The organism is Streptomyces sp. NPDC003032, from assembly GCF_053591415.1.
Genome location: NZ_JBSFTT010000008.1, coordinates 111,896 through 169,566, shown reverse-complemented (window position 1 = coordinate 169,566; position 57,671 = coordinate 111,896). Strand labels below are relative to the sequence as shown.

The following is a 57,671-nucleotide window of genomic DNA, read 5'->3' as shown; positions in this document are numbered from 1 at the left end:
ATCTACGAGGAGCCGCCCACCAAGGGGATGACCGTCTCCACCCACTGGTCCGACATCCGGCTGAGCGCCGACGACTGGGCGGCGGCGTTCGAAGCGGTGGAACCGGGCACCCCGCACAACGAGGCCCGCGACCAGATTCTGGAGGAGCTGCTCACCATCCTGATGGACAAGGACGACAGCGACGCCCCGCCCCACCTGCTGCGCAGGTCGCTGCTCCAGGACCGCGAGCTGACCGGAACCCTCAACCGCGCGTGGCCCATGCTCGACGCGGGCGAACTCGTCTCGGACCTGTGGTCGGTCCCCGCCTACCTGCGCAAGTGCGCCCCCTGGCTCGGCGTCGACGACGTCCGCAGGCTCCAGCGCCCGGAAGCCCAGCCCTGGACGGTCTCCGACCTACCGCTCCTGGACGCGGCACTGCAGCGGCTCGGCGACGCCGAGGCGTCGTCACGCGAGCAGCGGCGGGAGGCCGCCGTCGCCGCCGAACGCGCGCGCCGCGCCGACGTCATGGACAGCCTGCTGCAGAACGTCGAGATCGACGAGAGCGAAGGCGCGCTCGGCATGCTGCACGGGCGGGACCTCCAGGACAGCCTGATCGACGAGAGCGCGCTGCCGGGCGTCGAACCGGACCTGCTCGCCGGGCCGTTCGCGCACATCATCGTCGACGAGGCCCAGGAACTGACCGACGCCGAGTGGCAGATGCTGCTGCTGCGCTGCCCGTCCCGGAGCTTCACCGTCGTCGGTGACCGCGCCCAGGCCAGGCACGGGTTCACCGAGTCGTGGCGGGAGCGTCTTGAGCGGGTCGGGCTCGACCGGATCGACGTGACCTCCCTGAGCATCAACTACCGCACCCCGGCTGAGGTCATGGCGGAAGCCGAGCCGGCCATCCGGGCCGTGCTCCCGGACGCCAACGTGCCGGCCTCCGTCCGCGGCAGCGGCATCCCCGTCGTCCACGGACCCGCCTCCGACCTGGGGCCGGTCCTCGACGCCTGGCTCGCCGCGCACGCCGAGGGGATCGCCTGCGTCATCGGCGACCCCACGTTCCGGGAGACGCCCCGCGTCCGGTCGCTGACCCCGGAGCTGTCGAAGGGGCTCGAATTCGACCTCGTCGTCCTCGTCGACCCGGAGGGGTACGGGGAAGGGGTCGAAGGAGCGGTCGACCGCTATGTCGCGATGACGCGGGCGACCCAGCAGCTCGTCGTCCTCACGAGCGGCTGACGGCGGCCGCGGGCTCAGCGGGGCGGGTCAGGCCGATCCGCGCCGCACCAGCTCCGTCGGCAGGATCACCGCCGCCGGGTCCTCGCCGCCGATCTGGGCGAGCAGGACCCGGACCATCTCCGCGCTGATCCGGTCCCAGGGCTGGCGGATCGTGGTCAGCTCCGGGTGCGCGCCGAGCGCCGCGGACGAGTCGTCGAAGCCGCCGACGGCGATGTCCTCGGGCACCCGGCGCCCGGCCCGCTGCAGAGCCGCGACCGCGCCCTGCGCCATCAGGTCGGAGGCGACGAACAGGGCGTCCAGGTCCGGTGCGCGTACGAGGAGTCCGGCGGCGCCCGACTCGCCGCTGGCCCGGCTGTAGTCGCCGGACACCACGAGACTGTCGTCGGCCGCGACGCCGGCCTCGGCGAGCACCTCCCGGTACCCGGCGAGGCGTTCCGTGCCGCCCGGAGTGTCGAGCGGGCCCGTGATCATGCCGATCCTGCGGCGTCCGAGGGAGAGGAGGTGGCGGACCATGTCGCGCGCGCCGTCCCGGTCGTCGGCGGCCACGTACGCCACCTTCGACGCATGGCCGAGCGGCTTCCCGCAGGCCACGAGGGGTACGCCCGCCTCGCGCAGCCGGGCGGCGACCGGGTCGCCGGAGTGGCTGGAGACGAGCAGGACACCGTCGACGTGGCCCGCGGTGATGTAGCGCGTTATGCGGCGCCGCTCGTCCTCGGTGCCCGCGATCATCAGGAGCAGCGGGATGTCGTGCGCGGCGAGCGCCTGGGTGCAGCCGCGCAGCAGGACGTTGAAGTTCGGGTCCTCGAAGAAGCGCTCCTGCGGCTCGGTGAGCAGGAAGCCGACGGAGTCCGAGCGGCCCGTGATGAGGGAGCGGGCGTGGCGGTTGACGACGTAACCGGTCTTGCGGATCGCGGAGTCGACCGCCTCCCGCGCGGACGGGCTGACGTAGTGCCCGCCGTTGAGCACGCGCGAGACGGTGCCGCGTGAGACGCCCGCCTCCCGCGCCACGTCATGGATGGTCGGCGCCTTGCGGCGCTGCTCCGGCTTGCTGCTCATGGTCATGACTTTACGGCGCCCGACAGCAGGTCGAGGCTCCAGAAGCGCTGGACCACGAGGAACAGTCCGATCAGCGGGACGACGGCGAGCAGCGCGCCCGTGATGACGAGGGTGTAGAGCGCCGGGGTGTTGGAGCCCTGTTCGAGGAGGGTGAACAGGCCGAGCGTGATGGGGAACTTCTCGTCGTCGCTGAGCATGATGTACGGGAGCAGGAAGTTGTTCCAGACGGCGACGAACTGGAACAGGAAGACCGTCACCAGGCCCGGCACCATCATCGGCAGCGCGATCCGCGTGAAGATCCGCCACTCGCCCGCCCCGTCCATCCGCCCCGCCTCGACCACGTCGCCGGGCACGGCCGCGGCGGCGTAGATCCGCGCGAGGTACACGCCGTACGGGGAGAGGATCAGCGGCAGCAGGACCGACGCGTACGAGTCGGTGAGGTCCGCCTTCGCGAGCAGCAGGTACTGCGGGACGGCGAGGATGACCGGGGGCATCAGGACACCGGCGAGCAGGATGTTGAAGACGGTCTCGCGGCCGCGGAAGCGGTAGACGGCCAGGGCGTAGCCGCCGAGGGCCGAGACGGCCGTGGAGAGCAGGGCGCCGAGGCCCGCGTAGAGGGCGGAGTTGGCCATCCACCGCCAGTAGACGCCGTCGCGGTAGGCGCTGAGGTCGGCGATGTTCCGCGTGAAGCCGGTGCCGGGCAGGAAGGTGAAGGTGGAGAAGAGCTCGCTGCCCGACTTGGTCGAGGCGATCACCACCCAGGCGACGGGCAGCAGGCAGTACAGGGCGCCGAGCAGCAGCGCGGCGGTCGGCACGAGGGCGACGCGGCGGGGTGCGGACTTGCGGCTCTTGTCGAGCACAAGCGAACTCATCGCGCTTCCCCTTGCCTGGTACGGGAGTTGGCGACGCGCAGGAAGCCGAAGGACAGGGCGAGCGTGACCACGGCGATGAGTACGGCGGTGGCCGCCGCCGAGTGGATGTCGCCCTTGCCGAAGGCGTCCTGGTACACCTTCATCAGCGGACTCCAGGTCGTCGGCACGGAGTTGGTGAGCGGCTTGAGCGTGGTCGGCTCGCTGAACACCTGGAGCGTCGCGATGATCGAGAAGAAGAAGGTGAGCACCAGCGACGGCGCCACCATCGGGATCTTGATGCGGAGCGCGGTCTGGAGAGGTGAGCAGCCGTCCAGCTTCGCCGCCTCGTAGACCTCGGCCGGGATGGCCCGCAGCGAGGTGTAGATGACGATCATGTTGAAGCCGGTGCCGCCCCAGACCGCGATGTTGGAGAGCGCGAGGTAGAGCGGCCCGCCGTCGAGCAGGTCCGGCTGCGGCAGCCCCAGCTTGTCGAGGACGAAGTAGAAGGGGCTGACGTCCGGCAGGTACAGGAAGCCCCACAGCAGCGCGGCGACGACGCCGGGCACGGCGTACGGCAGGAAGATCGCGAGCCGGGTGAAGGACGTGAGCCGCACCCGCTCGCTGTCCAGCATCAGGGCGAAGAGCAGCGCCAGGCCGAGCATCACGGGGATGACGATCGCGCCGTAGCCGAGGACGCGCAGCGCGCCGTCCAGGAGTTCGGAGTCGGTGAGCGCGGCGGTGTAGTTCTCCACGCCCGCCCACACCTCGCTCCGGGCGTTCTCGCCGAGGCCGAGGCCGGAGACCTGGACCTTGTGGAGGCTGAGCCAGAGCGCGTAGCCGATGGGCAGGGCGAAGAAGAGGGCGAAGAGGAGGCCCGCGGGGAGGAGGAAGCCGTACGGGGCGCCCTTGACGCCGTAGGACTTTCGGCGGGGCGGTCTCTGGCGGGGCGCCTTCTCTCCGTGCGGTCTCTGGCGGGGCGCCTTCTCTCCGCGCGGCCTCGGGTGGGGCGCCTTCTCCCCGTACGCCCTCGGCTGGGGCGCCTTCTCCTCGTCCGACTTCTGGCGGCCCGCCTTCTCCTCGCCCGGCTTCTGGCGGCCCGCCTTCATCCCGTACGACCTCCGTCGCGTCGGCGTCGTCACCGCGCGACCCCGAAGCCCTGCTTCTTCAGGTCCGCGACCGTGTCGTCCCGCATGGTCTTCAGGGCGGCGCCGAAGTCCGACCTGTTCTTGGCGGCGGAGCCGAAGGCGTCCTTGAAGGTGGTGTAGGCGACGTTCACGTTCGGGCCCCAGGCGCCGGGGGCGGTGGTCTTCGCGATGTCGGCGGCCCGGGTGTAGAAGTCGGGCTGGTTCGCGAAGTACGCCGGGGCCTCGGCGAGCGCGCCGCCGGTCTGGGCGTCGGTGGCGGCGGGGTAGACGCCGCCCTCCTTGACGAGCGCGGCGAGCGCCTTCGGGTCGGTGTTGAGCCAGGCCGCGAACTTCGCCGCGGCGTCCTTGTGCTTCGAGTCCGTGGTGACGGCGGTGGAGGAGCCGCCCCAGCTGCCGGTCACGGCCTTGCCCGAGTCCCACTGGGGGAGCGGGGCCATCGCCCACTTGCCCTTGGTGTCGGGCGCGGCGGTGGTGAGGGTGCCGGGCGCCCACACGGCGCTGACCCAGGCGATCTGCTTGCCGGTGTTGAGCGCCTTGTTCCAGGACGGCGTGTACATCGGCTGGTTGTCGATGGCGCCCTCCTTGACGAGGCCGCCCCAGAAGTCGGCGACCTTGCGCGTCGCCGGGTCGTCGATGCCGACCTTCCACTTCTCGCCCTCGGTGGTCCACCACTTGGCGCCGGCCTGCTGGGCGAGGCCCGCGAAGAGCCCGGAGTCATTGGCGGAGAACGTGGTGAGGTCCTTCTCCGGGGCCTTCTTCTTCAGCGCCCGCGCGGTCCCGGCGAACTCGTCCCAGGTCTTCGGGACCTTCAGGCCGTACTTCTTGAACAGGTCGGCGCGGTAGTAGAACATCATCGGCCCGGCGTCCTGCGGCACCGCGTACACGGCGTCCGTGCCGAGCGTGGTCTGCTGCCAGATGCCCTTCGCGAACTCCGCCTCCGTGTCGCCGACCTCGCCGGATATGTCCGCGAGGGCGTCGTTGCTGACGAGGGTGGGCAGGGCCTGGTACTCGGCCTGCACGAGGTCGGGCGCCTTGTGGGCCTTGTGGGCGGTGAGAATCTTGGTGACCAGGGTGTCGCCGGACGCCTGCTTCTTGACGGTGACCTCGATCCGGTCCTTCCTTCCCGGGCCCTCGTTCCAGAGGTCGACGACCTTGTCCATGCCGGGCGCCCACGACCAGTACGTCAGTGAGACCGGGCCGCTCGACTCGGACCCGGCGTCGTCGGACGATCCGCAGGCGGTGAGCGTGGTGGCGCCGAGCGCGACGGTGACGGCGGCGGCGACCGCGGTCCGGGCTGCGGTGAAGCGGCGTGGCGTGTTCTGCGGCATGGATCTTTCTCCCCTGAGCTGGGCCCCGCCTGCTGCGGGTGCCTGCCATGCTTCTGTGAGCGTTCACAGTAGAGAAACATCCAGGACACTTGTCAATGGTTGTTGCCGTGCGGTTATGTTGGGCCGACGCCACCGAATGTGTGTGTGCACGTTCCCAAATGATCGATTTCCCGGGAGAGATCCATGCCGGACCACGCCCCCAAGGGCCTCGCCCGTCTCGCCTTCGGCGGGGACTACAACCCGGAGCAGTGGCCGGAAACCGTCTGGCGCGAGGACGTCCGGCTGATGCGGGAGGCGGGCGTCACGATGGTGAGCGTCGGGATCTTCTCCTGGGCGCTCCTCGAACCCGCCCCCGGCGCCCACGACTTCGGGTGGCTCGACCGCCTCATCGACCTCCTCCACGAACACGGCATCCGCGTCGACCTCGGTACGCCGACGGTGGCGCCGCCCGCCTGGTTCTACCGCGAACACCCCGACGCGCTGCCCGTCACCGCCGAAGGCGTCCGGTACGAGTTCGGCTCACGCGGCGCCATCTGCCACAGCAGCCCCGCCTACCGCGAGGCCGCCGCCGACATCACCACGCGGCTCGCCACCCGGTACGCGGACCACCCGGCGCTCGCCCTGTGGCACGTGCACAACGAGTACGGGGTGCCCGTCTCCGCCTGCTACTGCGACAACTGCGCCGCCCACTTCCGGCGCTGGCTGGAGAGCACGTACAAGACGGTCGACGCCGTCAACGAAGCCTGGGGCACGACCTTCTGGGGCCAGCGCTACGCCGACCTCGGGCAGATCAACCCGCCGCGCGCCACACCCACCGTCGGCAACCCCGCGCAGGCCCTCGACTACCGGCGCTTCGCCGACGCGACGATGCGCGAGAACTTCGTACGCGAACGCGACATCCTGCACCGCCTCGCGCCCGGCGTCCCCGTCACCACCAACTTCATGACGGCCCTCAGCCAGTGCGACTCCGTCGACTACTGGGCCTGGGGCCGCGAGGTCGACCTCGTCTCCAACGACCACTACCTGATCACCGACGGCCGCCGTACGCACGTCAACCTCGCCATGGCCGCCGACCTGACGCGTTCCGTGGCGGGCGGCGCGCCCTGGCTGCTCATGGAGCACGCCGCGGGCGGCGTCAACTGGCAGCCGCGCAACCCCGCGAAGGCGCCGGGGGAGATGGCCCGCAACTCCCTCGCGCACGTCGCGCGCGGCTCGGACGGGGCCATGTTCTTCCAGTGGCGGCAGTCACGGCGCGGCGCGGAGAAGTTCCACTCGGCGATGCTGCCGCACGCGGGCACGGACTCGCGGCTGTGGCGCGAGGTGGTGCGGCTCGGCTCCGACATCGGCGCGCTGGGCGAGCTGCGCGGCACCCGTACCGTCGCCGACGCCGCCATGCTGTGGGACTGGCACTCCTGGTGGGCGCAGACCCTGGAGTGGCGGCCCAGCGAGGACCACGACGCCCGCGAGCGCGCCGACAGCTTCTACGAGGCGCTGTACGACCGTCACCTCACCGTCGACTTCGCCCACCCCGAAGCCGACTTGTCGGCCTATCCCCTTGTCGTCGTGCCCGCGCTGTACCTCGCCACCGAGGCGACCGCGCGGAACCTCCGGGCGTACGTCGAGGGCGGCGGCACGCTCGTCGTCTCGTACTTCTCCGGCATCGTCGACGAGCACGACGCCGTGCGTCCCGGCCCCTACCCGGGTGCCCTGCGGGACGTGCTCGGCCTGACCGTCGAGGAGTTCTCGCCGCTGCTCCAGGGGCAGCGGACGCGGATCACGGGGCCCGGCGGCGCCGAGCTGACCGGCGACGTGTGGACGGAGTCCGTGGTGCCGCGCGGCGCCGAGACGGTGTGGACGTACGCCGACGGACTCACCGCCGGGCAGCCCGCCGTCACCCGGCACAGGCTCGGCGGAGGCACCGCCTGGTACGTCTCGACGAGGCTCTCGGCGCACGATCTGGACGCCATCCTCGCCGCCGCCTGCGCGGACGCCGGGCTCGCACCGCGGCCCGAACTCCCGCGCGACATCGAGGTGGTGACCCGCGCGGGCGAAAGCGGCACGTACCTCTTCGCGATCAACCACACCGGTGACGAGGCGAAGGTGCCGCTGGCGGGGGCCGGCATCGAGCTGCTCGGCGGGGAGCGGGTCGCGGGCCGCCTGGCCGTGCCGGCGGGCGCGGTGCGGGTCGTGCGCCTGGACGGCTGACGCTACGACACTTCACCTCCGGTCGTGGTCCGTGGGGGGCTGCCGGCCGGAACGCGGCGGCGCCGTGCCGGCCTTCGCGCGGCGTCGCCGTACTCACCCCGTCACAGCACCTTTCCAAGTACCGCGAAGTCGAAGGGACATCGACGATGCACGGCAACAACGGAACACACACCACGGCTACCGCCACCGCCACCACCCGCAGAGCCATGCTGGCCGCCGCTCTCGGTGGCGCCGCCACCCTCGCGCTGCCCGTCCAGGGCGCCCGAGCCGCGAGCACCCTCGCCAACGGGGGATTCGAGGGCGGACTCACGGGCTGGTCCGCGTACGGCGACACCGGCGCCGCCTTCACCGAGGCGGGTGGCCGCAGCGGCGGTCTGCGGCTCTCCCACTGGGCGTCATCGGCGTACAAGGTCGAGACGTACCAGTACCTCACGGGCCTCGCGGACGGCACGTACACGCTGACGGCCTGGGTCCGCTCCAGCGGCGGGCAGAACGCCGCCTACCTCGCCCTCAAGAGCGGCGGCTCCGAGCAGCGCACCGACCTGCCGACGACGCCGAACGGCGCGTGGATCCGCCTCGTCACGTCCGTGCGGGTCACCGGCGGAGCCTGCACCGTCCGCCTCGTCTGTGACGCACACGCGGGGGAGTGGGCCAACTTCGACGACGTCACCCTCACCCCGGGGTCGACGGGCCTGTCCGTCAAGGGCGGTGACGTCTCGACGCTCGCCAAGAACGAGGCGCACGGGGCGACGTACCGCTACGCCGACGGCACCAGCGGCGACGCGCTGGAGATCCTGCGCTCGGCGGGCATGAACTACGCCCGCCTGAAGGTGTGGGTGGACCCCGCCGACGGCTACAACGACAAGGCCAAGGTCCTCGCCGTCGCCGAGCGGGCCAAGGCGCGCGGCATGAAGCTGCTGATCGACTTCCACTACTCCGACAGCTGGGCCGACCCCGGCAAGCAGTACAAGCCCGCCGCCTGGGCGTCGCACGGCTACAGCCAGTTGTCGAAGGACGTGTACGACCATACGTATGACGTCCTGAGCGCCCTGAAGGCACAGGGCACCACCGCCGACATGGTGCAGATCGGCAACGAACTGAACGCGGGCATGCTCTGGCCCGAGGGCTCCACCGGCAACTGGGCTCAGCTCGCGAATCTGTTGAAGTCCGGCGCCCAGGCCGCCAAGGCCGTCTCGTCGGGCACCCGGGTCGCCCTGCACCTCGCCAAGGGCGGTGACAACGCGGGCACGCGCTGGTGGTTCGACCGGGCCGTCTCCCACGGCGTGCCCTTCGACGTCATCGCCCTGTCCTACTACGGCTACTGGCACGGCCCGCTCAACGAACTCCAGGCCAACCTCGATGACACGGCGGCCCGTTACCGCAAGCCCGTCCTGGTCGCCGAGACCGCCTACGCGCACACACTGGCCAATGGCGACGACCTGGAGAACAACGTCGCGAGGGCCGACCAGCTCGCCGCGGGCTACCCCGCCACGCCCGCCGGGCAGGCCGCGAACCTGCGGGACGTCATGAACGTCGTGGAGGCCGTCCCGGGCGGCCGCGGGCTCGGCGTCGTGTACTGGGAGCCGACCTGGACGGCCGTCGACGGCAGCGGCTGGGACCCCGCCGATCCGGCGTCCGGCAACGCGTGGGAGAACCAGGCGCTGTTCGGGTACGACCGGCGACTTCTGCCGGCGGCCCGCATGTTCGGGCACCGCTGAGCAGCCCCCGCCGCTGAGTAGTCCGCCACTGAGGAATCCGTCGCGCTTCTTTTGTCAGAAGCATTGACGAACTCCGGGCACCCTCTTAGCTTCAACGCGTCGTACTTCGTACGTCATATATGAGACGCGATATGTGAGATCTGAGGGTGCCCATGACGTCCGTCCCGACCCCGACCCCGGCCTCGGCGCCGCCCCCGGTCCCGATCCCGTCGCGCACGCAGTTCGTGCTCGAATCGATCAAACACCGCATCCTGACGGGCGAGTTGAGTCCGGGCCAGCCCCTGATCGAGACGGAGCTAGCCCGCGAGTACGGTGTGTCCAAGACGCCCGTACGGGAGGCCCTGAAGACGCTCGCGGGCACCGGACTCGTCGAGATGAGCCAGTACAAGGGCGCCACCGTACGCACCGTGGACGCCGCCATGGCGCGTGAGGTCTACGACGTGCGGCTGCTGCTTGAGCCCGAGGCGCTGCGCCGCACCGTACTGCGGGGCGCCCCGCTCGAAGCCGCGCGCGACGCCCTCGTACGGGCGGACGCCGCCGAGGACGCCGCCGAACGGTCCCTGGCCAATCGGGAGTTCCACCGGGCCCTGTACGTCGACTGCGGCAACCCGCTGCTCGGGCGGCTGCTCGACGGCGTGCGGGACCAGGCCGCGCTGGTCTCCGCCGTGGCGTGGGCCGCCGACCCGTCGTGGGCCCGCGAGGCCACCGAGCACGAGCGGATCCTGCGGCTCGCCCTCGCCGGTGACCAGGACGGGGCGGCGCGGGCCCTGCATGACCACATCGAGTCGTTCGTACGGCGTGCCTTTCCCGGGGAAGGGGAACTTCAGTGACGTTCGAGACGCATGCGGTGTTCGAGACGCAGCGCACCGCACTCGCCGACGTGGTGGCGATCCCGGTGACGCCCTTCACCGAGGACGGCGGCATCGACCGCGCGGCGCACCGGGTGATCCTGCGGAGGCTGCTGGACGGCGGCGTGCGGACCCTGACGCCGAACGGCAACACCGGCGAGTTCTACGCCCTGTCACCCCAGGAGCGGCGTGACGTGGTCGAGTTGACTGTCGCGGAGGCGGCCGGCCGGGCCGCCGTCCTGGCCGGTGTGGGCCATGACGTGCCGACCGCCGTCGCCGCCGCCCGGCACGCCGGGGAGCACGGGGCGAGCATGGTGATGGTCCATCAGCCCGTCCACCCGTACGTCTCCGACGCCGGATGGGTCGCCTACCACCGGGCGATCGCCGAGGCGGTGCCGGAGCTGGGCGTCGTCCCCTATCTGAGAGACGCGGGCCTGCCCGGCGCACGCCTTGCCGAGCTGGCCGACTCCTGTCCGAATGTCATCGGCGTGAAGTACGCCGTACCGGACGCGGCGCGCTTCGCCGGGTTCGCGCGCGACGCGGGCCTCGACCGCTTCGTGTGGGTCGCCGGGCTCGCCGAGCCGTACGCGCCCTCGTACTTCTCGGCGGGCGCCACCGGCTTCACCTCGGGGCTCGTGAACGTCGCGCCGGGCCTCTCCCTGCGCATGATCGAAGCGCTTCGAGTCGGTGACCACCCCGAGGCCATGAAGGTGTGGGAGCAGATCCGCCGCTTCGAGGAACTGCGCGCGGCCGACGGCTCCGCGCACAACGTCACGGTCGTCAAGGAGGCCCTGGCCGTGCTCGGGCTGTGCCGCCGCGACGTACGCGCCCCGAGCAGCCTCCTGCCCGCCGCCGGACGGGCCGAGGTGGCGGCGATCGTCGAGGGGTGGTCCCTATGAGCGGCGGACCGGAAAAGGGTGCGCGGCGGGAGCTGCGCAGCAGCCAGTGGTTCGGTGACAGCGTCTCCTCGGGGCTGCGGTCCTTCAGCCACCGCGCCCGCACCCGCCAGCTCGGCTACCTTCCCGAGGAACACCTGGGCAAGCCCGTCATCGCGGTCCTCAACACCTGGTCCGACATCAACCCCTGCCACTCCCACCTGCGCGACCGCGCCCAGGCCGTCAAGCGGGGCGTCTGGCAGGCGGGCGGCTTCCCCCTGGAGTTCCCCGTCTCGACGCTCAGCGAGACCTTCCAGAAGCCGACCCCGATGCTCTACCGCAACCTCCTCGCCATGGAGACCGAGGAGCTGCTCCGCTCCTACCCGGTGGACGGCGCCGTGCTGCTCGGCGGCTGCGACAAGACGACACCCGCGCTGCTCATGGGCGCCGCCAGCGTCGACCTGCCCACCGTGTTCGTGCCCGCCGGGCCCATGCTGCCCGGACACTGGCGCGGCGAGAGGCTCGGCTCCGGCACCGACATGTGGAAGTACTGGGACGACCACCGCGCCGGGCTCATCGGCGACTGCGAGCTGACCGAACTGGAGAGCGGCCTCGCGCGTTCGCCGGGCCACTGCATGACCATGGGCACCGCGTCGACGCTCACCGCGGCGGCGGAGGCGCTCGGCGTCACCGTGCCCGGCGCCTCGTCCGTGCCGGCGGTCGACTCCGGGCACGACAGGATGGCGGCGGCGTCGGGACTGCGGATCGTCGACCTCGTACGCGAGGACCGCAGGCTGTCCCGGATCCTCACGCGCGATGCCTTCGAGGACGCCGTCACCACGGTGCTCGGGCTCGGCGGCTCCACCAACGCCGTCATCCACCTCATCGCGATGGCCGGCCGCGCCGGGGTCAAACTGACCCTCGACGACTTCGACCGGATCGCCCGCACCGTTCCCGTGCTCGCCAACGTCAGGCCCGGCGGCGAGCGGTATCTGATGGAGGACTTCCACTTCGCCGGCGGGCTCCCCGGTTTCCTGTCGCGGATCACCGACCTGCTGCATCTGGACCGCCCCACCGTCGCCCACGACACGCTGCGCGAACAGCTCGCCGGGGCCCAGGTGCACGACGCGGACGTGATCCGCGCCCGCGACAACCCGGTCGCCGCGGAAGGCGGCGTCGCCGTCCTGCGCGGCAACCTCTGCCCGGACGGCGCCGTCATCAAGCACATCGCCGCCGAGCCGAGACTGCTCCAGCACACCGGGCCCGCCGTCGTGTTCGACGACTACCGCACGATGCAGCGCACCATCCACGACCCGGCCCTCGGCATCACGCCCGACCACGTCCTCGTCCTGCGCGGCGCGGGCCCCAAGGGCGGACCCGGCATGCCCGAGTACGGGATGCTGCCCATCCCCGACCACCTGCTCAAGCAGGGCGTGCGGGACATGGTGCGGATCTCCGACGCGCGGATGAGCGGTACGTCGTACGGCGCGTGTGTGCTGCACGTCGCGCCCGAGTCGTATGTCGGCGGGCCGCTCGCGCTCGTCCGCGACGGGGATCCCGTCACGCTGGATGTCGCGGGGCGCAGGCTCCAACTGGAGGTGGAAGAGACCGAGCTGGAGCGGCGGAGGGGCGAGTGGACGCCGCCGCCCGCCCGGTACGAGCGCGGGTACGGAGCGCTCTACAGCGAGCAGATCACGCAGGCCGACACGGGCTGCGACTTCGCGTTCCTCGCGAGGCCGGGCACGGTGCCGGACCCGTACGCGGGCTGACCGTTCCACCGTTCCCCTCCCGTTCCCGCCCCGCCCCCCTATGTCTGAAATCTCGAACATCGTGCGGAAAGCGCTTCACCCCCGCACATCCACGATCGGAGAAGTGTCATGGCCCAGGCCGCAGCCGTGGCGAAGCCACCGCCAAGCACCGCGCAGCCGCCGCCCGACAAGGCGAAGCGGCACAAGCGGCGGCGGGCCGGGGCGACCCCGCGCCGCCTCCCGTATCTGCTGATCGCCCCCGCCGCCCTGCTGATGCTCGGCTTCATCGCGTATCCGGTGGTCAGCGTCTTCTACTACAGCCTGCGGCACTACAACCCCACCAAGCCGTGGCGCAACGGCTTCGCGGGCCTCGACAACTTCGTCACCGCCTTCACCGACGACCCGCAGTTCTGGACCACCCTCGGCTTCAGCCTCCAGTGGGTGGTCGTCGAGATCGTGCTGCAACTGCTGCTCGGCCTCGCGCTCGCCCTGCTCGTCAACCAGACCTTCGTGGGGCGCGCGATGGCCCGCGCCCTCGTCTTCTCGCCGTGGGCCGTCTCCGGCGTCCTCACCTCGACCATCTGGCTGCTGATCTTCAACTCCCAGACGGGCATCACGCGTTACCTCGCCGACGTCGGCATCGGCTCATACGGAACGTCCTGGCTCTCCGACACCGGCACGGTCTTCCCCGCCGTCGTCGTCGCCGAACTCTGGCGCGGCGTCCCGTTCTTCGCGATCCTCATCCTCGCCGACCTCCAGTCCGTCTCCAAGGACCTCTACGAGGCGGCCGAGGTGGACGGCGCGAGCCGCTGGCGGCAGTTCTTCCACATCACGCTGCCGCACCTGAAGGACGCGATCATCCTCTCCACGCTGCTGCGCGCGGTCTGGGAGTTCAACAACGTCGACCTGCTCTACACCCTCACCGGCGGCGGCCCGGCCGGCGAGACGACGACGCTGCCGCTGCGCATCGCGTCCATCGCCGTGGACTCGCACGACTTCGGCTACGCGTCCGCGCTGACCGCCATCGCCTTCGTGATCCTTCTCTTCTGCTCGCTGCTCTATCTGCGGCTCAGCAAGTTCGGGGGCCAGGACAAATGACCGCCACGCTCACCGTCCCGCGCAAGGCCCGGGAGACCACCACCATCGGGCGGACGCCCCGCTGGCAGATCTACACACCTCTCGGGCTGTACCTGCTCTTCACTCTCATCCCCTTCTACTGGATCCTGCTCTTCGCGGTCCGCCCCACCGGCTCCACCTCGCTCGTGCCGTGGCCCGTCACCTTCGAGCACTTCGACAAGGTGTGGACCGAGCGCAGCTTCGCCACGTTCTTCCAGAACAGCCTGCTCGTCGGCGTCGTCTCCATGGTGATGACCACGCTCGTCGCCCTCGCGGGCGGCTACGCGCTGGCCCGCTTCGACTTCCGCGTCAAGCGCGCCTTCATGCTGGCGCTGCTCTGCTCGCAGTTCATCCCGGGCGCGCTGATGCTCGTACCGCTCTTCGAGATCTTCGCCGAGCTGCGGATGATCAACTCGCTGGCCAGCGTCGTCATCGCCGAGACCGTCTTCCAGCTGCCCCTGTCGATGATCCTCATCAGCGGCTTCATCAGGAACGTGCCCTACGTCCTGGAGGAGGCCGCCTGGGTCGACGGCTGCGGACGCTTCCGCGCGTTCTGCGCCGTCGTCCTGCCGATGCTGCGGCCCGGTCTGATCGCGGTCGGCTCCTTCGCCTTCGTGCACAGCTGGAACCACTTCCTCTTCGCCCTGATGTTCCTCAGCGACCAGGGCAAGCAGACGATCCCGGTGGGTCTGGCCACGCTGATGGGCGCCGACAGCGTCGACCTCGGCGCGCTCGCCGCCGGTGGTGTCGTGGCCGCAGTGCCCGTCGTCATCGTCTTCGCGTTCATCCAGAAGTGGCTGGTCACCGGGTTCAGCGCCGGGGCGGTGAAGGGATGAGCGCCCCGGCCCGGGACCTTCGCCTCCCGCTGCCCGTCGTCCTCGCGGGGGCACGCGGGCACGGCCGTTGGCACCTGGAGAACATCCGCCGCCTCCAAGAGGTCGGCCTGGTCCGCCTGGTGGGCGTCTGCGAGCTGAAGCCGCTGGTGGGCGAGGAACTCGTCGGCCTCGGCGGCGCGGTCGAGCAGTCCGACGACTTCGCCGGGCTCCTCGACTCGACCGGCGCCGCCGTCGCCGTCGTCTGCACGCCCATCCCGACCCACACCGAACTGGCGCTGGCCGCCGCGCGGCGCGGCGTCCACCTGCTCCTGGAGAAGCCCCCGGCCCCCTCCTACGCGGAGTTCCGCCGGATGGCCGACGGGGCGGAGGCGGCCGGGACCGCCGTCCAGATCGGCTTCCAGTCGCTCGGCTCGCACGCCGTCCCGGCCATCCGCGGGATCGTCGCCGAAGGGGCGATCGGCGAGGTGACCGGCGTGGGGGCGGCCGGTGCGTGGGTGCGGGACGAGGCCTACTTCCGGCGGGCGCCCTGGGCCGGGCACCGCCGCCTCGACGGCGTGGACGTGGTCGACGGCGTCCTGACCAACCCGCTCGCGCACGCCGTCGCCACCGCCCTCGCCCTGGCGGGCAGCACCGCCGCCGAGGACGTCACGGCCGTGGAGAGCGAACTCTTCCGCGCCAACGCCATCGAGTCCGACGACACGTCGTGCGTCCGCGTGTCCACGGCGGGCGGCGGCCGGGTGACCGTCGCCGCGACGCTCTGCGCGGAGGTGTCGCAGGAGCCGTACGTCGTGGTGCACGGCACGGAGGGGCGCGTCACCTTCTGGTACAAGCAGGACCGGGTGCGGGTGCGGCGCGGCGCCGCCGGGACGACGGGGGTCGCCGGGGTCTCGGCGACCGCGGGCGCACCCGCCCTGTACGGCAGGACCGACCTCCTGGAGAACCTGGTCGAGCACCTCATGGGCCGCGCCGAACTCCTTGTGCCGCCCGCCGCCACCGGCGCGTTCATGCGGGTCGTCGAGGCGGTGCGGCTCGCGCCCGATCCGGTCGCGCTGCCCGCCGAAGCGTGGCGCGAGGCGCCCGGCGAGAGCGCCGGCCGCCGGGTCGTGCAGGGCATCGACGGCCTGGTCGCGGTCGCCGCCGACACGCTCTGCCTCTACTCCGAACTGGGCGCCTCCTGGGCCCGCCGCCCACCCGGACTTCCCCACGGCGACATTCACAACGAGGTGAGTACGTCATGAACACATCCCCGCACCACCCACCCGGCTCCCATGTGCTGCGCTGCGCGGGACGCGCGGTCGCCCGTTACGTCGTCCGGCCCGAACTGGACCGAAGCATGTCGCCCCGCCCCTATCTGCACCCCGTCACCACGCTCTCCGGGACGGCCGTCACCGAACTGAGCCCCGACGACCACCCGCACCACCTCGGGGCCGGTGTCGCGGTGCCCGATGTGGCGGGACGCAACTTCTGGGGCGGGCGGACCTTCGTACGCGACCAGGGGCCGATGGAGCTGGACAACCACGGAGTCCAGCACCACCGGAGTTTCAAGCTGCACGATCCCGACGGCTTCGTCCAGGAGATCGCCTGGGCGGCGGACGGCGACGTGCTGCTGCGCGAGCGGCGCACCGTAGCGGCCGTCGAACTCACCGACGCGGCGTGGGCCTTGGACCTCACCTTCTCGCTCACCAACGCGACCGGCGCCGAGCTGACGATCGGCAGCCCGGCGACCAACGGCCGCCCCGGCGCCGCGTACGGCGGCTTCTTCTGGCGCGCCCCCAAGGCGGCGGCGCCCCCGCGGGTCTTCACCGCCGAGACCGAGGGCGAGGAGGCCGCGCACGCCGCCCGCGCGGAGTGGCTGGCGCTGGCCGGGGACGGCTGGACGCTGGTGTTCGCCGGGGCCACGGCACGGACGCGCCGCGACCCGTGGTTCGTACGCGCCGCCGAGTACCCGGGCGTCGGCTCCTCCCTGGCCTCCGGCGCCCGCCTGCCGCTCGCCCCGCACGACACGCTCGTACGCCGCGTCGTCACCGTCGTGGCCGACGGCACCCTGGACCGCCCCGGGGCGGCGGCGCTGGTCCGCAAGGCGGTGACGGCGTGAGGACGGCCGAGGGGTCTGGCGGTGCCCGGCGGGGCACTGCCGCCGATGCCCGGACGGCGTCGGCCTCGCCGTCGGCCGGGGCCCGGCGGGTGCCCACGACGGCCAGTGCCGAGGTTCGGGCGGCGCCGGCCGCCGACGCCGCGTCCATCCCCTCCGGTACCCGCCTCACCGGTGACCTCGGCGACGGTACCTACCGCAACCCCGTTCTCGGCGCCGACTGGTCCGACCCGGACGTGTTGCGGGTCGGGGACGACTTCTATCTCACCGCGTCCAGCTTCGGCCGGGCCCCCGGGCTGCCGCTGCTGCACTCGCGCGACCTCGTCAACTGGACGCTGATCGGTCACGCCCTGGACCGTCTCGAACCGGCCGAGGCCTTTGCCGCGCCCCGGCACGACTGCGGGGTGTGGGCGCCGTCCCTGCGCCACCACGACGGACGCTTCTGGATCTTCTGGGGAGATCCCGACCACGGTGTCTGTCAAGTGAACGCCCCGCGGATACGCGGGCCTTGGAGTCGGCCCCACCTCCTCAAGGCCGGCAAGGGGCTCATCGATCCCTGCCCCCTGTGGGACGAGGAGAGCGGCTCCGCGTATCTCGTGCACGCCTGGGCCAAGTCGCGCTCCGGCGTGAAGAATCTGCTCACCGGCCACCGGATGAGCCCCGACGGACGCGAACTGCTCGACGAGGGGCAGGTGCTCGTCGACGGCGACCGTATCCCCGGCTGGTTCACCATCGAGGGGCCGAAGCTGTACCGGCACGACGGCTGGTTCTGGATCCTCGCCCCGGCGGGGGGCGTGGCGACCGGCTGGCAGGGCGCGTTCAGGGCCCGGAGCTTCCACGGGCCCTACGAGCGGCGGATCGTCCTCCAGCAGGGCGACACCCCCGTCAACGGGCCGCACCAGGGCGGCTGGGTGCGCACCGCCGGCGGCGAGGACTGGTTCCTGCACTTCCAGCAGCGCGGAGCGTACGGCCGCGTCGTCCACCTCCAGCCCATGCGGTGGGGCACCGACGGGTGGCCGGTGCTCGGTGACGACGGCGCCCCCGTCGACGTACACCGGAAACCCGATCTGCCGCCGCAGCCCCCGTCCGCCCCGGCCACCAGTGACGACTTCCCCGGCGGGCGGCACGGCCTCCAGTGGCAGTGGACCGCCAACCCCCGGACCGGATGGGCCACTTCGCACTCCGGGGACGGGCTGCGCCTGGCCTGCGTCCGCACCGCGCGCGCCGACGACGTACGCGCCCTGCCGCACACGCTCACCCAGCGCCTGCCCCTGAGGCCCTGCACCGTCGAGGTCGAGCTGCGCCTGGACGCCGAAGACCCGGGCGCGCGCGCCGGGTTGGCGGTGCTCGGTGACGCGTACTCCTGGGTCGGCCTGGAGCGGGGCGAGGACGGGACGGCCCGGCTCGTGCACCGGTTCGCCGAAGCGGGCGCGGAGGCGGAGCGGGACGCGGCACCACCGCGCCCGGCACCGAACGGCGCGGCCCGGCTGCGCGTCGAGGTCGCCGGGGGCGCCCGCTGCCGCTTCCACGCCGACACCGGCGACGGCTTCCGGCCCACGGACGGGCCGGTCTTCGTCGCGACGCCCTGGCGCTGGGTCGGCGCCCTGCTCGGCCTGTTCGCGGCGGCGCCCGCGGGCGAGGGGCCGACGGGCACGGCCCTGTTCACGCACTTCCGGATCACTCACTGAAACGCGACCCAAGAAGAGAGCCGATGAGGATCATGAGCATGAACGCGCACGCCCGACGCCGCACCACCGCCGCCCTCGCGCTGACCACCGCCCTCGCCCTGACCGCCACCGCCTGCGGTGACGACGGCAGCGGCGCGGCGGGGGACAAGGGCGGCGAGGGCAGCGGCAAGGGAGAGATCGTCTTCTGGGACAACAACACCGCCGTCCGCCACGACATCTGGATGGAGATCATCGAGGACTTCGAGAAGGAGAACCCCGACATCGACGTCAAGTACGTCGGGGTGCCCGCCGAGAACGTCCAGTCCAAGTACGACACCGCCATCCAGGGCGGCGGGCTCCCCGACGTCGGCGGCGTCGGCGCCGCGATGCTCGCCGGGATCGCCGCGCAGGACGCCCTCGAACCGCTGGACAAGCGCGTCGAGAAGAGCCCTCTGGAGGGCAAGCTGACGTCGGCGATGGTCGACAGCGTCCGCTCGGCGGGCGGCGGCGTCGAGCTGTACACCGTCCCGACGTCCGCGAGCAACGGCGTCCTGTACTACCGCACCGACCTCTTCAAGGCCGCGGGCCTGGACGCGCCCACCACCTGGAAGAAGTTCTACGAAGCAGCCGAGAAGCTCACCGACAAGGACAACAACCGCTTCGGCTACACCATCCGCGGCGGCGAGGGCTCCATCGCGCAGGCCCTCGACGCGATGTACGGGCAGTCCGGCATCGGCGACTTCTGGGACGGCGACGAGACCACCGTCAACGACCCGAAGAACGTGGCCGCGCTGAAGAAGTACGCAGCCCTCTACAAGAAGGCCACGCCCTCCGCCGACCTCAACAACGACTTCACCAAGATGGTCGCCCAGTGGGACAGCGGCCAGATCGGCATGCTCAGCCACAACCTCGGCTCCTACCAGGACCACGTGAAGGCGCTCGGCGAGGACAAGTTCCGGGGCCTGCCCAACCCGACGACCGACGCGGGCGTACGCGTCCAGGTGTCCAACCCCGTCGACGGGCTCGGCCTCTTCAAGTCGAGCAAGAAGAAGAAGGCCGCCTGGAAGTTCATCGAGTTCGCCGCCTCGCACAAGTCCAACAGCAAGTGGAACGAGTCGGCGGGCGCCATCCCCGCGAACACCGACGCCGCCAAGGACTCCTGGGTGAAGAAGTCCGAGCCCACCAAGCTCGCCGCCGAAGCGCTCAACGACGGCTCCCTCAAGATCGTGCAGCTGCCGTACCACCTGCCCGACTGGAACACCATCAGCAAGGCCGAGAACGAGCCGAACTTCCAGAAGGTGCTGCTCGGCAAGATGTCCGCCAAGGACTTCCTCGACTCGCTCGCCGAGCAGCTCAACGAGGCGCAGGCCGAGTGGAAGAAGGAGCACCAGTGACCGCCGCGGGCCCCGGCCGGCGCACCCTCTACATCGCGGGCGACTCCACCGCCGCACAGAAGTACCGGCCCGCCGCGCCCGAGACGGGCTGGGGCATGGCCCTGCCCTTCTTCCTGCGCCCCGCCCTCCCGGTCGCCAACCACGCGGTGAACGGACGGAGTTCGAAGAGCTTCGTCGACGAGGGCCGCCTCACCGCGATCCTCGCCGGGATCGGCCCCGGCGACCTCCTCCTGATCCAGTTCGGCCACAACGACGCGAAGCGCGAGGACCCCGTCCGGTACACCGAGCCGTGGACGACCTACCAGGAGTACCTGCGCCAGTACGTCGCCGGGGCGCGGGCGCGTGGCGCGCGCCCCGTGCTGCTCACCTCCGTGGAACGCCGTCGCTTCGACGAGGGCGGTACCGCCGTGCCCACCCACGGGGACTACCCGGACGCGATGCGGGCGCTGGCCGCCGACGAGGGCGCCGCGCTCCTCGACATCCAGGCGCTGTCCCTCGCGCTGTGGGACAAGCTCGGCGCCGAGGAGACCAAGCGGTACTTCAACTGGACCGCGTCCGAACAGGACAACACCCACTTCAACCCGCCCGGCGCGATCGCCGTGGCCCGCCTCGTCGCGGCGGAGCTGCTGCACCGCAGGGTGCTCGCCCCGGGCGATGTGCGCCGCCTCGACGACGCGGTCCCGGAGACCTGGATCACCTGGCCGACGGAGGAGAGACCATGACGACGCGTGTCCGTCCCATCCTGCTCGCGGGCTGTACGGCCCTCACCCTCACCGTCGCGGTCCTCGCCGTCCCGGCCGCGGCGGCGGCGCACCCGGCACCCGCCCGCGACACCCTCCCCGCACGTGACGGCTGGGCGTCCGCCGACGGCGGCACCACCGGCGGCGCGGGCGCGGGCGCCGCCCGCACCCATACGGTCACCACCTGGGCCGAGTTCAGGGCCGCGCTCGCCGCGGGCGGCGCAGGGCCCCGGATCATCAAGGTCAAGGGGACGCTGGACGCCACCGGGGCGGGCGGCTGCGCGGCGTTCGAGGCGGAGGGGTACGACTTCGACAAGTACCTCGCCGCGTACGACCCCGCCGTGTGGGGCAGGGACCGGCCGGTCGGCGGCGAGCAGGAGGACCTGCGCGCGGCCTCGGCGGCCCGGCAGGCCGCGGCCGTCAAGGCGTACGTCCCCTCCGACACGACCGTCGTGGGGATCGGCAAGAACGCGGGCATCACCGGGGGCAGCCTCCAGATCAAGGACGCGGACAACGTCGTCGTCCGCAACCTCACGCTGGAGAGCCCCCTCGACTGCTTCCCGCAGTGGGATCCCACGGACGGCGCTCGGGGCGCCTGGAACTCGGAGTACGACAGCGCGGTGGTGTACGGCTCCACGCACGTCTGGCTGGACCACAACACGTTCACCGACGGCGCCCACCCCGACAGCTCGCTGCCCTCCTACTACGGAGAGCTCTACCAGCGGCACGACGGCGAGCTGGACGTCGTACGGGGCGCCGACCTCGTCACCGTCTCCTGGAACGTCTTCGCCGACCACGACAAGACGCTCATGATCGGCAACAGCGACAGCGCGGGCGCCACCGACCGCGGCAGGCTCCGCGTCACGCTCCACCACAACCTCTTCCGGAACATCGTCGAGCGCGCCCCACGCGTGCGCTTCGGCAAGGTCGACGCCTACAACAACCACTTCGTCGTCCCGCGCGACGGCTACCAGTACTCCTTCGGCATCGGCGCCGAGTCCCAACTCGTCGGCCAGTTCAACGCGTTCACCCTGCCGGGCGGAGTCGGCGCCGGGCGCGTCCTGAAGAAGTGGAAGGAGGCGCCCGTCACCGCCGACCACAACTACGTGAACGGCAAGCGCGTCGACCTGATCGCCGCCCACAACGCGGAGTTCCCGGAGGAGACGCTCCAGCCCGACGCGGGCTGGACCCCGCGCCTGCGCACCCACGTCGACCACCCGCGCGCGGTGCCGCAGGTGGTGACCCACGGAGCGGGCGCGCACAAGCTCCACTGACCCCCGGGCCACAGTCGACGCCCCAGCCACCCAAATCGACCGAGCCGCACCGCGAAGGAGCATCTCCATGCCCTCGCCCCACCCGCACACCCCTCCAAGCCGCCGCTCCCTGCTCGTCGCGAGCGTCGGCGCCGCGGTCGCCCTTGGCGCGTCCGTCCTGGCGCCGCCCGCCTCGGCCACCACTTCCCGCCGCCCCTTCGGCCGCTACGGTTCACCCACCACCCGTCGGGACGACCGCACGCTGTACGTGCATCCGCGCCCCGGCGCCGGCGACTTCACCCGTGTCCAGGCCGCCGTGGACGCGGCGGGCGGCCCCGGCTGGACGCTCGTTCTCGCCCCGGGGACGTACAGAGAAGTCGTGAAGGTCACCGCCGGGCACACCGGGCAGCCCGGCCTCACCCTCATCGGAGCGAGCGGTGACCCGCGCGACGTCGTCATCGTGTACGACAACGCGGCCGGCACGCCCCGGCCGGACGGCGGCGGCACCTACGGCACGTCCGGTTCGGCGACCGTCACCGTGGAGGCCGACGGGTTCACCGCGCGCGACGTGACGTTCGCCAACGACTGGCTGCGGGCAGAGCACCCCGACATCGTCTCCGGGACGCAGGCGGTCGCGCTCAAGGCGACGGGCGACCGCTCGGCGTTCTTCCGCTGCCGCTTCCTCGGCCACCAGGACACGCTGTACGCCGACACGAGGGCGCTCACCGCCTTCGCCCGGCAGTACTTCCGCGACTGCTATGCCGAAGGCGACGTCGACTTCGTCTTCGGACGGGCCACGGCGGTCTTCGACGGCTGCCGGTTCCACACGCTGCACCGGACCGACCTGTCGGGTGCGCCGTTCGGCTTCGTGTTCGCGCCGAGCACCGCGCTCGCCAATCCGCGCGGGTACCTCGTGGTGAGGTCCCGCGTCACGAGCGGCGCCCCGGACGCGTACTACAAGCTGGCCCGCCCCTGGGTCCCGTCGTCCGACCGGAGCGCGAAGCCGATGCTGACCGTGCGCGACTCGCGCCTCGGCGCGGGCATCGACGCGAAGGCGCCCTACGGAACCATGGCGTCGGGCCACCCGTGGCAGAACCAGCGCTTCGCCGAGTACCGCAACACCGGCCCCGGCGCCGCCGTCACCGACCCGGCCCAGCGCCCGCAACTCACCCCACCCGAAGCCGCGTCGGCCACGCGAGAGAGGTACCTGGGCGGCGACTGGAGGCCGTACGCCTAGGAAGAAGGACGGGCGGCAACTCCCGGGCGGGCCGCGGCGACTGACGGGGTAAGTCCCGCACCCACCCCTCCCGGGAGGCCCCGTGCGCAACCCGCTTCATCACCGCAGACGCAGGACGACGCGCCTGGCGCTCGCAGCCGCCGCAGCCGGGGCGGTCGCCGCCGGGCTCGTCACGCTGCCCGGGGCGTCCTCGACGGCATCCGCCGCACCGGCGGCCCGGCAGGCCGAGCGGCTCGACCGCGGCGCCGTCAGCGTCCACAACGGCAGCGGCAACCTGGTGAGTTGGCGCTGGCTCGCCGCCGACCCGACGGATGTCGCCTTCAACGTCTACCGGGGCGGTACGAAGGTCAACGCGTCGCCCATCACCGGCTCGACGAACTACTTCCACTCCGGGGCGCCCGCCTCGGCCGACTACACCGTCCGCGCCGTCGTGGGCGGCGTCGAGCAGGGCGACTCGGTGCACGCCGTCCAGTTCCGCGGCGGGTACAAGGACGTGCCGATCAGCCCGCCCGCGGGCGGCTCCGGCTACACGTACGAGGCGAACGACGCGTCCGTCGGCGACCTGGACGGCGACGGCGCGCTCGACTTCGTACTGAAGTGGCAGCCCACCGACGCCAAGGACAACGCGCAGGCCGGCGTCACCGGCAACACCGTCATCGACGGCATCAAGCTGGACGGCACCCGGCTCTGGCGCGTCGACCTGGGGCGCAACATCCGCTCCGGCGCGCACTACACGCAGTTCCAGGTGTACGACTACGACGGCGACGGCAGGGCCGAGATCGCCATGAAGACCGCGGACGGCACCGTCGACGGCACCGGCGGGACGATCGGCAGCGCGTCGGCCGACCACCGCAACGCGAACGGGTACGTGCTCACCGGACCCGAGTTCCTGACCATGTTCGACGGCCGGACCGGCGCCGCCATGCAGAGCGTCGACTACGTCCCGGCGCGCGGCGACGTCGCCTCCTGGGGCGACGGTTACGGAAACCGCGTGGACCGCTTCCTCGCGGCGACCGCCTACCTGGACGGCTCACGGCCGTCACTGATCATGGCGCGCGGCTACTACACGCGCAGCGTCATCGCCGCCTGGGACTGGCGCGACGGCCGGTTCACACGCCGCTGGACCTTCGACACGGACTCCTCGACCAACACGGGCAAGGGGTACGACGGGCAGGGCAACCACAGCCTGTCCGTCGCGGACGTCGACAAGGACGGCAAGGACGAGATCGTCTACGGCGCCATGACCGTCGACGACAACGGCCACGGGCTGTGGACGACGAAGCTCGGACACGGCGACGCGGGTCATGTCGGCGACCTCGACCCGTCCCGCGCCGGACTCGAATACTTCAAGGTGTCCGAGGACAGCTCCAAGCCCGCCTCCTGGATGGCAGACGCCCGCACCGGACAGATCCTGTGGCGGACCGCGCCGGGCGCCGACAACGGCCGCGGCGTCTCCGCCGACGTCCACGCGGGCTCCCCGGGCGCGGAGTCCTGGTCCGCGGCCGACACCGCCCTGCGCTCGCCCTCCGGCGCCCCGGTCGGGCGCGAACCTTCCAGCGTCAACTTCCTGAGCTGGTGGGACGGCGACACCACCCGCGAACTGCTCGACGGCACCCGCGTCGACAAGTACGGCACCGGCGGCGAGACCCGCCTGCTGACCGGCGCGTCCGTCTCCGCCAACAACGGCACGAAGGCGACCCCCGCGCTCTCCGGTGACATCCTCGGCGACTGGCGCGAGGAGGTCGTCTGGCGCACCTCCGACAACCGCGCCCTGCGGATCTACTCGACCCCGCACCAGACCAACACCCGGATCACGACCCTCCTCCAGGACACCCAGTACCGCACGGCCCTGGCCTGGCAGAACACCGCGTACAACCAGCCCCCGCACCCGAGCTTCTTCATAGGAAACGGGATGGCGACCGCGCCACGTCCCACGGTCGCCACTCCCTGAACCCCCCGGCCCGTACGGCTACCGGGCCGCGGTGTCGCCATAGACGATGCCGCGGCCGTTCGTCGCCACGTACACCCGGCCGTAGATCTTCGGGTCGCCGGTGATGGCGGCCCCCGTCCAACCCCACTGGTGGTGCGCGTCGTTGACCCGCACCCAGCTCGCGCCCGCGTCCGTGGAGCGGAAGATGCCGCGCACGCCGCCGATCCTCGCGCTGGTGTAGAGCGTCTGGTAGGAGGCGCCGGGCGCCGCCTTGCCGAAGCCGATGGTGTCGGCCTCCTGGACGCCGCCGACCTTGGTGAAGCTCGTACCGCCGTTCGTGGAGTGCCACAGGCCGTACGTGCCGCCCGCCTTGCCGCCGGCGAGCCAGACGTCACCCTTCTTGCCGGGCACGGCCTGGAACTTCACGGGCCCCTCGGTGGGCAGGCCCGCCGACGCCTTCGCGGCAAAGGTGCTGCCGCCGTCCGAACTGACGTAGAAGACACCCGTCCTGAAGCCGTAGAACCTCTTCGGGTCGACGCGGTCCGCCTCGACCACCGCGCCCTGCGGGATGCCCTTGGCGGCCGTCCACGACGACCCCGGGCCGGAGGCGGTGTGCACGCCCGCGCCCTCCGGGCTCCACACGAAGCGGCTCCCGTCGGCCGCGGCGGCGACGGTGCCGCCGCCCGTGACGCCCGAAGGCTCCTGCCCGCCCGACCAGGTGGCGCCGTTGTCCGTGGAGAAGGCGACGCGGGGCGCCGCGTCGGCGTTGCCGGACCGTACCACCGTGTCCGGCTCGGCCGCGGCGTAGTCGAGGCTCGTCGTGGACGTGAAGTTCGGAGATGTGTACATCAGCGGCGGCACCTTGGTGACGTTTGTGTGCCGGAAGCCGCCGATGTCGCCGAGCGCGCTGAGCAGCGGCGCCCCGGACGGGGGAGCGGCGAGGTCGTTGACGGCGGTCTCCTCCAGGCCCTTCACCATGGGCGTGATGGTGAACTTGCCGCCCGCCACGTCCCACTTGGTGAGGTCCTCCGTGCCGTAGACCGTGGCGCCCGTGCCGTACATCATCCGGTCCGAGTCGAACGGGTCGATCTCCAGGGCCTCCGTCATCCATCCGAGCTTCGGCGTCTGCTCGGGCGGCGCCGGGTTCGCGCCCCAGGACAGCCAGGGGACGGAGGAGATGTCCATGGTGTAGCGGTTCTCGCGCGTCGGATACGAGGAGTAGCCCCACGCCGACGTCCAGTTGGCGCCGCTGTCCTTGGTGCGGAAGATCTGCGTGTCGGGCCACCAGGAGCTGTAGCCGGTGACCATGACGGTGCCCGGGTTCCGCCGGTCGACGGTCAGCCCGCTGAAGCCGTAGTGGGTGTCGGCCTCGGCGACCGGGCTGATGTTCTTCCACTCGCCGGTCCTCGTCGCGTACCGCCAGACCTGGCCCTTGCCGCCGTCGTAGGGTCCGGCCCGGTCGCTGTACGTGAGGTAGAGATAGCCGTTCTCCGCGTCGAGGACACCCTTGTGGGCGAGCAGACCTGTCGGCTGGCCGGCGACACGCGTCCAACTGGATCCGCCGTCCGTCGACTTGTAGACGGGGTTGTCCTTGTCTGCGACGCCCACATAAAGCGTCTGTGTCTTCGTGTCGCCCGACCCCGTCGACTCGTCGAAAGTGACCCAGACGATGCCCTGGTTGTCGGAGTTGTAGCCGCTCGTGTCGCTCGGGTCCTGCTGGAAGTTGCCGGGGTTGGGGAAGTTCGTCACCTGCTTCCAGGTGGCGCCCGCGTCCGTGGAGCGCCACAGCCCCTTGCCGCTGGGCGCCCCCAGATAGAGCACGTCGTTGTCGTGCGGGTCGACGGCCAGGCGCTCGCCCATGCCACGGCCCGGCATGTTCCCGCCCAGCTTGAACGGCAGGTCGGCCTTGCGCCAGGTCTCGCCCCGGTCGGTGGAGCGCAGCACGGCGCCGTTGCCCGGGTCCCAGTCGTTCGTGTACGTGCCGACCGCCGCGTACACCCGGTCGGGGTCGACGGAGTCGGACGCGAGGCTCACCACGCCGGTGTGGCCCCAGTCGTCCCAGCCGACCGAGTCCAGCAGCGGCTTCCAGGACTTGGCGGACTCCTGCCAGCGGTAGGCGCCGCCGATGTCCGTGCGCGCGTAGGCGAGATCGCGCTCGGAGCGGTTGAAGACGATACCGGGGACGAAGCCGCCCCCGTCGACGCGGACGTTCTTCCAGTCGTACGTCTCGGCCGTCGCGGCAGCCGGGGCGTGGTCGTCGGCGGTCGCCACCGGACCGCCGGCGAGCAGTCCGCCGAGCAGGCCGAGGAGAGCGGGAAGTACGCGCGCTCTGTGCGCGCGGGGCACAGCAGGCATGGTGGGGGGTCCCTTCGCACGTCGGACGGGGAAGACAGGGGCGGCCCTGGGGATCAGGGCTCAAGCAGCTCCGCGTACGCGCCGATGGCCAGCGCGACGTCCACCTGCGCCCAGAACCGGTGGTACGTGAAGGTGGGCGCGTTGCCGCCCGCCAGATACGCCTGCACCTTCGGCCAGTCGGGGTCCTTCTTGTAGAAGGAGCGGATGGAGAGGAAGGTCGACGAGGAGTTGACCGGGTCGCCGTTCGGCATGGTGCCGTTCCAGCCGCCCGGCACGTACACCGCGTCGTCGAAGCGGTTGTAGTCGGCCCGCTTCTCCGCCACCGCGACACCCCGGGCGTCCTGGTGGTGCGTCCACATGCCGTCGAGCAGCGCCTTGGCGGTCGCCTTGGCCCGCGCGTGGCCGGACCTGGCGGCGTAGTAGACCAGCGTCCGCGCGTAGGCGCCCGCGACGCCCACGTCGTTGGTGCGGTCCACGACCGAGACGTGCAGTCCCGCGTTGGCCCCCGGACGGGACGGGTTCCAGGTGTCCGGCTTCCCGGACCAGCCGAGCGTCGACGGGAAGAGGTACGTCCCGTCCGCGTTGACGGTCGTGTGCGCCAGCGCCCAGTTCACCCACTTGTCCAGGACGGCCTTGGCGTCCGCCGCGCCCGTCTGGTGGTAGTACTCGGCGACCCGCTCCATCGACCAGGCCTGGAAGCCGAACCACTGGTTCGACGGCGGGTCGTGGTAGACGGGCTTCTCGTCGTAGTACATGCCGTAGAACGTGGGCGTGCCGGCGGGCGGCGTCGCGTAGCGGCCCTGCCAGCTGTTGGTCGCGCCGCCCGCGATGGCACCCTCGGTGGACTGCAGCCAGCGGTAGAACTCCAGCTGCCGCTTGAGGCTCTGCGCCCAGTCCGCCTTGCCCGTGGCCGACTTGGGCGCCAGGGCCGCGTACGAGGAGAGGGCGTGCGCGGCGAGGGGGTTCTGGTAGCCGCCGTGGCTGTGGCTGCAGCCGATGCGCCAGGCCCAGCCCGCCGAGGTGTCCAGGGCGCCGCCCCACGCGTAGTACCAGGACAGGAGGTAGTGCGCGCTGTTCTTGCCGCTGCCGGGCGCGCAGCCGGAGGGCGACGTGCAGTCGCCGACCTTCTTGAAGTACTTGTCGAACATCGCGTAGCGCAGGTAGTCGCCCATCTTCGCGGCCTTCGCGACGGTCGCCGCGACCTGCGCCTGCCTGCCCTGCGCGGTGGCCCACTTGTGCGCCCAGTACGCGGCCTGCACGGCGCGCGCGTCGGCGTCGGGCGCGTTGGTGTACTTCCACTGCCTGGCGTACGAGGCGTCGCCGGTGAAGAGGTCGAGGTAGCCGTTGCGGCCGCCGTAGGTGAAGTCGTCGCGGCACGGCTGCGTGACCGTCTCCCAGACCGACTCCTGGGGGCCGCGCTGGAAGGTGTTGATGTACGTCGGGGCGGTGCCCGAGCCGCCGAGGCCGTACGTGTTGTCGACGTCCTGGAGCCAGTGCATGCCGTAGATGTCGTCGGTGCCGTACGCGCCGCGCAGCTCGGCCGCGAGAGGGTCGGTGCCGACGGCCACGGACGGGTCGAGGCGGGCCGGGTACTGGGCGGGGACGTCCCATTCGGGCGCGTACGTAGCCGGTTTCGACGCATTGTAGAAACTGTTCGTCGGCTGGTCCGCGCGCGTGGGGATCATGAATTTCTCCATGGTTTCCCACGCCGTGTTGAACCGGCTCCAGTCGCCCGTGACCTTGCCGTACATGGCTTGCAGCCATATCAGATAGCTGTACGCCTCCGAGGTCGTCTCGTGCCCGTGATCGGGGGCCTCGACAATCAGCGTCTCGACGGAGTGGTACGGAATGCCCTCCGGCGAGAAATAGCCGTTCGCGGGATTTGTGATCTTGCCGTAGAGATCGAGGAAGCGCTGCTCGTACGGGGTGGCCGCGGCCGACGACTCCCCGGCGTGGGCCTGCTGAGCTGCGGGGTCGAGCGTCGAGAGGACCGGCATCGCGGCCGCTGCCGCGCCGATGGCCAGTACGCGACGGCGGCTGAGGGCCTGTCTGGACTCGGCCGGGTCAGGTAGGGAGTGCATGCGGGTGCCCTTCTCCCGGAGATCTTCCAGGGATCTTTCAGAGATCTGCCGAGTGGTGTGGGAGCTTGGTGTGGGAGCGCTCCCAAAATCCTTCTGCGACTTGGGGTTGTCAAGGGTGCTCGCGCGCATCGAGTTGTCGAATTCATTCGACGGGGAACGCGCGGAAATTTCTTGGGAAACCCGGCAACCTTTTCTCTTCCCCGCGGTGACTCCTCGTCAGGCACCTGTGATTACCGACCGACAAGGAGACGCTCATGGGACATTCCCGGCGGCTGTTCCGCACGTTCGCCGTGCTGGCCGTCCTGCTCGTCGCCGGCGGTCTCACCACACCGGCGTCCGCGCTCCCCGCCGCGTCCGCGCTCCCCAGCGCGGCCGCGCCGCCGCCCGTCCTGCACGCCGAGGGCAACCGCCTCGTCGACGAGGAGGGCACCGCCCGCCGACTCCTCGGAGTCAACCGCTCCGGCGGTGAGTTCGCCTGCGTCCAGGGCTGGGGCATCTTCGACGGCCCCGTCGACGACGCCTCCGTGCAGGCCATCGCGGACTGGAACGCCAACACCGTACGCATCCCGCTCAACGAGGAGTGCTGGCTCGGCACCGCCAACATCGACCCCCGCTACCGGGGCGCGAACTACCGCTCCGCCATCGACGCCCTCGTGCGGCGCGTCCAGGCCCACGGCATGACCCCGATCCTCGAACTGCACTGGTCGCACGGCCAGTACACCGGCAACTCCGCCGGGTGCCACGACGTGCACGCCAGCTGTCAGAAGCCGATGCCCAACGCCGCGTACACCCCCGCGTTCTGGACCTCGGTCGCGACCGCCTACAAGAACGACCCCGAGGTCGTCTTCGACCTCTTCAACGAGCCCTACCCGGACCGCGCGACCCCCACCACCGCCCAGGCGTGGACCTGCTGGCGCGACGGCGGCACCTGCCCCGGCATCGGCTACGAGGTCGCCGGGATGCAGGATCTCCTGGTCGCCGTACGCAAGACGGGCGCCCGCAACCTCGTCCTGGCCGCCGGCATCGCGTACTCGAACGACCTCAGCGGCTGGCTGCGGCACGCGCCCCACGACCCGGCCGGCAATCTCGCCGCGGCCTGGCACGTCTACAACTTCAACACCTGCTCCGACGAAGCCTGTTGGGACCGCACCCTCGCCCCCGTCGCCGCCCGAGTCCCGCTCGTCGCGGGCGAGGTCGGCGAGAACACCTGCGCGCACGGATTCACCGACCGCGTCATGAAGTGGTTCGACGACCGCGCGCTCTCGTACCTCGGCTGGACCTGGAACGCCTGGGACTGCTCATCGGGCCCGGCCCTGATCCGCTCCTACGACGGCACACCCACCCCGTTCGGCATCGGGCTGCGCGACCATCTGCGCGCCCTCGACACCTGAGAGGCACCGGACCACACATGAGCCGCACACGCATACGCACCCACCACAGATCGCGCACCCTCCTGCTCGCCCTCTCCACCCTGCTCGCCGTCAGCGGAGGCACCGCCGTCGCCCTCACCGGCGAGAGCGGCGGGGCCGCGGCCGCCGCCCGCGTCGACAACCCGTACGCGGGCGCCAAGGTGTACGTGAACCCCGAGTGGTCGAAGAAGGCCGCCGCCGAGCCGGGCGGCAGCGCCGTCTCCCAGCAGCCCACCGGCGTCTGGCTCGACCGGATCGCCGCGATCGCGGGCGGCAACGGCAAGATGGGGCTGCGCCAGCACCTAGACGCGGCCCTGCAACAGCGCGCGGGAGTTGTGCAGTTGGTCATCTACAACCTGCCGGGCCGGGACTGCGCGGCCCTCGCCTCCAACGGCGAACTCGGCCCCACCGAGATCGACCGCTACAAGCGGGACTACATCGACCCGATCGCGAAGATCCTCGCCGAGGCGAAGTACGCGAGCCTCCGCATCGTGACGACCGTCGAGATCGACTCGCTGCCCAACCTCGTCACCAACACCTCGGGCCGCCCCACCGCGACCCCCAACTGCGACGTGATGAAGGCCAACGGCAACTACGTGAAGGGCGTCGGCTACGCCCTCAAGCAGCTCGGCGCAGTCCCCAACGTCTACAACTACGTCGACGCCGCCCACCACGGCTGGATCGGCTGGGACGACAACTTCGCCGCCTCCGCGCAGCTCTTCCGGCAGGCCGCCACCGCCGAGGGCAGCACCGTCGACAACGTCCACGGCTTCATCACCAACACCGCCAACTACAGCGCGCTGAAGGAAGACCACTTCAGAATCGGCGACACGGTCGGGGGCCGCTCGGTCCGCGAGTCGAAGTGGGTCGACTGGAACCGCTACACCGACGAGCTGTCCTTCGCCCAGGCCTTCCGCAACCAGCTGGTGTCCACCGGCTTCCGGCCCGACATCGGCATGCTCATCGACACCTCCCGCAACGGCTGGGGCGGCACGGCACGTCCCACCCGTCCGGGCCCGGCGACGGACGTCGACTCCTACGTCAACGGCGGCCGCTACGACCGCCGCATCCACCTCGGCAACTGGTGCAACCAGTCCGGCGCGGGCCTCGGCGAACGCCCGAAGGCCGCACCGGAGCCCGGCATCGACGCCTACGTCTGGATGAAGCCGCCGGGCGAGTCCGACGGCTCCAGCAAGGAGATCCCGAACGACGAGGGCAAGGGCTTCGACCGGATGTGCGACCCCACCTATGAGGGGAACGCCCGCAACAACTACAACAGGACGGGCGCCCTGCCCGACGCCCCGCTCTCGGGCCAGTGGTTCTCGGCCCAGTTCCAGGAGCTCCTGAAGAACGCTCACCCGGCGGTATAGCCGCACGGCGGGGCGCCCCGCCCCTGCTCAGCGGAGTCGAAGCGCTTCGACTCAACGTATGGACAGGCCAAGGGCGCCCCCTTAGGGTCGGTCGCACCGTCACCGTCCCGTCGCCCAACCCAGGAGAGCCGCATGGTCACCCTCGCCGAGGTCGCCAAGCACGCCGGAGTCTCGGCCAGCACGGTGAGCTACGTCCTCAGCGGCAAGCGGTCGATCTCGACCGGCACCCGGGAGCGTGTCGAACGCAGCATCCAGCACCTCGGCTACCACCCCAACGCGGGCGCCCGCGCCCTGGCGAGCAGCAAGTCCAACGTCATCGCCCTGATGATGCCGCTGCGCACCGACATGTACGTACCGGTGATGATGGAGATCGCCATCGCCGTCGCCACCACGGCCCGCACCCACGGTTACGACGTGCTGCTCCTGACCGGCGACGAGGGCCCCGCGGCCGTGCGCCGCGTCACCGGCAGCGGCCTCGCCGACGCCATGATCCTCATGGACGTCGAGCTGGACGACGAGCGGCTCCCGCTCCTTCGCGAGAGCACGCGGCCCGCGGTGCTCATCGGTCTGCCCGCCGAAACGGCCGAACTCACCTGCGTGGACCTGGACTTCGTGGCGACGGGCGCGCTCTGCGTGGAGCACCTGGCCGGGCTCGGCCACCGCGACATCGCCGTCATCGGCGAGGCCCCCGCCGTCTACGAACGGCACACCGGCTTCGCCGAGCGCACCCTCGACGGGCTGCGCGGCAAGGCCCGCGAGCTGGGGGTTCGGCTGCTGCACCGGCCCTGCGAGGCGGGGTACGGGCCGACGGCGGCCACGCTCGCCCGGGTCTTCGACGAGCGCCCCGGCACCACGGGCCTCGTCGTCCAGAACGAGTCGGCCGTGGAGCCGCTGCTCGGCCTGCTGCGCCAGCAGGGCCGCGCGGTGCCCGAGGACGTGTCGGTGATCGCGGTCTGCCCGGACCAGGTGGCCCTGCAGGCGTCCGTGCGGCTCACCTCGGTCTCCATACCCGCCGAGGAGATGGGCCGCAGGGCCGTGGAGCGGATCGTCGCCAAGCTGGCGGGGCGGACCGAGGACGACGTCACGCTGATCGCCCCCCGGCTGACGGTGCGGGCCAGTTCGGGCAGCGCCCCCGCCTGACCCGCCGCACGGCAGGGGCGCGTTCGCGATTCGCTACCGCAAGTGGTCACATCACTCCTGAGGGTGATGTTCCGATCCGGTCGCGGACTGCTTCTCTAGCAGGAGTCCCTTGTGGCAGACACTCCCGATCGGAGTACTAAATGAGGCTCTCCGCCCGCTGTGCTTGCGCGGCGCTGATCTTGCTGCTCCCCCTCGCCGCCGTCCCGCCCGCGGCCGCCCAGCCGAGCCCGAAGGAGCCCGCGCGCTCCACCCCCGCACCACTGCGCACCACGTCGGCGCCCATCCCGGACCAGTACATCGTCACCCTGAGGTCCGACACCGCCGCGACGGCCACCAAGGTCACCCGGCAGGTCGGCGTCACCCCGCTCCACGAGTACGAGCGTGTGCTGAACGGCTTCGCGGCCAAGCTCGACGCGACCCAGCTCGCGGCCGTACGCGGCCTTCCGGACGTGGCGGCCGTCGAGCAGGACGCGGTGGTCACCGCCGACCCGCGGCGTGCGGAGCGCATCCCGGCCGCCAGCTGGGGCCTCGACCGCATCGACCAGCCCTACCTCCCGCTCAACCAGCAGTACAACGTCGACAGCACCGGCGCCGGCGTCACGGCGTACATCCTCGACACCGGCATCGACTACGGCCACACGGAGTTCGGCGGCCGTGCCAGGCCCGGCTTCGACGCGATGGGCGACGGCAGGAACGGCCAGGACTGCAACGGCCATGGCACGCACGTCTCGGGGACCGTCGCCGGGGCGAACTTCGGAGTGGCCCGGCAGGCGGGCCTGGTCAGCGTCCGTGTCCTCGGCTGCGACGGAAGGGGCTCGTTCGCCGGGATGATCGCCGGCATGGACTGGGTGGCGAAGAACGCCAGGCAGCCCGCGGTCCTCAACGGCTCCCTCGGCGGCCCGCGGAGCGACGCCCTCAACCAGGCCGCCACCGCGCTCTCGGACCGTGGCGTCCTGCCAGTGATCGCCGCGGGCAATGAATCGGCCGACGCGTGCAACGTCTCGCCCGCGAGCGCCGACCGGGTCCTCACCGTGGGGGCCACCGAACACCGGGACCAGGAGACCAGTTTCTCCAACTACGGCCCATGCCTGGACATTTACGCGCCCGGAGCCGCCATCGTCTCGGCCAGGCTCGGCGGCGGGAGCACGGCGCTGAACGGCACGTCCATGGCCAGTCCCCACGTCGCCGGTGTGGCCGCCCTCCTCAAGTCGCACTATCCGTCGGCGACCCCCGGCCAGGTGTCCACCTGGATTCTCGACAAGTCGGTGAAGGACGTCCTCACGGTGACCAAGTCCTCCCCGAACCGCCTCGTTCAGACCGCCGGCCTCTGACCGCCGGCCTCTGACCGCACGGCCTCCTCCAGGACGGCCACCGCGTACCGCCCGAGGCTGATCGTCCCCTCGACCGTCCGGCCGGTCAGGAGTTCGCGGTGGCGTCCGGGCACCGCGACGCTCACCTCGCCGCGCCCGTGGTGAAGGAGGAACAGCAGGGCGCCGCGGCGCACGGCCTCGACTTGCCGGGGAAGCCCGTCGAGGGGAGGCCGTGCGCCTGCCTGTGCCGCGGCTCGGGTGAGCAGATCGCGCAGGGCGGACGGTTCGGGGAGCGTGGAGACGTACCAGGCGCGGCCCCGGCGGAGCACCGCGGGCAGCTGGTGGGCGCGGCGCGGCGGCAGGACCCCCTCCCAGGCGTCGTAGTCCTGGCCCCAGAAGGCGCTGCCCCAGGCGGAGTTGAGCGACGACAGTGAACCGTACCGGCCCTGGAGCCAGCGGCGGAACGCGGCCGCCGCCTCGTCGCCCCAGTCGTAGGTGCAGTACTCGTTGTTGATGTGCCACATCGTGAGCGCGGGGTGGTGGGCGTAGCGCGCCGCCAGGTCCTCGGTGATGGCGGCGGCGTACCGGCGGTAGACGGCGCTGGAGTGCGCGAAGTGCTGGCGCGAGCCCCACCACTCCACCTGCCCGTTCTCGTCGCGCGGCAGCGTCTCGGGGTGGAGCCGGCCCAGCCACGGCGGGGGAGAGGAGGTCGGCGTGGCGAGGACCACGCCGATGCCGTGCCCGTGCATCAGATCCATCAGCCGGTCCAGCCAGCCGAAGACCCGTACGCCCGGCCGGGGTTCGAGCTTCGCCCAGGAGAACACGCCGAGGGTGACGGAGTTGACCCCGGCCTCCCGCATCAGGCGCGCGTCCTTCGCCCAGATCTCCTCGGGCCACTGCTCGGGGTTGTAGTCGCCGCCGAACAGGATCCGGCCGCGCGCGGTGTCGTTCAGGGAAGGCATCGTCCGCATCAGCCCTTCACCGCGCCGGTGAGCATGCCCTGCTTGAAATGCCGCTGCACGAACGGCGCCAGGACGGCGACCGGGAGCAGCGCCAGGACCATCACGGCCATCTGGATGGCGAGCGGCGACAGGTGTCCGGTGTTGATCGCCTGGCTGAGGCCCGTGGGCCGCTGCTGCTTGATCACCAGCTGCTGCATGACGTTCTGCAACGGCATCATGTCCGGGTCGCTGAGGTAGATCGAGGCGTTGAACCACGCGCTCCAGTACCCCACCGCGTAGAAGAGCGTGATCACCGCGAGCACCGCGCGGGACAGCGGCATGACGATCCGCCACAGGATGCGCAGGTCCCCGGCCCCGTCGATGCGGGCGCTCTCGATCAGCTCCTGCGCCGTGCCCATGAAGAACGCCCGCAGGACGAGGATGTTGAAGACGTTCAACGCGCTCGGCAGGATCAGCGACAGATAGGTGTCGGTGAGGCCGAGGCCCTGCACCACCAGATAGGTGGGGATCAGCCCGGCCCCGAAGAACATCGTGGCGACGATCAGCAGCAGGATGGGGCGGTGCAGCACGGACCCCGGGCGCGAGAGGCCGTACGCGCACAGCACCGACACCACCATGCTGAAGAGCGTGCCGACGACCGTGACGCCCACGCTGACCAGCGTGGCCCGCGAGACCTGGCCGCCGCCGAGCAGCTCCTGGTAGTGGATGAAGGTGACGCCCCGGGGGATCACCACCAGGCCGCCCGTCTCGGTGATCGTCCTCACCGAGGAGAGGCTGGTGACGACCACCACCCACACCGGGAAGAGGACGGCAAGGCAGACCAGGGACAGCGTCACGCCCTTGGTGGCGAGCCCGGCCCGGGTCGGCGGCTCCTCCCACACCGGCCGCAGACCCGTGCGGCTGCCCGGCTTGATGCCGAAGTCGAGCACGCTCACCGCTTGTACACCCCCTGCTCGCCCATGAGGTGGGCGGCTTTGTTGGCGCCGAGCACCATCAGGAGGCCGAAGACGCCCTTGACGATGCCGATGGCGGCGCCGTAGCCGAAGTTGCCGTTGTCCAGGCCGGTGTTCCAGACGTACGTGTCGAGGACTTCGGACGCCGTGGGGCCCACCGCCGTGCGCTGGAGCAGGATCTGTTCGAAGCCGACGGTGAGCGCGTTGCCGACCTGGAGGACGAGGAGCAGGGCCACGACCGGGCGCAGCGCCGGCAGCTGGATGTGCCACATGCGCCGCCAGCGGTTCGCGCCGTCCATCGCCGCCGCCTCGTACAGGTCGGGGCTGACCGCGGCGAGCGCGGCGAGGAAGACGATGACGCCCCAGCCCGCGTCCTTCCAGACCATCTCGAAGGTGACCAGGAACTTGAACAGGCCCGGGTCGGTCATCAGGTCGAAGCCGTCGTGGCCGTGGTCCCGCAGGACCTGCGCGACCAGACCCGCCCCTCCGAACATCTGCTGGAAGACCGTGATGACCAGGACCCAGGAGAAGAAGTGCGGGAGGTAGAGGATGGCCTGGGCGACGGCCCGTACCCGGGGGCGCACGAAGCTGTTGATGAACAGCGCGAGCAGCACCGGCACCGGGAAGAACAGCGTCAGCTGGATCGCGAAGATGGCGAGGGTGTTCCTGACCGCCTGCCAGAACAGCCGGTCCTCCACCATGTGCCGGAAGTGCTCGAAGCCGATCCAGGGACTCCGCGACATCGCCTGGAACGCGTTGTCCGCGATGTAGGGGTCGTAGTCCTGGAAGGCGACGACGTTGCCGATCAGCGGTACGTAGTTGAAGACGAGCAGGAGCAGCAGCGCGGGCAGCACCATCAGGAGCAGGACGCGGTCGCGGCGCAGCCGGTGACGGAGCGGGACGCGGGGCGCGGATCGCTCGGCCGGGGGCGCGGCATCGGCGGGCTCGGGTGCCCGCTCGGCCGCGGCGCGGGGACGAGTCGTGCTCTGCGCCATGTCAGGACGCCGAGTCGCCGGTCTCGTCGAGCAGCTTCTTGTACCAGTCGCGCAGCTTGTCGCCGCCCCCCGACTTCCAGTCCGAGGCCGCCCGCCGCACGTCGGAGACCTGTCTGCGGCCGCGTACGACGTCCTTCTCCAGATCCTCGAACTCGGCGTTCAGCTCGGTGTACCGCGTCGGCTCGATGATCATCATGCCGTGGAAGAGCGGCTTCTTCGTGTGCGCGCCCTGGCGCTGCTGCCACTCGACCATGCCCCGGGTGACGTCCGGCAGATCGGCGTAGGCGACGAAGGGCGCGGGCGAGGCCAGGTACTCGTACGTCGAGAAGACCTCGTTGTTGCCCTTGCCGTTCTTGGTGAGGACGCCGTCCTCGAAGGTGTGGTGGACGCCCTCGACGCCGTACATGCGCAGCCGCTGCTCCTTGGAACCGTAGGGCGCCGCCGTGTAGTTGGCGAGGGCGAGGATGTCGCGGACGGTCTTGTCGTCGGCCTTCTCGCTGATGAACGTCCAGATGTCGGCGGGCGGCCGCGCGTACAGGGTGGGTGCCCCGCCGTCGGGTGCGAAGTAGTCGAACGCCTCCATGCGGAACTTCTTGTTGTCCACGCGCTGCACGGCGGCCTTGCCGTACCAGTCGGAGAGGTCCTGGCAGTACATCCAGACCTTGCCGGAGGCGCACAGGTCACCGATGCTGCCGGTCTCCGCCTTCGCGTCGGGGTGGACGAAGCCCGCCGAGTAGAGCTTGCGGGACCACTCCAGGGCTTCGAGGTACTCGTCGGTCTCGTAGCGGTGGACGAGCTTGCCGTCGACGAGCTTCCAGTAGTACGGCTTGTCCGGCAGCACACCGAAGATGGCGAACGCCGACCAGCTCATGTCGCCGCACGCCCACACCTTGCTCTTGGGGGCGTTGAGCTGCTTGCACAGGCCGTAGAACTCCTCGGTGCTCTTCGGTGCTTCGAGCCCCTCCTTCTCGAAGAGGTCCGTGCGGAAGAAGGGCGCGATGTTCGGGGCGGTGGGGGCGGGCATCGGCAGGCCGCGCAGCTTGCCGCCGAAGACCGAGCGCTGCCAGGCGCCCGTCGGGATCGCGGCGAGGTTCGGGTACTCCTTCACCTTGTCGCCGCTCAGGTAGGGGCCGAGGTCGGCGAACTTGTTGGCGATGGCGCTGGGTATCTTGCCGGTCAGCTCCCAGCCGGGCACGACCACCGCGTCCGGTACGCCGCTGGAGGCGAGGACCGCGCCCAGCTTCTGGCCGTACGTGTCGCCCTGCTGGTTGCGCCACTTGACGCGGACGCCCGCGGCCTCGTCCATCGCGGTCCAGTAGGGGTTGCCCTGCTTGGGCACGTTGCCCCAGATCGGCGCCATGACGGTGAACTCGCCGCCCTTGCCGAGCTTTTCGGGAACCGCCGTCTTGAGCTCGGCCGCGGGCAGGGCCTTGGTGAAACCCGCGGCCGAGCCGTTCTTGGCCGGGATGTCCGGGCTGGCGAGGTCCGACGCGACGTACGCCGGGAGCAGGTCCTTGAGCTTCCTCCCCGTCGTGGTGCCCTCGTTCCTCGACCCGCCGCCCCCGCAGGCCGTCAGCAGCGGGGCCCCGCCGGCCACGGCGAGCACCGCGAGCCCGGAGGAGGCGAGGAAGGTTCTCCGGTTCGGTCCGGAGCCGGTGGAGGGGGAGTTCGGCGTCATTGCGTCAACCCTTCGTGGCGCGCGCCCGGACATCCGGCGGTGACCGCCGGTCGGGCTTTCGAAGCGCTTCGATGTTGCTGGGAGATTAAGTGAACGCCAGAGCTGTAACAAGGGGCTGTTCTGAATTCGCCCGCGAGGTGCGGACGTTGGTGTGCGCGTGCTGTGCGGCGGGGTTTGGGGATGCTCCGCGTTCTCCGGCTTGACATGGGCTTCGGGTAACGAAGAGCATCGAAGCGCTTCGAGGAGTACGACGTTCCTCCTCCACCGTCCGCCGAGGGGACCCGCACGTGACCGAGAGCCCGCCGCCGTTCCGCGATCCGGGACTTGTGCCGGACAAGCGCGTGGACGACCTGCTGTCCCGGCTGACCGTCGACGAACGCGTCACCCTCCTCCACCAGTTCGCGCCCGCCGTCGACCGGCTCGGCATCGCGGCGTTCCGCACCGGCCAGGAGGCCCTGCACGGCGTCGCCTGGATGGGGCCCGCGACGGTCTTCCCACAGGCCGTCGGGCTCGGCGCGACCTGGAACGACGACCTGGTGCGCAGGGTCGGCGAGGCCGTCGCCGTCGAGACACGGGCCATGCGCTCCCGCGACGACCGCGTCGGCCTCAACGTGTGGGCGCCGACCGTGAACCTCCTGCGCCACCCGCTGTGGGGCAGGAACGAGGAGGGCTACGCGGAGGATCCGCACCTGACCTCGGCCCTCGCCGCCGCGTACACCCGCGGCCTGCGCGGTGACCACCCGACGCACTGGCGCACCGCGCCCGTGCTCAAGCACTGGCTCGCCCACAACAACGAGACGCGCCGGGACACCTCGAACTCCTCCGTCCGCCCGCGCGTCCTGCACGAGTACGATCTGCGCGCCTTCCGCGGCGCCGTCGAGGCGGGCGCGGTCGCCGGAGTGATGCCGGCCTACAACCTCGTCAACGGCCGCCCCAACCACGTATCGCCCTATCTGCGCGAGCAGTTGAGGCGCTGGACGGACGGAGAGCTGCTCGTCTGCTCCGACGCGGGCGCGCCCAGCAACCTCGTCGACTCCCAGCGCTACTTCGACACCCATGAGGAGGCCGTCGCCGCGGCGCTCGTCGCGGGCGTGGACAGTTTCACCGACCACGGCACCGACCCGCACATCACCGTCGGCCGCGTCCGACGCGCCCTGGAGACGGGCCTGTTGACCGAGGCCGACATCGACGCGGCGGTACGCCGTCACCTCACCGTGCGCCTGCGGCTCGGCGAGTTCGACCCGGACGGCGGGCCGTACGGAGCCACGGGCCCGCGCGACTTCGACACGGTCGAACACCAGGCGCTGGCCCGCGAGGCCGCCGAGCAGGCCGTCGTCCTGCTCAAGAACGACGGGCTGCTGCCCCTCGCGCCCCCGCGGGACGGTGCCCGTGTCGCGGTCGTCGGGCTCCTCGCCGACGAGTGCAAGACCGACTGGTACAGCGGCACCCTGATCCGCCGGGCCACCGTCCTCGACGGGCTGCGCGCCCGCTTCGGCGCCGAGCGGGTGACCTACGCCGAGGGCGTGGACCGGGCGCGCCTGAAATGTGCGGAGGGCTGGCTGCGGGTGCCGGGGTCCTCCGCGGCCGCGCAGGCCACAGTGGCCGCCGGCGCCCTCGACCCGGCGCTCGTGGCGGGCCGCACCGACCTGCCGCCGCTGACCGTCTGCCCGGACGCCGCCGCGGCCACCGAGTTCGCCCTCGTCGACTGGGGCGAGGGCGCCTGGACGCTGCGGGCACCCGATGGGCGCTACCTCTCCGTCGCCGACGACGGCTTCGTTCGCGCGTCGGCGGACCAGCCGGGCGGCTGGGTAGTACGGGAGACGTTCGCGCTGGTGGAACACGGGGGCGAGCATGGCGGTGGGCACCTCCTCAGGCACACAGGGACCGGTGGGTACGTCTCTGTCGCCGCCGACGGCGTGAAGGTTGCCGCACAGGGGGAAGCTTTTCCGGCCGAGCGCGCCGCGCTCTTCACGGTCGAGTACGTGGAGCGCGGCGGGGACGCCGTGGCCCGTGCCGCCGCCGACGCGGACACCGTGATCGTCGTCGCCGGGAACGATCCCCACATCAACGGCCGCGAGACCCAGGACCGCACCACCCTCGCCCTGCCGCCCCACCAGGAACGGCTGTGGCGCGCGGCTCGCGCCGCCAACCCCCGCACCGCCCTCGCCCTGGTCAGCGCCTACCCCTACGCGGTCGCCGAGGCCCACGCCGAGCTGCCCGCGCTGCTGTGGACCGCGCACGGCGGCCAGGCCGCGGGCACCGCGCTGGCCCGCGTCGTCGCCGGTGACGTCTCCCCGGCCGGCCGCCTGCCGCAGACCTGGTACGCCGCCGACACCGACCTGCCGGACCTCCTCGACTACGACATCATCGGCTCCCGGCAGACGTACCTGTACTTCGACGGCACGCCCCTCTACCCGTTCGGGCACGGCCTCGGCTACTCCTCCTTCACCTACGAGGACCTGACCGCCGAGCGCGACGGCGAGATGCTGCGCGTCGCGTTCACCCTCACCAACAGCGGGGCCGTCGCCGCCGACGAGGTGGCGCAGCTGTACATACGCGCGCCCCGCGGGTCCGTCGCCCTGCCGCACCGGACACTGGCCGCGCACCGCCGCGTCCCCCTCGCGCCCGGCGCCTGGCGCCGTCTCGAATTCCGGCTGCCCGTCGCGGACCTGGGCTTCTGGGACGTACGCCAGGACCGCTGGACCGTGGCCCCAGGCACGTACGAACTGCTGGCCGGTGCGTCCAGCCAGGACATCCGGCTCGTCACACCGGTCGAGATCACCGGCGAACCGCTCGCCGCCAGGCCGGTGCTGGGGGCAGGCTTGGCGGCGAGCGGTTACGACACGCAGCGTGGCACCGAGATCGTCGACCGGACGAAGACGGTGGGCGACGCCGTGCGTGCCGTGGGCGACGCGGCGGGCGAACTGCTCTATGAGGGATGCGACTTCGCGGACGGAGTCGGCACCGTCTCCGTCGAGGCAGCGGGTGAGGGCGCCGTCGACCTCATCGCGGGCGGCACCGCCACCACCGTCACCGTCCCGCCGACCGGCGGGGTGTACCACTACACCCTCAACGTCTCGGACTTCGCCGTGTCCGGCGTGCGCGATCTGCGCGTACGGCTGCGCGGCCCCGTCCGCCTGGCACGGATCACCTTCACCGCCGCCGCACCACGGGAGGACGCCGCATGAAGTTCACCGACGGCTTCTGGCTGATGCGTGACGGGGTGCGCGCCTCCTACGCCACCGAGGTGCGCGACGTGCGCGAGGGCGAGGGGAGGTTCACCGCGTACGCCGCCGTCCAGCAGGTGCGCGAGCGCGGCGACACCCTCAACTCGCCGCTCATCACCGTCGAATGCTTCTCGCCCGCCGAGGGCGTGATCGGCGTCCGGGCCACCCACCACGCCGGGAAGGCCGCGCGCGGGCCGGAGTTCGCGATCGATGCCACCGGTAATGCCGGTCACGTCGTCCGCGAGGGCAGTGTCACCGAACTCGTCAGCGGCCCGCTCACCCTCCGCCTGGACACCGACGAGCCGTGGGGGCCGGAGTTCCTCGACGCCGAAGGCCGACGGCTGACCGCCGTCGAACGCAGGGGCACCGCCTTCGCCACCGCGCCGGACGGCACCCACCATATGCTCGCCCAACTCGCCCTCGGCGTGGGTGAGTACGTCTACGGCCTGGGGGAGCGCTTCACCCCGTACGTCAAGAACGGGCAGAGCGTCGACATCTGGCAGGCCGACGGCGGCACCAGCAGCGAGCAGGCGTACAAGAACATCCCCTTCCACCTCTCCTCGCGCGGCTACGGCGTCTTCGTGAACCATCCGGGGAAGGTGTCGTACGAGATCGGCTCCGAGGCCGTCGGGCAGGTGCAGTTCAGCGTCGAGGACCAGACGCTGGAGTACTACGTCATCGCCGGGCCCACCCCCAAGGACGTCCTGCGCCGCTACACCGCGCTCACCGGGCGGCCCGCGCTGCCGCCCGCGTGGTCGTTCGGCCTCTGGCTCACCACCTCCTTCTGCACTCCGTACGACGAGGAGACGGTCACGTCGTTCGTGGACGGCATGGCCGAGCGCGACATCCCGCTCTCCGTCTTCCACTTCGACTGCTTCTGGATGCGCGAACACCAGTGGACCGACTTCCGCTGGGACCCGGACGTCTTCCCCGACCCGGAGGGCATGCTGCGCAGACTGCGCGAGCGCGGCCTCAGGATCAGCGTGTGGATCAACCCGTACATCGCCCAGAAGTCGGCACTGTTCGACGAGGCACGTGAGGCGGGACACCTCGTGCGGCGTCCGAACGGCGACATCTGGCAGTGGGACCTGTGGCAGCCCGGCATGGCCCTCGTCGACTTCACCGACCCGGCCGCCCGCGCCTGGTACGCCGACAAGCTGCGCGGCCTGCTCGACCAGGGCGTGGACTGCTTCAAGACCGACTTCGGCGAGCGCGTCCCCACCGACGTGGTCTGGCATGACGGCTCCGACCCCGAACGCATGCACAACTACTACACGCAGCTCTACAACAGCACCGTCTTCGAACTCCTGGAGAAGGAGCGCGGAGCAGGCGAGGCGGTGCTCTTCGCGCGGTCCGCGACAGCGGGCGGCCAGCAGTTCCCCGTCCACTGGGGCGGCGACTGCTTCGCCTCGCTCGGCGCCATGGCCGAGTCGCTGCGCGGCGGCCTCTCGCTCTCGCTGAGCGGCTTCGGGTTCTGGTCGCACGACATCGGCGGCTTCGAGGGCACCCCCGACCCGGCGGTCTTCAAACGCTGGCTCGCCTTCGGCCTGCTCTCCTCGCACAGCCGCCTGCACGGCAACGTGTCGTACCGGGTGCCGTGGGCGTTCGGCGACGAAGCGGTCGGCGTGGCCCGGAAGTTCACCAGGCTCAAGCACCGGCTCATGCCCTACTTGTACGGGGCTGCCGCCGAGGCCCAGCGCACGGGTGTCCCCGTTATGCGGCCGATGCTCCTGGAGTTCCCCGACGACCCCGCCTGCCGCACCCTGGACCGGCAGTACATGCTCGGCCCCGACCTGCTCGTCGCCCCGGTCTTCACGAGCGACGGCGACGTGGAGTTCTACGTCCCCGAAGGCACGTGGACCCACCTGCTCACCGGCGAGAGCGTCCAGGGCCCCGGCTGGCGTCGCGAGACCCACGGCTTCGACAGCCTCCCCCTGTACGTACGACCGGGTGCGCTGCTCCCACTCGGCGCCGACGAGCAGCGCCCCGACGGCGACTGGCTCGACGGCCTCACCCTGCTCGCCACCCCCGGCACGGCGTACGACACCGAAGTCACCGTGCCCGACCTCGAAGGACGGCCCGCGGCGGTCTTCCGCGCGACGCGGCACGGCGACGGCGTCAGAGTCATCGCCCTCGGGTCCCGCCGCCCCTTCCAGGTGCGCACGGTGGACGGGCGCGCGGTCGCCGACGGCGTGGGGGAGGTGACCCTGCCCGGTGTCCTCACAAACGGAACGACCAGCTAGAGTGCCCGATTCCGAAAGGGAGACAGCACCCGGGCCCGCCGTATGCGGCGCTCCCGGGCCCAGGGGAAAGAGGACACCCATGCCTTCGGCCGCCGACGACGCGGCCGCCGAGTTCCATGCCTTCTTCGAGCGGCACTACGCCGAACTCGCCCGCCTGGCACACCTGTTGACCGGCGAGGCCGACGGCGCGGACGATCTGGCGGCCGACGCGCTGCTCGCGCTCTGGCACCGCTGGGACCGGGTGCGCGCCGCCGACCACCCGGCCGCGTACGCCCGAGGGGTCGTCGCCAACATGGCGCGCAGCCGCATCCGCAGCGCCGTCCGCGAACGCCGCCGCGTCACGCTCTTCTGGTCGGGGCGCGGCGAGGACGTGGCCGGCCCGGACGTACCGGCCGTGGTCGACGTGAGGGAAGCGCTGCGCGCGCTGCCCTTCCGCAAGCGGGCCTGCGTCGTGCTGCGGCACGCCTTCGACCTCTCCGAGAAGGACACCGCGCAGGCCCTGGGAGTCTCGGTGGGTACGGTGAAGAGCCAGACGTCGAAGGGAGTGGCCGAGCTGCAACGACGCCTCGGTCCCCACACCGCCTGGCAACAGGTGCGCGCGGTCACGGTGGACACGGGGGGAAGCACATGAGGGACGACGACAAGGAAGTGCGCAGGAAGCTGCGCGGCGCAGCCCAGGCGCACCGGCCCGACCGCGAGCGGATGCTCGCCCGCATCGAGCAGGGCATGACGGCCCGGGAGCGGCCCGAGCGCCGGCCGAAACGGCCGCACCGGCCGAAGCCGCCCCATCGGGCGGGCGCGTCCTGGCTGCGCGTGGTGACCGCGACCGCCGCCGTGGCCGGTGTCTGCGCGGTCGCCGGGTACGGCGTGGCCTCGGCGCTGCGCGGCGACGACCCGGACCCGCGGTCCGTCGCCACGAGTTCGACACCGGACGCGCCCCCCGCCGCCACGGAGCACGGCCGCACCCCCGCCCCGCCCCCGCCACGGCCCACATCCGGCGTCCCGAAGCCCCACAAGCCCCACAAGCCGTCCGAGCCCGCGGATCCGCCGCGCGGCCCCAAGACCGTGCCCGCGGCCGAACTGCTGTGGGCGGACGGCTCGATCGACCCCGGCTCCAGCACGTACTGGTCGCAGAGCGACATCACCGTCAAGGCGAAGAAGCCGCTGACCGCGCTCACCGTCGAGCTGCGCGTCGCCCGCGCCGGCAAGGTCGCCGACACCGGCAACTGGCGCACGCTGCCCGTCGACGACTTCGACGTGACGGTGACGGAGCGGGGCGGCTCCCTCGTCTACCGGTGGACGCTCAAGGCGGGGCGGACCGTACAGGCCGGCCGGCATGTCTTCGCCGGGCAGTACAACCACCCCGAGGGGCAGCGGGACGCGCACGCCGACCGGTACACGGTCCGGGCGGCCACCTCGGACGAGCGCACCGAATGGCGAGGTGACTTTCTCTGAGGCGGCAACCCTTTGCCGCGCGGTGGCGACCAGAAGACGCACACTTCTGTCCACCGAAGGAATCCGGACATGACTTCAACCGCGAACGGGTCCGTACGCCACCGTCGCAGCCGCACCCGCCGCCGCGCCGTCATCGGCGGTGTCGCCGCACTCGGCCTGACCGGCGCCGCCCTCGTCACCACCTCCCTCATGTCGACGGCGGGAGCGGCCACCGCATGGCCGGAGGCCAAGGGCCAGCAGGCGGTGCCGAAGACCATCGAGGTCTCCGGCACCCGTGACGGCGGCCTCAAGCGCTACTACGGCAGCGGCGAGCTGGGCGGTGACGGCCAGAACGAGGGCCAGGACCCGATCTTCAAGCTGAAGGACGGGGCGACCCTGAAGAACGTCATCATCGGCGCGCCCGCCGCCGACGGCATCCACTGCCAGGGCAGCTGCACGCTGCAGAACGTGTGGTGGGAGGATGTCGGCGAGGACGCGGCCACGTTCAAGGGGACCTCGGCGGGCTCCACGTACGCCGTCCAGGGCGGTGGCGCGAAGAAGGCCGACGACAAGGTCTTCCAGTTCAACGGCGCGGGCAAGCTGGTCGTCAACAAGTTCCAGGTCTCCGACTTCGGCAAGCTCGTACGGACCTGCGGCAACTGCTCCAAGCAGTACCAGCGCAACGTCATCATCAACGACACCGACATCACCGCCCCCGGCAAGTCGATCGTCGGCATCAACACCAACTACGGTGACACCGCCGCGCTGCGCGGCATCCGCGTCCACGGCGACAGCAACAAGAAGATCAGGACCTGCGTACGCTTCACCGGCAACAACACCGGTGACGAGCCGGTCGAGACGGGCAACGGCCCGGACGGCACGTACTGCAAGTTCACGGCGTCGGACATCACCTACAAGTAGGCCCGGACCACGCGTATGAGGACGCCCCGCCGGCGGAACCCGGCGGGGCGTCCTTCGCGCACTCCGCGTGCGCGCACTCCGCGCGGGGCGGACGTCACTGCCCGGCCAGGCCGGTGTGCGCCACGCCGGCGACGATCTGGCGCTGGAAGAAGACGAAGACGACGATCAGCGGGAGCCCCGCCATCAGGCCGCCCGCCATCAGCTGCGCCCACTGGATGCCGTAGGAGTTCATGACCGTCGCGATGCCGTTCGGCATGGTCATCAGGTCGGGGTTGTTGGTCACCATGTAGGGCCACAGGAAGTTGTTCCACGACGCGATGAAGGTGAAGATCCCGACCGCCGCGAGGGACGGCCGCGACAGCGGCAGCACGACGGTGAAGAAGACCCGCCAGCGCCCGGCGCCGTCGATGAAGGCCGCCTCCTCCAGCTCCCTCGGGATGCCCTGGAAGAACTTGTGGAGGATGTAGACCATCGCGGCCGGCGCGCACTGCGGCAGGATCATCCCCCAGTACGTGTCGACCATCCCCATCGACTGGACGGTGCTGAACAGCGGCACGCCGAGCACCGCGGGCGACACCATGAGGCCCGCCATGACCAGGCCGAGCAGCGCGTTCTTGCCGCGGAACTCGGTGCGTGCGAAACCGTACCCGGCGAGCGCGCTCACCAGCACCACGACGAAGGTGACGCAGACCGAGACGACGACGGAGTTCACGAACCAGTTGGTGATGTTGCCGGTCCCGAAGATGGCCCGCCACGCCTGGAACGTGAAGTCCTCCGGCACCCAGTGGGTGGGCACGGCGACGGCCTCGGTCTCCGACTTCAGGGAGGTGAACAGCGCCCACAGCAGGGGCGACAGCCACACCGCCGAGACGACGGTACCCAGACCCGTGAGCACGATCTGCCCCGCGGTCCACTTCCTCATCGCACGTCCCTCGCTCATCGCACACCCTCCTCGCGCTTGCGCAGCAGCCACATGCGGCCGAGGGCGACGGCCGCGATCAGCGCGAAGAAGATGATGGAGACCGCGGAGGCGAAGCCCACGCGGTAGCTGGTGAAGCCCTCTTCGAGGGTGTACTGCACGAAGGTCCGGGTCGATTCCTCGGGGCCGGGCCCGAAGTCCTGCATCACCACGACTTGGTCGAAGACCTGGAGTGAGGCGAGGACCTGGAGGGTGATGACGAGGCCGGTGATGGTGCGCAGCATCGGCAGGGTGATGTGCACCACGCGCTGCCAGGCGTTCGCGCCGTCCAGGGATGCGGCCTCGTACAGGTGCCGCGGGATGTTCTGCAGCGCGGCGAGGAACAGCAGGAAACTGAAGCCGACCGTCCACCACAGGGTGGTGATGACCACGGCGAGCATGGCGGTGGACTTCTGGGTCAGCCAGGGCGTGTCCAGGCCGAAGACGTGGTTGATCATTCCGGTGCCGGGGTTGAACAGCCACTGCCAGAGGTTCGCGGCGACGGTGGACGGCAGCAGGAACGGCGCGAAGAAGCAGAGCCGCCACAGCCACTTGGCGCGCTCGATGTGGTGGGCGAGCATGGCGAGGAGGAAGGCCAGCAGGACGATGCACGGCACCACGAGCAGTGTGAAGTACGCGCTGTGGCCCAGCGACTCCCACATCAGCGGGGTGTCGAGGGCCTCCCGGTAGTTGTCGAGGCCCACAAAGCGCTCGCCCGTACCGGAGATGTTGGCGTCGGTGAGGCTCAGCCACACCCCGCGCCCGATCGGCACCAGCACGAACAGCGCGAACAGGACGAGGAAGGGGGCGACGAACCAGCCGCCGTGCTGGAAGCGGCGGGCCAGGCGGGCCCGCGCCGAATCGGCGTGGGCGGTGGTCATGGGGCGTGCGGCGGGCGGCCGCAGGGCGGTGTCGACGGCGCTCATGCGGCGGAACCTGCTCCCGTGGTCATGGGGTCCTTCATCGCGAGCAGCCTCTCGAAGACGCCCCGCATCCGCCGGGCCGTGGCGTCGGGCCTCGCGGAACCGGAGTTGGAGGCGGCGACGACGGGACCGACGCGCTGGGCGAGGGTGCCGGTGGAGCCCGCGAACCACACGTGCGGCTCGACCGCCATGTGGTCCATGGCGGACACGTACTCGGACTGCGGTCTCAGCGCCCGGTAGTCGGCGTCCTCCAACGACGGCTTGTAGGCGGGGATATGGCCGCCCCGCGCCCAGTCCAGGGCGTGCCGGACGACGTACGCGGCCAGCTGGTGGGCGGCCTCGTCGGTGGGCCCGCCGCGCTCTTCCTGGTGGGGGAGGACGAAGCAGTGCGACTCGGCATGGGTGGCGGCCCTGCCGAAGACGGGCGGGAGCGGGGTGGCGCCGTAGTCGAGTTCCGCGCCGCCGAAGACGGGGACGGACCAGTTGCCCTCCCAGGTGAAGGGGGAGCCGTTGATGAACATCTCGCCGTCGGCGATGCCGACCGGCGTGGTGTAGCCGTCGGTGACGTGCTGCCGCAGGAACTCCAGGACCTCGGCGGCCTTGTCGGTGTCGAAGGTGACGTCCCGGCCGTCTGCGCTCAGACAGGTGCCGCCGAGCTGGGTGTAGAAGGAGAGGAAGAACCACCAGCTGAAGTTGGGTTCGTTGGCCTTCATGCCGAGGGTCTGGAGCCCGCCCTTGGTGGCCTTCTTGGCGGCGCCCAGCATCTTGAACCACTCCTCGGGGGAGGTGGCTGCGGCCAGTTGACCGTTCCCGCCGAGCAGCCCCGCCTTCCCGCACACGTCACGGCGGTAGAAGCAGAGCTGGGCGTGGATGTCGAGCGGCAGGCCGTAGAGCTTGCCGTCGATGACGGCGCGCCTCCACAGCAGTGGGTCGAAGTCCGCCTCGCGCACGCCGTACCGGGCGAGCAGCTCCACGTCCCAGGGGTCGAGGAGCCTGCCGGGCGCGAAGCCCGGGATGCGGCCCAGGTGCATCACGGCGAGGTCGGGGGCGCGGCGGCCGGCGGCCGCCATGGCCAGCTTCGTGTAGTACGGATTTCCCCACTGGAGCGTCGAATCCTTCACCTCCACACGGGGGTTGGACCGCCGGAACGCGTCCAGCATGGCGATCATGTTGACGCCGTCGCCGCCGCTGAAGAGGTTCCAGTAGCGGACGCGTACGTCGGCGTCCGAGGCGATGGCGGAGGCGCCACGGCCCGATGCGGCGACGCCGAAGCTGCCCGCGACGGCGAGCGCTCCGAGACCGCCGAGCACGCCGCGGCGGCTCGGTAGGGGTGGAGGCACGGCGGCTCGTCCCTCTCTCTGAGACGGAAGTGTTCGAAACGACGCATGTTCGGGATATCGAATGCTGCTCGTCAGTTCGAACGGACCGTAGAGTCCAACTTCCGTCGCGTCAACGCTTTGCGCAGGGTTGGTCCCAGACGTTGACGTGGCTCCCTCGGGTTCCTAAGTTTCCGTTCGAAGTGCTGATCAATGTCTGATATTTCGAACAGATGGGGATGACGTGGCACACAGACGAGGGAGACTCGCTCTCGCCGTCGCAGGTCTCACCGCCGGAGCCCTGCTGGCCGGCACGCTCGCCGGGGTCCCCAGCGCGGCGGCCGAGCCGACCGACTACACGATCGACGTCGACGCGACCGGCACCGGCGCGAAGATCGACGACTCGATGTACGGCGTCTTCTACGAGGACATCAACCGGGCGGCCGACGGCGGCCTCTACGCCGAGCTGGTCCAGAACAGGTCCTTCGAGTACGAGCCCGCCGACAACCGGTCCTACACGCCGCTGACCTCGTGGGACACCAAGGGCGCCGCCAAGGTCGTCAACGACGGCGGCCGGCTGAACGAACGCAACCGCAACTACCTCTCCCTGGAGACCGGTTCGGCCGTCACCAACTCCGGCTACAACACCGGCATCGCAGTCCAGAAGGGCAAGCGCTACGACTTCTCCGTCTGGGCCCGCGCGGACCGCGCCGGCGCGCCGCTCACCCTCACGCTGCACGACGCGTCGGGCGAGCTGGCCGCCGCCCACCGCGTCACCGCGCGCGGCGGCTGGGCCAAGTACAAGGCGACCTTCACCGCCACCCGCACCTCAGCCGCCGGCCGGCTGACGGTCGCCTCGGGCGCCCCCGCCGCGCTCGACATGATCTCCCTCTTCCCCCGCGACACCTACAAGGGCCGCGAGAACGGCCTGCGCAAGGACCTGGCCGAGAAGATCGCCGCCCTGAAGCCCGGCTTCCTGCGCTTCCCCGGCGGGTGCCTGGTCAACACCGGCAGCCACGAGGCGTACGACGAGAAGTCGGGCTGGCAGCGCAGCCGCTCCTACCAGTGGAAGGACACCATAGGCCCGGTCGAGCAGCGCGCCACGAACGCCAACTTCTGGGGCTACAACCAGAGTTACGGGCTCGGCTACTACGAGTACTTCCAGTACGCCGAGGACACCGGCGCCATGCCGCTGCCCGTCGTGCCCGCCCTGGTGACCGGCTGCGGCCAGAACAAGGCCACCGACGACCCTGCCCTGCTCAAGCGGCACATCCAGGACACCCTCGACCTCATCGAGTTCGCCAACGGCCCGGTGAGCAGCGAATGGGGCAGGAAGCGCGCACGGATGGGCCACCCCAAGCCGTTCGGCCTCACCCACCTCGAAGTCGGCAACGAGGAGAACCTCCCCGAGGAGTTCTTCACCCGCTTCAAGGAGTTCCGTACCGCCATCGAGGCCGAGCACCCGGAGATCACCGTCATCTCCAACTCCGGCCCCGACGACAGCGGTCCGGTGTTCGACAAGGCCTGGCAGCTCAACCGCGACGCGAACGTCGCGATGGTCGACGAGCACTACTACAACAGCCCGCAGTGGTTCCTGGAGAACAACGACCGCTACGACTCCTACGACCGGCGCGGTCCCAAGGTCTTCCTCGGTGAGTACGCCTCACAGGGCAACACCTTCGGCAACGCTCTCTCCGAAGCCGCGTTCATGACCGGCCTGGAGCGCAACGCGGACGTCGTGAAGCTCGCCTCGTACGCCCCGCTGCTCGCCAACGAGGACTACGTGCAGTGGAAGCCGAACATGATCTGGTACGACAACGACCAGTCGTGGGGCTCGGCCAACTACGAGACGCAGAAGCTCTTCATGCGCAACGTCGGCGACGAGGTCGTGCCGTCCAGGTCGTCCGGCACCCCCGCCACATCGGGCCCGATCACCGGCGCCGTCGGCCTGTCCACCTGGGCGACCAGCGCCTCGTACGACGACGTCTCGGTCACGGACGCGGACGGAAAGCCGCTGTTCTCCGACGACTTCTCCGCCGGTGACGGCAAGTGGGCCGAGGCGGCGGGCAGGGGCGAGTGGGCCGTCGAGGACGGCGCGTACGTCCAGTCCGACGAGGCCGCCGAGAACACCCTGGTCACCGCGGGCGACAAGGGCTGGCAGAACTACGACCTGAAGGTGAGGGCCACCAAGAAGTCCGGCAAGGAAGGCTTCATGGTCGCCTTCGGCGTCAAGGACACCGGCAACCACTACTGGTGGAACCTCGGCGGCTGGAACAACACCCAGTCCGCCGTCGAGAAGACCGTCGGCGGCGCCAAGCAGACGGTGATCCAGGACTCCACCAGGATCGAGGCGGGCCGCGCCTACGACCTCCGCGTCGAGGTGCGCGGCCGTCAGGTGACGCTCTACCTCGACGGCAAGAAGTGGGGTTCCTTCACCGACGACAAGCCCGCCGAACCGTTCCGCCAGGTCGTCACGCGCGACAAGGCGACCGGTGACCTCATCGTGAAGGTCGTCAACGCCCAGGCGGAGCAGGCGCGTACGAAGGTCGACCTCGGCCGGCAGGTGAAGGTCTCCCCGAAGGCCCGGGTGACCACGCTGACCGCGGACCCGGCCGCCGAGAACACGAAGGACAGGGCGCCGGTGAAGCCCGTCGAATCGGTCCTCGACGGGGTCGACGACTCCTTCTCGTACACCTTCCCCGCCCATTCCGTGACGTTCATGAGGATCAAGACCGACTGACGGAGTCCGGGCCGGCCGCACAGGTCACTCTTCCTGAGCCTGTGCGGCCGGCCCGCCGCCGACCCCCGCGCGCATCACCGCTCCAGAGCAGCCGACCTGTTGAGGAACCGCCCATGACGCGTCCCGACCGCCCCGCCCGTACCGCCTCTCCTGCCTCTCCCGCCTCTCCCGCCTCTCCCGCCTCTCCCGTCCGTACCGCCCGCTTCACCGTCCACCCGGACTTCGCCGTCGGCGACGTCGACCCCCGCCTCTTCGGCTCCTTCGTCGAACACCTCGGCCGCTGCGTCTACACCGGGATCCACGAGCCGGACCACCCCACGGCCGACGAGGCGGGCCTGCGCGGCGACGTCCTCGACCTGGTCCGCGAGCTGGGCGTCACCGCCATCCGCTACCCCGGGGGCAACTTCGTCTCCGGATACAAGTGGGAGGACTCCGTCGGCCCCGTCGACGAACGGCCGCGCCGCCTCGACCTCGCCTGGCGCTCCACGGAGAGCAACCGCTTCGGGCTCTCCGAGTTCGTGCGCTTCGTCCGCGGCGTCGGCCCGCAGGCGGAGCCGATGATGGCCGTCAACCTGGGCACCAGGGGAGTGGCCGAGGCCCTCGAACTCCAGGAGTACGCCAACCACCCCTCGGGCACGGCTCTTTCGGACCTGCGCGCCGCCCACGGCGACAAGGGCCCCTACGGCATCAGGCTCTGGTGCCTCGGCAACGAGATGGACGGCCCCTGGCAGACCGGGCACAAGACCGCCGAGGAGTACGGGCGCCTCGCCGCCGAGACGGCCCGCGCCATGCGGCAGATCGACCCGTCCCTGGAACTCGTCGCCTGCGGCTCCTCCGGGCAGTCCATGGAGACCTTCGCGGCCTGGGAGGCGACCGTCCTCGCCGAGACGTACGACCTCGTCGACCACGTCTCGCTGCACGCCTACTACGAGGAGATCGACGGCGACCGCGACTCGTTCCTCGCCTCGGCCGTCGACATGGAGTCCTTCATCGAGAATGTCCTCGCGACCTGCGACCATGTGGGCGCCCGGCTCAAGTCCAAGAAGCGGATCAACCTCTCCTTCGACGAGTGGAACGTCTGGTACCAGCGGCGCACCGCCCTGCGGCCCGACGAGGACTGGCAGGAGGCCCCGCGCCTCCTGGAGGACAACTACACCGTCACCGACGCCGTCGTCTTCGGCTCCCTGCTCATCGCCCTGCTGCGGCACGCCGACCGGGTCACCGTCGCCTGCCTCGCCCAGCTCGTCAACGTCATCGCGCCGATCCTCACCGAGCCCGGCGGCCCGGCCTGGCGCCAGACGACGTTCTTCCCCTTCGCGCAGGCATCCCGGCACGGCCGCGGCCGGGTCCTCGACGTCCGCGTGGACTCACCGACGTACGACACGGCGAAGTTCGGCGAGGTGGCGCTGCTGCACGCCACGGCGGTACGCGCCGAGGACGGCACCGTCACCGTCTTCGCCGTCAACCGCGGCCAGACGGAGCCCCTGCCGCTCGAAGTCGTGTTCGCGGGGCTGGAGTTGATGTCGGTCGTCGAGCACAGCGCCGTCGCCGACGCCGACCCGGAGGCCCGCAACACCCTGGACGACCAGGAGCGCGTCACCCCGCACGACGTGCCGGGCACGGAGCTGCGGGACGGCACCCTGACCGCCACGCTGGAGCCCCTCTCCTGGAACATGATCAGACTGTGCTGACCTCGGCCAAGGAGGCCCGTGTGAGCCGCACTCCCCCGCGCACCGACCGCCCCGCGAGACGCCGCGCGCTTCTCGCCCTCCCCGCCGCCGCACTGCTCGCCCTCGTGCCGGGCACCGCGGCCGCCTACCCCGACCCCGGCACCGTCACCGGCAGCACCGTCGTCCACGACCCGACCATGGTCCGCACCCCGGCGGGCAAGTACCTGCTCTACGCCACCGGCGGCGGCATCGGCCACCGCTCCTCCACCGACCGGACCGCCTTCCGGGCCGGCGCGGACGCCTTCGGCAGCCGGCCGGCCTGGTGGTCGCGGTACTCCACCGTGCCGGAGGCGTGGGCGCCCGACATCTCGTACCACGGCGGCAAGTACCTGATGTACTACTCCGTCTCCAGCTTCGGCTCCAACACGTCCGCGATCGGGCTCGCGACGTCCACCACGGGCGAGCCGGGCGGCTGGACCGACCACGGCACGGTCTACACGTCCGGCACCACCAGCGACTACAACGCCATCGACCCCAACCTCTTCGTGGACGACGACGGCAAGTGGTGGCTCTCGTTCGGCAGTTGGTGGACGGGGATCAAGATGATCCGCGTCGACCCGTCGACCGGCAAACAGTACGCGGGCGACACGGCCCGGCGCTCGCTCGCGTCCCGGCCCACGGGCACCAAGGCCGTCGAAGCGCCCTACATCGTCAAACGCGACGGCTACTACTACCTCTTCGCCTCGTACGACACCTGCTGCGACGGAATCAACTCGACGTACAAGATCAAGGTGGGGCGGGCCACGAGCGTGACCGGCCCCTACCGCGACAGGAACGGCGTCGCGATGACGGAGAACGGCGGCACGCCCGTCCTTGAGTCGCACGGCCGCTACATCGGGCCCGGCGGCCAGTCGGTCATGAAGGACGTGGACGGCGACCTGCTCGTCTACCACTACTACGACGGCCAGGACAACGGCACGCCCAAGCTGGGCGTCAACCTCCTGAACTGGGACGGTGGTTGGCCTGTGGCCTACTGACCCCGCCGGAGGGGCGCGGGCCCCGTGGGGGGTGGCCCGTTCGTCAAGGATCAGCGCGGGGGGACGGTAAGGAGGGTGCGGTAGGTGGCGGTGTCCTCGGGTTCCCCGACAGGACGGCCCTCGGCCTCGACCCAGGCGTGTGCGGCGAACGGCGAGGTGCGCACGCCGGTGCACCAGGTGGGCCAGGCACCGCCGAGACGGCACAACAGCGCCGTGGCCAGGGAACGCTGGAGGCAGTACCGCCCCGAGCACAGCGTGCTGACGGCGGTCACGTCCTGGCGGGCCCGCAACGCGCGGGCGTAGTCGGCGGGCGGGGCCCCGCGGTGCGCCACTCGCAGCAAGGCCCGGATACGGCGGGGCGGCAGCCGCGCGAGCAGCCGGGCCGCGGCCACGGCGGCGCGCGCGGCGAGCCGGCGCCCGAGCGGTGGGCGGGTGCCATCGGTGTCGAGGACCTGTCTCATGGCGCGCTCACCACCAGTCCGGCGCGGGTGAGGCCCTCCAGCAGGGCCGCGACATCGGCCGCCGCCGGCTCGCGGTTGACGGGCCGGACGGCGGCGAGCCGGTCGGCGACCTGGCCTGGGGCCGCACCGCCCAGGAGAGCCTGGACGACGGCCGCGCCGGTGCCGTTGAGCTGCCAGTAGCGGCCGTCGCGTTCGTCGAGCAGGACCATGCCGTCCTGGGTGGGGCAACAGACGACGTCAGTGCGCAGCTGAGTCAATGAGGGGCTCCTGGTACGGATGGCGGGGGGTGAGGGTGAGATAGGCGGGTACGGGGTGGGCGGCCACGTCGCGCAGCCATGCCTCAACGCCCAGGGCGTTCTCCAACTCGGTACCGCCGCCGGTCTGAAGGCCGGGGCTGAGCAGAGCGCGTCGCAGCCCGTTTTCTTCCGCGACGCCTGCGGCGACCAGGTGCGACGTCTCGGCCCATTCGGCGAGTTGGCGCCGGTGCTCTCTGATGCCGCGGTACCACTCGATGTCACAGTGGTCCTTGGTGGTACGCAGCAGGAGGTGTTCGGGCACCAGGCCCCGCATCGCAGCGGCCAACAGGGGTTTGTAGGACCAGGGGTGACCCGCCTGGTGGGAGCGTACGGACAGGCAGGCGTCCAGCACCGTGTCGTCGCAGAAGGGGCTGTCCGCCGGCAGTCCGTCGGCCGTGGTGTCATCGTTGATGAGCCCGGCGATCCTTCCGGCGTCGCGCATCTGGTGGATCCAGGCGTGCCGGGAGAAGTCGGTGGCCAGCGGGACCGCCTGCTCGGCGGCGGAGCGCAGCAGTGTGGCGACCTGGTCGGCGGCCCGTGTGCTCGCCCACTCCGGAAGTGCCGGCCGCGGCCCCCACGTCTCGCATGCGGGAAGGGGAACTGCGGCTTCGCGGAGCCTGCCCCTTGCCGTGTTGAGCCAGTCCGGATAGGAGCCGCGCCTCAGCAGCATGCGGGCGGTCGCGCCCAGCGGCCAGCGCCGTTGCGCTTTGAACCCGGCCGTATGCCGTAGCGCCAGTGCGGGATTGCGGCGCAGCAGGGCATGGATGTAGGAGGCGGGGGGCACGACGGCGTGGTCGCCTCCGTGCCCCGTGAGGCGCAGCGGGGCTCCCCGGGCGCGCAACGCGCGGGTGATGTGCTGCTGGATCTCCCGGTCTCGCAGTGAGGGGGAGGGCTCCTCCTGGGGGTCCTGGCGGCGCTCCAAGCCCGTGAAGCAGGGG

Annotated in this window: 43 protein-coding genes and 2 pseudogenes (2 of these 45 running past the window's edge); 28 read left to right on the top strand and 17 right to left on the bottom strand. The window is 71.1% G+C overall.

Features of this window, described 5'->3' with window-relative positions:
- Window positions 1-1,215, top strand: the 3' portion of a protein-coding gene (gene helR / locus ACWDZ7_RS14050) for an RNA polymerase recycling motor ATPase HelR (protein ID WP_451796931.1). The gene continues 939 nt to the left of window position 1, outside the view; the window shows 1,215 of its 2,154 coding nt (coding positions 940-2,154); the start codon falls outside the window, past its left edge; its stop codon occupies window positions 1,213-1,215.
- 27 nt (window positions 1,216-1,242) lie between these two features.
- Here the strand turns inward: helR and ACWDZ7_RS14045 are convergent, their stop codons facing one another.
- Genes ACWDZ7_RS14045 through ACWDZ7_RS14030 form a run of 4 tightly spaced genes read right to left on the bottom strand, consistent with a single transcriptional unit; the run spans window position 1,243 to window position 5,595 of the window.
- Window positions 1,243-2,277, bottom strand: a complete 1,035-nt coding sequence (locus ACWDZ7_RS14045; RefSeq protein ID WP_451796930.1) for a LacI family DNA-binding transcriptional regulator — start codon at window positions 2,275-2,277, stop codon at window positions 1,243-1,245.
- Entirely contained in the window at window positions 2,274-3,143 is an 870-nt protein-coding gene (locus ACWDZ7_RS14040; protein WP_451796929.1) for a carbohydrate ABC transporter permease, read from the bottom strand. The genes ACWDZ7_RS14045 and ACWDZ7_RS14040 overlap by 4 nt, the downstream gene beginning before the upstream one ends.
- Window positions 3,140-4,228, bottom strand: coding sequence for an ABC transporter permease subunit (locus tag ACWDZ7_RS14035; protein ID WP_451796928.1), 1,089 nt, complete (start codon window positions 4,226-4,228; stop codon window positions 3,140-3,142). Before ACWDZ7_RS14035 ends, ACWDZ7_RS14040 begins: the two co-directional genes overlap by 4 nt.
- Window positions 4,229-4,257: 29 nt before the next feature.
- The gene (locus ACWDZ7_RS14030) at window positions 4,258-5,595 is read right to left on the bottom strand and encodes an extracellular solute-binding protein (protein ID WP_451796927.1); all 1,338 of its coding nucleotides are present in this window, start codon (window positions 5,593-5,595) and stop codon (window positions 4,258-4,260) included.
- A 183-nt stretch (window positions 5,596-5,778) separates the two neighbouring features.
- Between ACWDZ7_RS14030 and ACWDZ7_RS14025 the strand changes: the two genes are divergently transcribed.
- The 15 genes from ACWDZ7_RS14025 to ACWDZ7_RS13955 all read left to right on the top strand — a co-directional run bounded on the left by ACWDZ7_RS14025 (window position 5,779) and on the right by ACWDZ7_RS13955 (window position 25,275).
- Window positions 5,779-7,800, top strand: a complete 2,022-nt coding sequence (locus ACWDZ7_RS14025) for a beta-galactosidase (protein ID WP_451796926.1) — start codon at window positions 5,779-5,781, stop codon at window positions 7,798-7,800.
- A gap of 146 nt (window positions 7,801-7,946) precedes the next feature.
- On the top strand, window positions 7,947-9,518 hold the full coding sequence (locus ACWDZ7_RS14020; RefSeq protein WP_451796925.1) for a glycosyl hydrolase 53 family protein: 1,572 nt from the start codon (window positions 7,947-7,949) through the stop codon (window positions 9,516-9,518).
- Between the two features lie 152 nt (window positions 9,519-9,670).
- Window positions 9,671-10,348 carry a GntR family transcriptional regulator gene (locus tag ACWDZ7_RS14015; RefSeq protein WP_451796924.1) on the top strand — a complete coding sequence of 226 codons (678 nt, stop codon included), beginning with the start codon at window positions 9,671-9,673 and terminating at the stop codon, window positions 10,346-10,348.
- Complete coding sequence (locus ACWDZ7_RS14010; protein WP_451796923.1) at window positions 10,345-11,265, top strand: dihydrodipicolinate synthase family protein; 921 nt, start codon at window positions 10,345-10,347, stop codon at window positions 11,263-11,265. The genes ACWDZ7_RS14015 and ACWDZ7_RS14010 overlap by 4 nt, the downstream gene beginning before the upstream one ends.
- Window positions 11,262-13,010 (top strand): L-arabinonate dehydratase, encoded by a 1,749-nt coding sequence (araD, locus tag ACWDZ7_RS14005; protein WP_451796922.1) that lies wholly within the window; start codon window positions 11,262-11,264, stop codon window positions 13,008-13,010. The genes ACWDZ7_RS14010 and araD overlap by 4 nt, the downstream gene beginning before the upstream one ends.
- Window positions 13,011-13,118: 108 nt before the next feature.
- Window positions 13,119-14,087 (top strand): carbohydrate ABC transporter permease, encoded by a 969-nt coding sequence (locus ACWDZ7_RS14000; RefSeq protein ID WP_451796921.1) that lies wholly within the window; start codon window positions 13,119-13,121, stop codon window positions 14,085-14,087.
- Complete coding sequence (locus ACWDZ7_RS13995) at window positions 14,084-14,941, top strand: carbohydrate ABC transporter permease (RefSeq protein WP_451796920.1); 858 nt, start codon at window positions 14,084-14,086, stop codon at window positions 14,939-14,941. The genes ACWDZ7_RS14000 and ACWDZ7_RS13995 overlap by 4 nt, the downstream gene beginning before the upstream one ends.
- Window positions 14,938-16,179 (top strand): Gfo/Idh/MocA family protein, encoded by a 1,242-nt coding sequence (locus ACWDZ7_RS13990; protein ID WP_451796919.1) that lies wholly within the window; start codon window positions 14,938-14,940, stop codon window positions 16,177-16,179. Before ACWDZ7_RS13995 ends, ACWDZ7_RS13990 begins: the two co-directional genes overlap by 4 nt.
- Window positions 16,176-17,036 (top strand): DUF6807 domain-containing protein, encoded by an 861-nt coding sequence (locus ACWDZ7_RS13985; protein ID WP_451796918.1) that lies wholly within the window; start codon window positions 16,176-16,178, stop codon window positions 17,034-17,036. The genes ACWDZ7_RS13990 and ACWDZ7_RS13985 overlap by 4 nt, the downstream gene beginning before the upstream one ends.
- A gap of 146 nt (window positions 17,037-17,182) precedes the next feature.
- A complete protein-coding gene (locus tag ACWDZ7_RS13980; RefSeq protein ID WP_451797092.1) occupies window positions 17,183-18,721 on the top strand; it encodes a family 43 glycosylhydrolase in 1,539 nt (512 codons plus the stop codon).
- A gap of 23 nt (window positions 18,722-18,744) precedes the next feature.
- Window positions 18,745-20,094 carry an ABC transporter substrate-binding protein gene (locus tag ACWDZ7_RS13975; RefSeq protein WP_451796917.1) on the top strand — a complete coding sequence of 450 codons (1,350 nt, stop codon included), beginning with the start codon at window positions 18,745-18,747 and terminating at the stop codon, window positions 20,092-20,094.
- Window positions 20,091-20,816: a rhamnogalacturonan acetylesterase gene (locus ACWDZ7_RS13970; protein WP_451796916.1), complete on the top strand. Its 726-nt coding sequence runs from the start codon at window positions 20,091-20,093 to the stop codon at window positions 20,814-20,816. The genes ACWDZ7_RS13975 and ACWDZ7_RS13970 overlap by 4 nt, the downstream gene beginning before the upstream one ends.
- Window positions 20,813-22,108, top strand: a complete 1,296-nt coding sequence (locus tag ACWDZ7_RS13965; protein ID WP_451796915.1) for a pectate lyase family protein — start codon at window positions 20,813-20,815, stop codon at window positions 22,106-22,108. Before ACWDZ7_RS13970 ends, ACWDZ7_RS13965 begins: the two co-directional genes overlap by 4 nt.
- Window positions 22,109-22,175: 67 nt before the next feature.
- Window positions 22,176-23,324 (top strand): pectinesterase family protein, encoded by a 1,149-nt coding sequence (locus tag ACWDZ7_RS13960; RefSeq protein WP_451796914.1) that lies wholly within the window; start codon window positions 22,176-22,178, stop codon window positions 23,322-23,324.
- An 82-nt stretch (window positions 23,325-23,406) separates the two neighbouring features.
- Window positions 23,407-25,275 (top strand): rhamnogalacturonan lyase, encoded by a 1,869-nt coding sequence (locus ACWDZ7_RS13955; RefSeq protein WP_451796913.1) that lies wholly within the window; start codon window positions 23,407-23,409, stop codon window positions 25,273-25,275.
- Between the two features lie 18 nt (window positions 25,276-25,293).
- On the opposite strand, the gene ACWDZ7_RS13950 is transcribed toward ACWDZ7_RS13955, so the two are convergent.
- Both ACWDZ7_RS13950 and ACWDZ7_RS13945 read right to left on the bottom strand, forming a co-directional pair.
- Window positions 25,294-27,609: a WD40/YVTN/BNR-like repeat-containing protein gene (locus tag ACWDZ7_RS13950; RefSeq protein WP_451796912.1), complete on the bottom strand. Its 2,316-nt coding sequence runs from the start codon at window positions 27,607-27,609 to the stop codon at window positions 25,294-25,296.
- A 53-nt stretch (window positions 27,610-27,662) separates the two neighbouring features.
- A pseudogene (locus ACWDZ7_RS13945) lies at window positions 27,663-29,540 on the bottom strand (glycoside hydrolase family 48 protein); the annotation flags it as partial.
- Between the two features lie 404 nt (window positions 29,541-29,944).
- On the opposite strand from ACWDZ7_RS13945, the gene ACWDZ7_RS13940 reads away from it, so the two are divergent.
- From ACWDZ7_RS13940 to ACWDZ7_RS13925, 4 genes are all read left to right on the top strand, one after another.
- A complete protein-coding gene (locus ACWDZ7_RS13940) occupies window positions 29,945-31,081 on the top strand; it encodes a glycoside hydrolase family 5 protein (protein ID WP_451796911.1) in 1,137 nt (378 codons plus the stop codon).
- A gap of 17 nt (window positions 31,082-31,098) precedes the next feature.
- Complete coding sequence (locus ACWDZ7_RS13935) at window positions 31,099-32,469, top strand: glycoside hydrolase family 6 protein (RefSeq protein WP_451796910.1); 1,371 nt, start codon at window positions 31,099-31,101, stop codon at window positions 32,467-32,469.
- Between the two features lie 132 nt (window positions 32,470-32,601).
- Window positions 32,602-33,609 carry a LacI family DNA-binding transcriptional regulator gene (locus ACWDZ7_RS13930; protein ID WP_451796909.1) on the top strand — a complete coding sequence of 336 codons (1,008 nt, stop codon included), beginning with the start codon at window positions 32,602-32,604 and terminating at the stop codon, window positions 33,607-33,609.
- Window positions 33,610-33,749: 140 nt separating this feature from the next.
- Window positions 33,750-34,940 (top strand): S8 family peptidase, encoded by a 1,191-nt coding sequence (locus ACWDZ7_RS13925; RefSeq protein ID WP_451796908.1) that lies wholly within the window; start codon window positions 33,750-33,752, stop codon window positions 34,938-34,940.
- On the opposite strand, the gene ACWDZ7_RS13920 is transcribed toward ACWDZ7_RS13925, so the two are convergent.
- The 5 genes and pseudogenes from ACWDZ7_RS13920 to ACWDZ7_RS13900 all read right to left on the bottom strand — a co-directional run bounded on the left by ACWDZ7_RS13920 (window position 34,922) and on the right by ACWDZ7_RS13900 (window position 39,507).
- Entirely contained in the window at window positions 34,922-35,113 is a 192-nt protein-coding gene (locus ACWDZ7_RS13920) for a Beta-galactosidase C-terminal domain (protein ID WP_451797090.1), read from the bottom strand. The genes ACWDZ7_RS13925 and ACWDZ7_RS13920 overlap by 19 nt on opposite strands.
- A gap of 141 nt (window positions 35,114-35,254) precedes the next feature.
- Window positions 35,255-35,881: pseudogene (locus tag ACWDZ7_RS13915) on the bottom strand (beta-galactosidase); the annotation flags it as partial.
- A gap of 8 nt (window positions 35,882-35,889) precedes the next feature.
- Window positions 35,890-36,816, bottom strand: coding sequence for a carbohydrate ABC transporter permease (locus ACWDZ7_RS13910; protein WP_451796907.1), 927 nt, complete (start codon window positions 36,814-36,816; stop codon window positions 35,890-35,892).
- Window positions 36,813-37,829, bottom strand: coding sequence for an ABC transporter permease (locus ACWDZ7_RS13905; protein WP_451796906.1), 1,017 nt, complete (start codon window positions 37,827-37,829; stop codon window positions 36,813-36,815). The genes ACWDZ7_RS13910 and ACWDZ7_RS13905 overlap by 4 nt, the downstream gene beginning before the upstream one ends.
- Window position 37,830: 1 nt before the next feature.
- Window positions 37,831-39,507: an extracellular solute-binding protein gene (locus ACWDZ7_RS13900; RefSeq protein ID WP_451796905.1), complete on the bottom strand. Its 1,677-nt coding sequence runs from the start codon at window positions 39,505-39,507 to the stop codon at window positions 37,831-37,833.
- A gap of 287 nt (window positions 39,508-39,794) precedes the next feature.
- Here ACWDZ7_RS13900 and ACWDZ7_RS13895 point away from each other — a divergent pair, with 287 nt between their 5' ends.
- From ACWDZ7_RS13895 to ACWDZ7_RS13875, 5 genes are all read left to right on the top strand, one after another.
- The gene (locus tag ACWDZ7_RS13895) at window positions 39,795-42,695 is read left to right on the top strand and encodes a glycoside hydrolase family 3 C-terminal domain-containing protein (RefSeq protein WP_451796904.1); all 2,901 of its coding nucleotides are present in this window, start codon (window positions 39,795-39,797) and stop codon (window positions 42,693-42,695) included.
- On the top strand, window positions 42,692-44,977 hold the full coding sequence (gene yicI / locus ACWDZ7_RS13890) for an alpha-xylosidase (RefSeq protein WP_451796903.1): 2,286 nt from the start codon (window positions 42,692-42,694) through the stop codon (window positions 44,975-44,977). Before ACWDZ7_RS13895 ends, yicI begins: the two co-directional genes overlap by 4 nt.
- Window positions 44,978-45,056: 79 nt before the next feature.
- Complete coding sequence (locus ACWDZ7_RS13885) at window positions 45,057-45,608, top strand: SigE family RNA polymerase sigma factor (RefSeq protein ID WP_451796902.1); 552 nt, start codon at window positions 45,057-45,059, stop codon at window positions 45,606-45,608.
- Window positions 45,605-46,432, top strand: coding sequence for a hypothetical protein (locus ACWDZ7_RS13880; protein WP_451796901.1), 828 nt, complete (start codon window positions 45,605-45,607; stop codon window positions 46,430-46,432). The genes ACWDZ7_RS13885 and ACWDZ7_RS13880 overlap by 4 nt, the downstream gene beginning before the upstream one ends.
- A 69-nt stretch (window positions 46,433-46,501) precedes the next feature.
- Entirely contained in the window at window positions 46,502-47,332 is an 831-nt protein-coding gene (locus tag ACWDZ7_RS13875; protein ID WP_451796900.1) for a pectate lyase, read from the top strand.
- Window positions 47,333-47,426: 94 nt separating this feature from the next.
- Here ACWDZ7_RS13875 and ACWDZ7_RS13870 read toward each other — a convergent pair whose 3' ends face one another.
- Genes ACWDZ7_RS13870 through ACWDZ7_RS13860 form a run of 3 tightly spaced genes read right to left on the bottom strand, consistent with a single transcriptional unit; the run spans window position 47,427 to window position 50,553 of the window.
- Entirely contained in the window at window positions 47,427-48,272 is an 846-nt protein-coding gene (locus tag ACWDZ7_RS13870) for a carbohydrate ABC transporter permease (protein WP_451796899.1), read from the bottom strand.
- Window positions 48,269-49,171, bottom strand: a complete 903-nt coding sequence (locus ACWDZ7_RS13865; protein WP_451797089.1) for a carbohydrate ABC transporter permease — start codon at window positions 49,169-49,171, stop codon at window positions 48,269-48,271. Before ACWDZ7_RS13865 ends, ACWDZ7_RS13870 begins: the two co-directional genes overlap by 4 nt.
- 41 nt (window positions 49,172-49,212) lie before the next feature.
- Window positions 49,213-50,553 carry an extracellular solute-binding protein gene (locus ACWDZ7_RS13860; RefSeq protein WP_451796898.1) on the bottom strand — a complete coding sequence of 447 codons (1,341 nt, stop codon included), beginning with the start codon at window positions 50,551-50,553 and terminating at the stop codon, window positions 49,213-49,215.
- A gap of 220 nt (window positions 50,554-50,773) precedes the next feature.
- On the opposite strand from ACWDZ7_RS13860, the gene ACWDZ7_RS13855 reads away from it, so the two are divergent.
- From ACWDZ7_RS13855 to ACWDZ7_RS13845, 3 genes are all read left to right on the top strand, one after another.
- Entirely contained in the window at window positions 50,774-53,269 is a 2,496-nt protein-coding gene (locus ACWDZ7_RS13855; RefSeq protein ID WP_451796897.1) for an alpha-L-arabinofuranosidase C-terminal domain-containing protein, read from the top strand.
- Between the two features lie 113 nt (window positions 53,270-53,382).
- On the top strand, window positions 53,383-54,960 hold the full coding sequence (arfA, locus tag ACWDZ7_RS13850) for an arabinosylfuranosidase ArfA (RefSeq protein WP_451796896.1): 1,578 nt from the start codon (window positions 53,383-53,385) through the stop codon (window positions 54,958-54,960).
- Between the two features lie 20 nt (window positions 54,961-54,980).
- Window positions 54,981-55,976, top strand: a complete 996-nt coding sequence (locus tag ACWDZ7_RS13845) for an arabinan endo-1,5-alpha-L-arabinosidase (protein WP_451796895.1) — start codon at window positions 54,981-54,983, stop codon at window positions 55,974-55,976.
- 50 nt (window positions 55,977-56,026) lie between these two features.
- Here ACWDZ7_RS13845 and ACWDZ7_RS13840 read toward each other — a convergent pair whose 3' ends face one another.
- The 3 genes in view from ACWDZ7_RS13840 to ACWDZ7_RS13830 are tightly spaced (each overlapping or abutting the next) and all read right to left on the bottom strand, a layout consistent with a single transcriptional unit that may run on beyond the window.
- On the bottom strand, window positions 56,027-56,437 hold the full coding sequence (locus ACWDZ7_RS13840) for a lasso peptide biosynthesis B2 protein (RefSeq protein ID WP_451796894.1): 411 nt from the start codon (window positions 56,435-56,437) through the stop codon (window positions 56,027-56,029).
- Window positions 56,434-56,694 carry a lasso peptide biosynthesis PqqD family chaperone gene (locus ACWDZ7_RS13835; protein ID WP_451796893.1) on the bottom strand — a complete coding sequence of 87 codons (261 nt, stop codon included), beginning with the start codon at window positions 56,692-56,694 and terminating at the stop codon, window positions 56,434-56,436. Before ACWDZ7_RS13835 ends, ACWDZ7_RS13840 begins: the two co-directional genes overlap by 4 nt.
- Window positions 56,675-57,671: the 3' portion of an asparagine synthase-related protein gene (locus ACWDZ7_RS13830; RefSeq protein ID WP_451796892.1), read on the bottom strand. 878 nt of this gene lie beyond the right edge of the window; only the last 997 of its 1,875 coding nucleotides appear in the window; its start codon lies beyond the right edge, outside the window — the gene reads right to left on this strand; its stop codon occupies window positions 56,675-56,677. The genes ACWDZ7_RS13835 and ACWDZ7_RS13830 overlap by 20 nt, the downstream gene beginning before the upstream one ends.

What these genes read in the sequence shown, in the direction of transcription:
- ACWDZ7_RS14045 (WP_451796930.1), bottom strand. Translation starts at nt 2,277, where the DNA reads ATGACCATGAGCAGCAAGCCGGAGCAGCGCCGCAAGGCGCCGACCATC.
- ACWDZ7_RS14040 (WP_451796929.1), bottom strand. Translation starts at nt 3,143, where the DNA reads ATGAGTTCGCTTGTGCTCGACAAGAGCCGCAAGTCCGCACCCCGCCGC.
- ACWDZ7_RS14035 (WP_451796928.1), bottom strand. Translation starts at nt 4,228, where the DNA reads ATGAAGGCGGGCCGCCAGAAGCCGGGCGAGGAGAAGGCGGGCCGCCAG.
- ACWDZ7_RS14030 (WP_451796927.1), bottom strand. Translation starts at nt 5,595, where the DNA reads ATGCCGCAGAACACGCCACGCCGCTTCACCGCAGCCCGGACCGCGGTC.
- ACWDZ7_RS14025 (WP_451796926.1), top strand. Translation starts at nt 5,779, where the DNA reads ATGCCGGACCACGCCCCCAAGGGCCTCGCCCGTCTCGCCTTCGGCGGG.
- ACWDZ7_RS14020 (WP_451796925.1), top strand. Translation starts at nt 7,947, where the DNA reads ATGCACGGCAACAACGGAACACACACCACGGCTACCGCCACCGCCACC.
- ACWDZ7_RS14015 (WP_451796924.1), top strand. Translation starts at nt 9,671, where the DNA reads ATGACGTCCGTCCCGACCCCGACCCCGGCCTCGGCGCCGCCCCCGGTC.
- araD (WP_451796922.1), top strand. Translation starts at nt 11,262, where the DNA reads ATGAGCGGCGGACCGGAAAAGGGTGCGCGGCGGGAGCTGCGCAGCAGC.
- ACWDZ7_RS14000 (WP_451796921.1), top strand. Translation starts at nt 13,119, where the DNA reads ATGGCCCAGGCCGCAGCCGTGGCGAAGCCACCGCCAAGCACCGCGCAG.
- ACWDZ7_RS13995 (WP_451796920.1), top strand. Translation starts at nt 14,084, where the DNA reads ATGACCGCCACGCTCACCGTCCCGCGCAAGGCCCGGGAGACCACCACC.
- ACWDZ7_RS13990 (WP_451796919.1), top strand. Translation starts at nt 14,938, where the DNA reads ATGAGCGCCCCGGCCCGGGACCTTCGCCTCCCGCTGCCCGTCGTCCTC.
- ACWDZ7_RS13985 (WP_451796918.1), top strand. Translation starts at nt 16,176, where the DNA reads ATGAACACATCCCCGCACCACCCACCCGGCTCCCATGTGCTGCGCTGC.
- ACWDZ7_RS13975 (WP_451796917.1), top strand. Translation starts at nt 18,745, where the DNA reads ATGAGGATCATGAGCATGAACGCGCACGCCCGACGCCGCACCACCGCC.
- ACWDZ7_RS13965 (WP_451796915.1), top strand. Translation starts at nt 20,813, where the DNA reads ATGACGACGCGTGTCCGTCCCATCCTGCTCGCGGGCTGTACGGCCCTC.
- ACWDZ7_RS13960 (WP_451796914.1), top strand. Translation starts at nt 22,176, where the DNA reads ATGCCCTCGCCCCACCCGCACACCCCTCCAAGCCGCCGCTCCCTGCTC.
- ACWDZ7_RS13950 (WP_451796912.1), bottom strand. Translation starts at nt 27,609, where the DNA reads ATGCCTGCTGTGCCCCGCGCGCACAGAGCGCGCGTACTTCCCGCTCTC.
- ACWDZ7_RS13940 (WP_451796911.1), top strand. Translation starts at nt 29,945, where the DNA reads ATGGGACATTCCCGGCGGCTGTTCCGCACGTTCGCCGTGCTGGCCGTC.
- ACWDZ7_RS13935 (WP_451796910.1), top strand. Translation starts at nt 31,099, where the DNA reads ATGAGCCGCACACGCATACGCACCCACCACAGATCGCGCACCCTCCTG.
- ACWDZ7_RS13930 (WP_451796909.1), top strand. Translation starts at nt 32,602, where the DNA reads ATGGTCACCCTCGCCGAGGTCGCCAAGCACGCCGGAGTCTCGGCCAGC.
- ACWDZ7_RS13925 (WP_451796908.1), top strand. Translation starts at nt 33,750, where the DNA reads ATGAGGCTCTCCGCCCGCTGTGCTTGCGCGGCGCTGATCTTGCTGCTC.
- ACWDZ7_RS13905 (WP_451796906.1), bottom strand. Translation starts at nt 37,829, where the DNA reads ATGGCGCAGAGCACGACTCGTCCCCGCGCCGCGGCCGAGCGGGCACCC.
- ACWDZ7_RS13900 (WP_451796905.1), bottom strand. Translation starts at nt 39,507, where the DNA reads ATGACGCCGAACTCCCCCTCCACCGGCTCCGGACCGAACCGGAGAACC.
- yicI (WP_451796903.1), top strand. Translation starts at nt 42,692, where the DNA reads ATGAAGTTCACCGACGGCTTCTGGCTGATGCGTGACGGGGTGCGCGCC.
- ACWDZ7_RS13885 (WP_451796902.1), top strand. Translation starts at nt 45,057, where the DNA reads ATGCCTTCGGCCGCCGACGACGCGGCCGCCGAGTTCCATGCCTTCTTC.
- ACWDZ7_RS13880 (WP_451796901.1), top strand. Translation starts at nt 45,605, where the DNA reads ATGAGGGACGACGACAAGGAAGTGCGCAGGAAGCTGCGCGGCGCAGCC.
- ACWDZ7_RS13875 (WP_451796900.1), top strand. Translation starts at nt 46,502, where the DNA reads ATGACTTCAACCGCGAACGGGTCCGTACGCCACCGTCGCAGCCGCACC.
- ACWDZ7_RS13870 (WP_451796899.1), bottom strand. Translation starts at nt 48,272, where the DNA reads ATGAGCGAGGGACGTGCGATGAGGAAGTGGACCGCGGGGCAGATCGTG.
- ACWDZ7_RS13865 (WP_451797089.1), bottom strand. Translation starts at nt 49,171, where the DNA reads ATGACCACCGCCCACGCCGATTCGGCGCGGGCCCGCCTGGCCCGCCGC.
- arfA (WP_451796896.1), top strand. Translation starts at nt 53,383, where the DNA reads ATGACGCGTCCCGACCGCCCCGCCCGTACCGCCTCTCCTGCCTCTCCC.
- ACWDZ7_RS13840 (WP_451796894.1), bottom strand. Translation starts at nt 56,437, where the DNA reads ATGAGACAGGTCCTCGACACCGATGGCACCCGCCCACCGCTCGGGCGC.